Origin of the sequence: Pseudomonas sp. UBA3149 (assembly GCF_002364655.1) — a bacterium.
Classification (GTDB): domain Bacteria; phylum Pseudomonadota; class Gammaproteobacteria; order Pseudomonadales; family Pseudomonadaceae; genus Chryseomonas; species Chryseomonas luteola.
Genome location: NZ_DEYV01000027.1, coordinates 114,367 through 171,070, shown reverse-complemented (window position 1 = coordinate 171,070; position 56,704 = coordinate 114,367). Strand labels below are relative to the sequence as shown.

The window sequence follows — 56,704 nt, the reverse complement described above, 5'->3', positions numbered from 1 at the left end:
TCTTCTAGACGTAGAGCCGAGCAGGTTCGGCAATCTGCTTTATCCCTTTTACGAGCAGCAATGCGGCCAGCATGTCGCATCAGCGCAGGAAACGCTGACGGTGGAATCGGCTTCGGCTGAAACGGCTCGGATTCTGGAAATCGAGGAGGGCAAACCGGTTGTCGTGATCGAGCGTATCGCGCTGGGCTATGACCGGCTTCCCATTGAGTACAGAGTGTCTCGGGGTGCGGCAGAAGGCTTTCGTTACCAGGTCGAGATAACCTAAAGAGTCACTTTAAATCGGCCGTTTCCAATAATTATCCTGGACGTTCTCCACGGTATGTCTGATCAGACCACGCCCAATCTGCCTCTGGATGACAAGCGTTTTGCTGAGGTAGCCAGTCTTATTTCAACCGCTCGCCAGCGAGCGGTTCAGGCCGTCAACATCGAGTTGATCGATTTGTATTGGCGGGTAGGGGCGTATATCAGCGCCAAGCTTGAAACCGCGGAGTGGGGAGACGGGGTCGTCGATCAGTTGGCGCGCTATCTTGCACAGACTCAACCCGGCTTGCGGGGTTTCACTCGCGCCAATCTGTTCAGAATGCGCCAGTTCTATGAAGCGTACCGTAACGAACCATCACTAGCCGCTCTGGTACGGCAGTTACCATGGACCCACAACCTCATTGTTCTCAGTCAGAGCAAGCGCCCCGAAGAGCGTGAGTTCTATTTACGGCTGGCCATGCAGGAACGGTGGTCCAGCCGTGAGTTGGAGCGGCAGTTCAAGTCTGCACTGTTTGAGCGCTCCGTTACGCAGCCTGCAAAAGTCTCGGCAGCGCTGAGACAAAGTCATCCTGAGGCGATGAGTGTGTTCAGGGATGCCTATATGGTCGAATTTCTTGGGCTTCCGGAGGGACATGCAGAGGCTGATTTGCACCACGGACTGCTGCAGCGACTCAGGGATTTTCTGATCGAACTCGGGCGGGATTTCTGCTTCGTCGGCTCCGAGTATCCCTTACAGGTGGGTGGACGGGATTTCGCGTTGGACCTGCTGTTCTTCCATCGGGGCCTGAACTGCTTGGTGGCCATCGAGCTCAAGGTAGGCCGATTCGAGCCGGAATATCTGGGTAAACTCGAGTTCCACCTTGAGGCGCTGGACCGCACCGTACGCAAGGCGCATGAAAATCCGGCAATTGGTGTTCTGCTCTGTGCCAGCAAGGATGATGAAGTCGTTGAGTACGCGTTGAATCGATCTTTGTCGCCTGCGCTTGTAGCGGAATACCAGACCCATTTGCCTGACAAGAAACTACTGCAGGAAAAGCTGCATGAGTTTTATCGGTTGAATATTACTGGTGAATCAGAAAGCTGAGAGAAACCGATAGGCGGTCCGTTGCCCTGGCTAGACCTTATAAAACGCTTTTAGCGCGCTAGTTAGCCTAACCACCCGTCGAGCCTTGCCAAAGGTTATGAATCAGATGGCCGACACGTTCTGAATAGAACAGGTTGCTGATTCGAAAACTCTTTACGGCAAGTCCGCGGCGAGCCAGTAGAGATAGGCAACCATTCATTGCGCTGCTAAAGGTGTTCCGATGTCCAGGTCGATCCATAAGAAAGTCGCCTTGTTACGCAAGACTTTCTTTTATGTAGGTTGGTCTTTATTCTGGCTGCTTGTGTGGGACATAGCTGTCACAGCAGAGGCCATGCTGTACGTAAAAGACCCGATTGACTTGCCACTCACGCCCCTGACATTGCTTTGTTCAGCATTGATAGTGCTGATCAGCTTTCGTAATAGCAGTGCCTATAACCGCTGGTGGGAAGCGCGTACCTTGTGGGGCGCAATGGTCAATAGCTCTCGCAGTTTCGGCCGGCAGGTGATGACACTTATTGATGATGTGGGCGTAGGGCGTAATCGAGTAAAGATGGTTCTTCTGCTACGTCATATGGCCTATATCAATGCACTGCGCGCACATCTGAAGGGTACCTCATGCGCAGAGGCTGCGGGACCCTACCTGGCCCGGCACGAGTTATCAATGGCTGAAGGCAGCAGCAATTTCCCCAATGACATACTCAACGGTACCGCACAACTATTGGTTAGAGAGCTAAACCAGGGTCGCCTCGATAGTATCCGGTTGGCACGAATTGAATCGACTCTCGTGGATATGTCCAACTGCCAAGGCGGCATGGAACGCATTAACAACACGCCATTACCTTATCCCTATGTCTATTTTCCAAGACTTTTTACAACGCTCTTTTGCATCATCATGCCCATGGGGCTAGTCAGTACATTAGGCTGGTACACCCCTGTTGTTTCCTCTGTGGTAGGTTTCATGCTGCTCGCATTAGAGCGAATAGGAACCGAGCTTCAGGCACCTTTTGCCGACAGCCAGCACCAGATCGCCATGGATAGTCTGTGCACAACGATTGAAAAGAATCTGCGTTCTTTGCTCCAGGAAACGGCAGCGCATGTAGCGGAGGAGGATCTGGTAGAAGCTATCCGAACAGTGCGTGTCGAACCCGCTGCACCTGCAGAGACCAGTATCGTGAAATCCATCGCTAACCTGTAGGCAAACCGCCTCCTAGACTATGTTGCAGATGCTCGATAAATGTCCTCACTTTGGCTGAAAGGAAGCGGCGGTGAGGGTAAACAGCATAGAGAATGGGGGTGTAGCTGGTCTTCCACGCTTGCAGTAGCGGTACCAGGCGGCCAGCTTTTATGTCATCGCCAATGATGAAGCTTGGCTGCAGAATAATTCCATGACCTGCCAAGGCTGCAGTTCGCAAAACATCGCCGTTATTGGCCCGAAACATCCCGGATACCTTGACTCGTACTTCTTCTTCGTCGCGTTGAAAGAGCCATTCATTACCCTGGCGCGCGTACGTATAGTTGAGGCAGCGGTGTTGTCTGAGTTCCAGTGGATGCGCTGGCGTTCCATGCTGTTTCAGGTAGAGCGGTGAGGCACACACCACTACGCCGAGTACGGCCAGTTGACGTGCGACTAAGCTGGAGTCGTCGAGCTGGCCAATACGTACTGCCAGATCGAAACCTTCCTCTACAAGGTCAACGACTCGGTCATTCAGTTCAAGATCAACATATACCTCTGGGTATTGCTCCATGTATCGAGCAATTACCGGGGCCAGCTGCAGGATGCCAAAGGAGAACGGGGCATTGACCCGTAGCCGCCCCCGCGGATGCTGGACATCAGACTGCAGGGCTGTTTCCAGGTCATCAAACTCGGCCAGTAACGGAAGAATGCGCTCATAGAGTGCACGACCCGCATCGGTAAGGCTTAGCTTGCGTGTCGTCCGGTTAAGCAGTCTCGCATCGTATTTACGCTCAAGAAAGGCGATCAGTTTCGTAAGTCCCGAGCGGGACAGTTCAAGTCGATCAGCGGCCGCAGCGAATGACCCTAGTTCCACTACTTTGACGAAGGCAGATAGCGCAGAAAGCGTATCCATATCGATTTCCAAAATGTAAATAATTCATTTTTATTTAACCTATTTATCTCTAAAAGGGAAATACAAAGAATAGCGGTATCTGACCGACCGCACTTTTTTCTAAGGATTTAACGATGGATACTCGTACCGCTCCCTATGCCGCGCTCCTGTTGCGCTTAGCGCTAGGTATCATGTTTCTGGCCCACGGCCTTACAAAGCTGTTCGTTTTTACCTTGCCGGGTACCGCACAGTTCTTTGAATCGGTTGGTTCCCCAGGCGTGCTGGCCTATCCGGTTACGTTCTTCGAAATTCTGGCGGGTGCAATGCTGATACTGGGCATCCTGCCTCGCTGGGTTGCAGCCGTTGCGGCGGTACAATTACTGGCAGCCTCTTCCGTACACTTTGGAAACGGCTGGTCATTTACCGCAGCTGATGGCGGCTGGGAATACCCTGTTTTTCTGGCGGTCACGGCCGCTGCGTTGGCACTCCTGGGGCCCGGTGCCTTGGCTCTGAAGCCATCGCTTCGTAAGGATTAAGGTTCTAAACCGCGCTGCATTCTTGAGGAGAACACCATGAGCCGACTTCCCACGATTTTCATATCCCACGGTTCGCCAATGGAGGCATTGGATGCAGGGCGGGCAGGGCAGGCCTGGACGGAGCTTGCCGCGGCGTTACCACGTCCGCGAGCCATTGTAATGGTCTCCGCTCATTTTTCGGCGCCATATCCAGTGCTCGGAACGACCGCGCAGCATGACACCATCCATGACTTTTATGGCTTTCCTCAGGCGCTTTATGCGCTGCGCTACAACGCGCCGGGTGAACCTGACCTGGCTTTTCAGCTGGCAGAGGCGTTACAGGCTCAAGGGTTGCCGGTACGTATTGATCCTAATCGCGGGCTGGATCATGGCGCGTGGGTGCCACTGCGTTACATGTATCCTGATGCCGATGTTCCAGTCGTCAACCTGTCCATTGATGAAAACAAGGGCCCTGCCTATCACTACCAGCTCGGTCAGGCATTAGCGTCATCATTGGCTGACGACGTACTTCTTATCGCGTCAGGCAGTCTGACACATAACTTGGGCGATTTTCGCAGGCCGCACCGGTCCGTTCCCCGCTACGTCACAGACTTTCAGGCATGGATGCAAGACCGCTTGAAGGCTCGAGATATAGCCGCTCTGCTGGGCTACCGTGAGCAGTCACTGGAGGGCGTCCAGGCTCACCCGAGTGATGAGCACTTGTTACCTCTTTTCGTTGCATTGGGTGCAGCGGGTGAGCAAAGCGAGGCACGCGTATGGTTCAGCGAGATAAACCATCAGATATTGGCGATGGACGTGTACCGATTTGAGCGATCCGCTTGAGACACAGGTAAAAGAGCCCTCCGGCTGCAGGCTTTGCCTGATCTCGTGCAGCCTTTTCATTTTCTCGCTAATACAGGTAGGAAAAGTCAAAACGACTCTTTGAGCGTTTAGGCAATTGCCAAACCTTATCATTCACTAACGTCTAGGTTAGTGAGGATCAGCTCGGTGCATTCGCTTAGATCAGCGCTTGAGTGCGTCTTGGTCGGATAACCCATGGCTTGATATTGAGTTCGAACAGTAAGACCGCCGGTATCGCAGAAGTTGAACAGCCCTAGGGTCATGGTCTCTAACCTTAGGCATAAACAATGAATAGGGGAGACAGGCATATGAATACCGACGGCCAAGACATTTCGAAAGCACAGGGTTCGGATCCGTTGGCACCTGGAGACGAGGTGGATCCAGACGGTGACGCTATTGCCAATGACGACTTCTCAGCACCACCTCATGAGGAAGGTACAAAACGCTGATGGGGTATTGATGGGATGCTAAATGGCCTAGCCGCAGCTGGGCCATTTAGTAGTGGGTGCTGATGTTGCTGCCACAATGGAGCACCTTAAGCCACGCCTTTCAACACTTGAATCTGGAGACTTTCATGACCCGTGCCCCGCCGATACATGCTTCTACCCTTGACCCTGATCTAGCTGAAGACACTGTGCGTGATCAACGCTGACCCGTAATGCTGTCCCAAGACACTAATATTCAAAAAAAGTGAGTCTATGCCAGAGGGCTATGGGGGATAGATGTCAAACGGAAACAACACTGCAAAATCGGAATGCCTGGAAGACGTAATCGATGGTGTTATTGAGCTGGGTAAAGAGAAAGATAAGGTATCGGTTGGTGATATCAAACGTGAGATAGGGCAGCGTAGTTATGGTCCTTTTTTATTCGTCCCGTCTATCATCGAAATCAGTCCGGTAGGCGGCGTACCGGGCGCATCGACTTTCTTTGCGCTGATCGTTGCGGTCTTCGCACTTCAGATGCTGTTTGGACGTAATCATTTCTGGATGCCTCGGTTCCTGGCTAAACGTTCTGTTGAAAGTCAGAAGATCGAGTCAGGCCTGAACAAGGTTCGTAAAGTCATACGAGGGCTGGACAAGGTCATCCGGCCGCGCCTCGGCTGGGCTACGCAGAAAACCTTTGTTCGTCTTATTGCGGCAATATGCCTGATATTGACAACCTCTGTACCGCCTCTGGAGTTCATACCATTTGCTAGTCTGGCTCCATTCTCGGCTATTTGTCTTTTTGGTCTTGGGTTGACAGCAAAGGATGGCGTAGTCGTCCTGTTAGGTATGGCTGTTTCGCTGATAGCGTTCTATTTAGCGATTACAGGTGTAGCAGGAGGATAAGGGCCCATTTAGTGCCGCTGTAGAGGAACACAAGGTTCTTCAACGGATTCGTTAAGGGCGTGTCAGCCCGCAAAATTTCCGGCTTTTTTGCAAACCACCTTTCTAGTGTAGCAGTCGTTAATTCTCAAGCGTAACGAACGTCTACGCAGGTCTGAAATATATGTAATCAGGGAACGCCTCTGAAATCCTGGGAGTCGCAAGTTCTACAGTATCCACGGCATAGCTGCTGGCATATGAACCGGTTTCGATCATGATGGCGCCGTGTGCCTCGTGGATCGTTGGCCTTGGCATTCCATCCCCCTTAGATCAGGAGGCAAAATGAAAGCTGTCGTATTTCATGGTATCGGTGATATCCGGGTTGATGATGTGCCCGAACCCAACATTCAGGAGCCGACGGATGCCATTGTCAGGCTGACGGCTTCAGCCATCTGTGGCACTGATCTGCACTTCATACGCGGCAGCTTTTCCGGCATGAAAGAGGGCACCATTCTTGGACATGAAGGCGTTGGCGTTGTTGAAGCGCTGGGCAGCGATGTACGGAACCTGAAGGTCGGTGATCGGGTGATCATTCCTTCCACTATAGCCTGTGGAAGCTGTTCCTATTGCAGGGCTGGCTATTTTGCTCAGTGTGATGTGGCCAATCCAAATGGCAACCAGGCTGGTACGTCATTTTTTGGCGGTCCGGCAGCTACTGGTCCTTTCAATGGATTGCAGGCAGAAAAGGCCCGTATTCCCTACGCCAACATTGGCTTGATCAAGATTCCTGACGAAATTAACGATGAGCAGGCGATTGCCATGTCGGATATCTTCCCGACCGGCTACTTTGGAGCCGAGATGGCTGAAATCAAGGATGGTGACACCGTGGCGGTGTACGGCTGTGGTCCCGTAGGCCTTTTTGCCGTTGCCAGCGCCAAGCTGCTGGGCGCTGGACGTGTCTTTGCAATCGATTGTCTTGAGGACCGTTTGGAAAAGGCGCGCGAGTTGGGTGCTGAATGCATCAATTTCGACAAGGAAGATCCAGTACAGACCCTGGTGCGGCTAACCGGAGGGATCGGTGCCGATCGCGCAATTGATGCAGTTGGCATCGATGCCGTCCATGCACACAGTGGAAAAGCCGTCGAAAGTAGCGATATAGAAGGGCAGGAGCAGGAGGCTAAAGCTAATGCACCTGAGCAGAACCCGCAGAACGGTAATTGGGTTCCTGGTAATGCACCTAGCCAGGCACTGCAATGGGCTGTGGAAGGATTGGCCAAGGCCGGTACGCTTTCGATCATCGGAGTATATCCGCCCGAGTTTCGTGGATTCCCTATTGGCGCAGCGATGAACAAGAACCTGACGATTAACATGGGTAATTGCCATCACCGCAAATATATTCCCAAGCTGATTGATCTCACGTTGTCAGGCCGAATCGATCCGTCCAAGATCATTACCCAACACCAGCACCTGACGGATGCCTTGAGCGCTTTCAAAACCTTCGACAAGCGCAAAGAGGGATGGATCAAGGTGGAGTTGTTGCCACAATAGGTTACTTTCATTATGAGCTGGTCATTGTTTCAGGGCAGTGGCCAGCCGTTAAATAAGATGGATCCTTGCCCCGATCACATTGGTTTTGCTTGCCGGTATTGTCACCTGGACGTTTGGCTTGAATACGGTAAATGAGGAGCGCTGGCTGGAGCCGTCAATTGGAGGACCAATTACGCTGTTGCTGGTAGGGCTGATGATCGTCTTTTGGCGCGCTTTCTCTTGGACGCATCATTTTCTACCCCTATTTGCTGTACTCGGTTGGTTCATAGTGGCTTATGGGGCAAGGATCGTTGCGTTGTACCCTTTGGTTATACCGCCCACTCTCACAATTTCGCAGGCCTCCTCGGCCCCTTTGAGCCAACTGCTTGTGCTAGGAGGCTTTGCTATTCTGATACCCGTTACGCTTGTGTATAGCACCTTTGGCTTCTGGGTTTTTCGTGGAAAGATCAGGCCAAAGAACCAGGTGCCTACAGGCGATAGCTAAGATATGCGCCTATAAGCGTTAACTGTTTTTTTCAGTCATGTCGCAGCCTCCTGGAATAGGTGCCGGCCCAACCCGATCATCATCGGTATCAGCCTTATCGCCAGCCGGTGTATCAGGCGTTCCGCGTGGGCTTTGGTGTACTGGCTTATTACGTTCCTTGGTCATGACTACCTCACATGGCGAGTAGATAAGTTGTATTAATTGGAAAGGCCGCAGGTCTTGATATTCAACCATACAGGCACCATTGGTCTGAATTCGGGAAAACTATCGCACCCTTTAGATGTGCAGTGCCTAAACAAGGATCATCATTAATCCTAATAAGAGCCGCTAGCAAAACCTCATTAAGAGAGCCATGCAGCAGGCCAAGGATAAAAAATTTCAGCGAGTATCAAGCTTATGCTTGCCTATAAAAATGAGTTTTGTTAGCAGCTCTAAGTGGCCGCAGATTGTTCGAGATTATGTAGAGGGTATGGCGCTGCGCTGTAAGAGAGACATGTTTTTCGATCGAGCACTGTAAATTTACATGGCTTGGTCTTAAGTAGACTAGACGGCGACTGTTGAAAAGCAGTCCTCTCTTAGAGTCAGAGTGCAGTCGTATAGCACACAAAGGCAACGCATACAGAGAAAATCAACGTTAACTAATAACGGAATGCTTATAAAGCCTAAAGTAACTATAGCGTAGTGCTAGGTAGAGAAGCACGTAAATCTATTCTAGGTAAACCAGCGGATACTATTAAAGAGAGCGGTTTTGACAAACTTTACACGTTTTCATCAAAGCTCTTAATAACCCGCCTAGCCGTTTTACGAACCTTGCTTTTTTTCATCTCGCTCATTGAGAACCAGCGACAGGCGGCTATTTCATTAAGCGGCTCAGGTACTTCTTTATCCTCTATGAAAGTCTTGAATATATAATGGCAAGTCCGGGTAAGCTCCATCCTGGCTAAATAGGTAAATTCACATTTCTGTAACCCCGTTTCCTCGCTTAACTCACGTATGGCTGCTGTATCAGGTGTCTCATTAATTTCTATTTTGCCGCCAGGTAGGTTCCATTTTGAGTCCGCCTTACGAACGAGCAAAACCTTGTCATCTCGCTTGCAGATTATGGTGGCTCGAGCCGGTATTGATTTATCCATTAGAGCACTACTTCAGCGTTACTAAGACATATGATTTTTTCAGTTACTAAAGCAATGAACTGATAAATAGTTAATGGTTCCACAACTTATCTGCCGTTAGTCTGGTTGTCAGATCTAACATGGTTAGCCAAGCGCTCGAGTACCAGCCTCATTAAGACCTGACATCAGCTTCTGATAAGGATATTGTAAATAAATGCTGCTGCTTCGTTCAGATCATGGATATATCCGGATAGGCTGTCTGTCTACGTAAGTAAGCTAATTTTATTAGTGCTGCTCTTATGACTCATTTAAGACAACCTGGTAGCAGTTAGGAATGAATAGAGGATTTTAGGGACACTGATACCTAGTCTCAGGAAGGTTTCCTGAGCTGAAAGAGGAGCCATGCTCATGTTGGCAGTAAACTCATCTGGCAGCGCTCAGGAAGCCGTTGTCACTTTGTCTAATCGTGAGCACGCCCCGGAGCATGAAAAGCAATCGCATACCGAAATAGCAAGACGGGTCGCTATTCTCAGGCACAGTGTATTTGAAGGCGAATACGCCCCTCAGTTAGCCGCTGATAGACCCCTCTACTACGTTCCTTCGCAGACGATAGTAGGTGTGGAAGCTGCCAACGCGTTGAGCATAAAGACTGAAAGAGATCTCCTGGGTGGCGTTGTTCCTGAAGCCTTTATGGGTACAAAAGCGATTACTCATCCCCTTGTCAGCCCAGGTGCATATGCCCCAAAAGGATGGTCCTATGATCTTTGCAATCATCTAGAGGGCGTATGCCTGAACGGCTTTTCAGTCTTTAGCCAAGAGGATGCGCGAAAAGCAGCCAGGCGATTATTGGAAAAGGGGCCGTTTCGGATCAAACCTGTCAGGGCAACGGCAGGACGTGGGCAAATCGTAGTTTCCACACGTGCCCAGGCGGAGTCTGCTCTTGCAGAACAGGATAACGATGAATTGTCCCATTTCGGTCTGGTACTGGAAGAAGCGCTTGAGGATGTCACGACCCTAAGCGTTGGTCAGATAAAAATTGGTGATCACCTAGCTTCTTACTACGGTACTCAACGTCTGGTTCAGGACCACAACGGCTGCTGGGTCTATGGTGGGTCTGAGTTAATAGTAGTCAGGGGTGGTTTTGATGAACTCTGCGTGCACTCGCCCGACGCCTCGATAAAGCTTGCGATAGAGCAGGCTAGGCGATATGACGCAGCGGCTGCCATGTGTTATCCAGGCTTTTTTTCATCGCGCCGCAACTATGATGTTGTCCAAGGGCACAATATCTCTAACCAATGGGTTTCTGGCGTTCTTGAACAATCCTGGCGAATGGGTGGCGCAACGAGTGCGGAGATCCTCGCTCTTGAAGCATTTGCAGCCGACGACTCACTTCATATCCTCAAGGCCACGTCTCGAGAGTCCTATGACTACCATGAAAAGCCTTTTGCACAAGCCGTAGTCTTTTATCAAGGCCACGATCCCGAGATCGGTTTTATAACGAAAAGTGCGAGGCTAGAACCGTATGGCAACCCGTAGTGAACAGCTGGAGCTCCAAGTGGATGATGAACACATTGCTGGAACCTTCCTGACGCCCGATGCCAAGGTTCCCGGTGTTCTTTTCGTGCACGGTTGGGGAGGCAGTCAGCAACGTGACCTGGGCAGGGCCAAAGGCATAGCCGGGCTCGGCTGTGTATGCATGACTTTCGATATGCGTGGTCACGGTTTGACTCAAGACAAGCAGCAGCACATCACGCGTGAGGACAGTTTACGTGATGTACTTGCAGCTTATGATCGTCTGGCTAAACACCCTCAGGTGGACGCTGAGGCTATCGCTGTGGTCGGTACGAGTTATGGGGGGTACCTATCCGCCATCTTGACCTCAATGCGGCCTGTTAAATGGCTAGCCTTAAGAGTTCCGGCCTTATACCGTGACGAGGACTGGACGGTCCCTAAGCGGCAGCTCAACAAAGAGGATTTAAGCCACTATCGAAACAGCCGTATTCATTCCTCTGAAAATCGGGCGTTGGCTGCCTGCGCTCAATTCAAGGGTGATGTTCTGGTTGTCGAGTCTGAGCATGATGACTTTGTCCCCCATACGACCATCATGAATTACCGTGCGGCCTTTCAACATACCCGCTCTCTGACACACCGGATTATAGAGGGTGCAGATCATGGTCTAAATGGAGAGACCTATCAGCAAGCCTATACCGCTATTCTCGTTAGCTGGGCAACCGAGATGATTGTTGGAGCTCGTGTCGGTGGTGGAATGCCCGGAGAATTGTCTGTAGCAAGCACAACTAGTCTGTAAGGGAGGCAGCATGGTATGGCCGGGGATATTTGCCAATGTCCGTAGCCTTAAGCGCAGAGTATAAGAGGGGATATAAGCGCTCTGTACTGCCCGTCACCGTATTCTTCGGCTACCGGTGGCACAAAGAGAGCCCCTATATCAAGCAGCTCTACCGTTGCTTGAAGCGGTTTGCCCACTGCAGGGCAAAATCTTGTCGGTGAAATGCATTGACTGTCGCAGCACCTAAGAGCATGACAATCGCTCCTACCGTCGCCATTGCCATGTCTTTTTGCGAGTCCCATGGGTCCTGCTGGGCGCCTACAAATGCCTTAGCGGCATCGCCACCCAGATAGGCACCTCCGATCCATTCGATAAGCTCGTACACGGCCGACGACGAGAGTATGAGATTGAGCGTCAGGAAGTAGCTTAGAAAACCACGCACCGGGACTAATCGCAGTAAACCCTCGCGGATAGGGTAAGCCAGCAGCAAACCATAACTAAAGTGCACCAAGCGGTCGAACTGATTACGTTGAAACCCCATGGCCTCATCAAGCGTCTGGCCGGTTAATGCCTGCCACCAAGCATTGTATGGCACCTGAGCATATGTATAGTGAGCACCTACCTCATGAATGCAGAGAAACAGAAAAACCAGGCTGAATGAGGTACGTGAAAACAGGAATTTCCGGTGGCTAATCGCTAGAACCAACACAAACAGCACGACAAGCAGATTTTCCATCAGCCAATCCCCCCGTTTAACGGGAGAAATCGCCAGTAAAACCCAGATCGCTCCAAATACAACCGTTAGCGTCAGGACGTACCGACGATACGAATCCTCTCTCATGAAAACTCCTGACAACGCCTAAATCAAAACAGTCGGAAACTGGATAATGCTGTCCACTCAGCGCTCCGAGTGCTTACCTACTTCTATACTGACGTGCTTAGACGCGTGAAGATTCCTTGAGAGGCGCCTTTCCATAAGCGGCTGATAACCCGTCCCTAATGCTCATGCATGCAGGTTTTGGCAAGCCGGAAGCAGTAAGCCATCCCGCGGGGTTTATCACCTCAGGCAGGCTTTAAGCCCATAGGATTAGATATCGTCTGACTTGGTGGAGGGTTGGTCATTTAGTGGGAGTATCCGCGGTAGCAGGAAAAAAATGCTTAGTGCTAGGAGGGTACAAAAGATAGCTGCCATTTCCCGGCCCGAACCCGCCGCCATGCCGATCGCAGCGGTCAACCAGATCCCGGCAGCGGTCGTCAGGCCCTTCACATGATTCAAGTCGTGGCCTTTTATTATTGTGCCTGCGCCAAGGAAGCCTATTCCTGTAACCAGTCCCTGTATGACACGACTAAGGTCGGTACTACCAACTCCCATCATCGAAGGAATGAGGACAAAGAGGGCTGAACCCAAGGCAACTAGCATATGGGTACGAATACCTGCCGCCTTGCCAGATTGTTCACGCTCTAAACCCAGTAGCCCTCCTAAAAAGGCTGCCAGCGTTAGGCGAAGCACAAGACGTGTTGTCTGCGCAGGATCAAGAAAGTCGGCGAACTCCTCACATAGAGTGGCCTTGATAATTTCCCAAGCATCGCTCATTACACATTCCTATATAAGGGCTGTTCCGGCCCCAACAAGCGGCGCTGAGTCTGCAAAGGAAATTTAGCTGCAGACGCATGCACTTTTCGCTTTTAACCGCCGTTAACGATCGTTTGTCAAACATAGAATTTACTTTACTGTTTATTCACGGAGAGCAAGAAATCGCACACTACGGCTATTAGGCGTAAGCACCAATACGTCCCGTGTTTTTCGATGGTACTCTTTTCAGGCGGAAAGACTGGTTCTAGAAACCGGGTTAAATCGCTTCGAGATCTGACCGTTACTGTTCCAAGAAACAAGCGGGATGTTGGTCTGCACGCATGTCGTTTGAACAGATTCCTGGGTTGGTCCTGGCCGCGCCAATTAAATCAACGCTCAATATGACTGCACAAATCTTCCAGGTTCAACCGGAAAGAGGCTGATACGATACGAAGACGATCTGTTTGTTGCCGTCCATGATATCAAGGCGAAGGTCCTAACTATGACAGACGATAGGAAAAGTTGGGTTCATCTGAGCCAGGACGCCGAAACCGGTATCGAGACCATTCGTGCTCATTTTGAGGGTCATGCTTATGATCCCCATTGGCATGACAGCTATCTTGTAGGGTTTACCGAGCAAGGCGTGCAGCAGTTCAGCTGCCGCAATGCGCTGCACGTCAGCACCCCTGGTAAGGTCTTCATGCTTGAGCCGGGTGAGATTCACGACGGCCATGCGCCGGCAGAGGGTGGGTTTACCTACTCCATGCTTTATCTGGAGCCGCAGTGGATCGAGCGTGAGTTGAGGATGTTGCATGAGGATGCGCCTGTACAATGCCTTCCCAGTTTTAGCGCGACACTGACCGATCAGACCGAACTCATGATCGCTATTGCCGATGCGTTCAAGGCGCTCGAATACAATGAGTTGAGAATAGTAAGGCAGACCGCGCTGGATCAACTGCTGATCAAGCTGACCGACCATGTGAAATGGCGAATGCGGGGAGCTTATGATCCCAGACTTCCGTTGGTAGCTTATCGCGTTCGAGATTATCTTCACGCTCACATGCAGGACGATGTAGGCCTGGATGAGCTTGCCAATACCGTAGGCGTGGATCGATTTCGCTTGACCCGAGCCTTCAAGGCCGCCTTTGGTTTGGCACCCCATGCCTACCTCATCCAGCTGCGACTCGCCAAGGCTCGTTTTATGTTGGCGAAAGGCGATCAACCGGCCGAGGTTGCCATGAGACTCGGTTTTGCGGATCAGAGCCACATGGGCCGTTGGTTCCGCCGCGCCTATGGGCTGACTCCAGCCAGCTACCGCAAGCGCTGCTCAAATCTTCCAGACGCCTCACGCAGCTAACACCACAATCGACTTCAGCCGTATAACTGTGGAGTCGATATGATGATTTCTGTGCCGTTCATTCTGTTCTCTCTGGTAGCCTCCATCACTCCAGGGCCTACCAACATCCTGGTGCTAAGTCACAGTGCCCGCTATGGATTCTGGAAGGCATTACCTATTGTGCTGGGTGGGTGTGCGGGCGCGGCCGGTATCGTGCTGGTAACAGGCGTGGGGATTGGCGAAAGCCTGACGAGCTACCCGTTGATCCAGCTCGTGATGAGCACTGCCGGCGTGCTGTGGTTGAGTTATCTGGCCTGGCAGATCTTTAGCAGCCCAGCCACGCCATTGAATGAGATGAGTGAGTCCATGGCCAATGACAAGCGCGTCGGGTTTGGCGGAGCGGCTGGGTTGCAGCTGATAAATCCAAAGACCTGGATGATGGCGATCGCCGTTATCAGCGTGTTTACGCAAGCCGGGTCAGACAAGGCCGCGCAGGTGGTACAGCTGACATCTGTATTCTTTGCGATATCGATTCCGTGTCTGACGGCATGGGCAGTGCTGGGCGCTAGCGTTTCGCGCTGGCTCGATTCTGCCACCCGTGTCAGATACTTCAACCGTCTCATGGGCCTGCTGTTATTGGGATCGGCTTGGCTGAGCCTGCTTTGATGTTTGTCCCATAGTTAGGCCAGACAACTGCCTGGCCTAACTATGGCTGTCTTCATGTAGTACTTTCAGGATATTTGGCTCGAGCCAGCCAGCCCTTCCATAACCATTTTCTCTCATGAACATCCAGAGGAGCATCGAACGCGTGCAATGCTAGCCACTGGTTGAAACGCAGCTGTTCGAGTTCTTCGGCTGGCTTGCATACCGGCCCACCCAGAACCTGTTCGATATTGTTAAGCAGTGGGGCAGGTACCTGTTCGCGATACAGGCAAATCTGCTCTCTCAAGACATCCAGTGTGTAGGTGAGGATTTCCTTGTCAGAAAACTCAGGCACGGACATAAGATACCTCTTGCAGCATTGATCATTAAGCAAAAACGGTTAAATACGATCCGTCGCGATGTCACATGAAGCGGGTTAGTGCTGAGTCGTTAGTTGGGCAAGCAAAAGCCCCATTTCTTTTACCGGCACGCAGTAGTTCGGGTTACAGGCGCTAAGTTCATGAATAGCCGTGGTCGAGCTAATAGCCTGTCTTTGATCCTCTACGATGCAGATCCCCCCGGCGCCTTTGATGGCGCGCAAGCCCTCGACGCCGTCTCGTCCCGATGCTGATAACACCGCGCCTATTGTACGCGGCCCAAATACCTTGGCTGCAGAGGTGAACAGTTCATCTGCTGAGGCATGCTCATGCCTTGCGGAATCAAGCCGTTTAAGCCTGATCATGCCCTTGGGCTCTATAGTGACTTGATACCCAGGCGGAGTGAGATAGACGCAGCCCGCCACGAGTAGCTCGCCGGGTGTGCATACTTTTACGGGAAGGAAGGTATAGCGTCCCATAAGCGTTACGAGCGCTCTACAGGGCTGTCGGTTGCTACACGAAGCATCACAACGACACAGGTTTCCAGGCGGGAAGGAAACGTGCTGGCGAGCTGGCATAAGGCTCTAAGACCAGGAAGGGGGGAGGTAATAACTACAATGTTGTTGATTGAGCTCATCTTAAACTTCTCATGCAAAACGCTGTGAAAGCATGTCCTGATGAAAAGGTAACTCCGGCTTACTGCCCTCACGCTCCGTATGCGGCTGCGTACAGACGGAAAAACAACGGGAATAAAAAACTGTATCGCCGCGAGTACAACAACTTCGCCAACACACTAAACGCGGCGATACAGAGGAGCACACTTCATGAGCTATGACATCACTACAGAACAGGTTCAAATACAACCTGTATTCAATGGAAAGCTGGGTAAAAGATAAGTTGCAGAATTGCTAAGTTATTAAATTCTTTGAACTTTATTCAAATACAAGTTTTGCTAAGTAGATACCAGACGCTGATTAAGATAGCGCTTCGTTGGAACGGCGCAATTGTGCAGATTTGCTTTTTAATCTTCTACATGAAAATTGTACGTGTATAACCATGGACCTATCTGTTACGTCTTAACCTTGTAATATCTTGAAATATCCATCAATCCTTATATACGACTACGGCAGCTGAAACAGATAAGCTTTAGTCCCGGATCTCAGCTGCTACTCGCCGTCGACGTTGGACGTAAGCAGTGAGTCAATGGCGTGAGCGTTCAAGGGCATACGATGCTACCAGTCTGATCTACCCAGTGATCACACAGAAACAAGGCTTAACGCCCCCGTTTTGGCGAGTCGATATCGAGCAAGGTCTTCTGCCAGAAACAGCGAGCCCCGGTAATGGTGTGCAGCCTCACTACGGATATCCTCAATGGAGGGAGACTGCTCCGGATTGGCTTGATAGCGGGCGCTAAAGTGCGTCAGGACAAGATTGGGCAGCCCGCTGGATTGGGCAAAGCTCGCAATCCCGGCCGCTGAGCTATGTCCGAATGTATCGCCAGCCCTGTCTGCAACATCTTGTGTATATGTCGACTCATGAACAAGCACCTGAGCTGGCTGGCGAAAGGTCCGCAACAGCTCGGGCTGATCGTTGTCACCGCAGACGACCAGGCAGCGAGCCGCATGGGGGTAGTACACATAATCGCCGCTTTTAAACGTTTGGCCTTCATGTACCACATCAATGCCTTTACGCAGCTGTCCCCAGATTGGGCCGCGTGCAATACCTTCGGCATTCAATTTTTCAGTGTTTAGATGAGGTTCACGGGCTGTTTCGATAAACCGATAGCCGAAAGAGGGCACGCGATGGGAGAGGGGCGTAGCATCGACCGTCCACCGTGGAAATGCCCACTGCCCCAGCGCCTCAGCCGGCAGAAACTCTACGTCAAAGGGCAGGTACAGCTGGGTGAATTGTCGAGTCGCGTTAAACCATTCGGCAATGCCCGCCGGGGCAATGATGGGAAGTGGCTTCTTTCGGCCTGACATGCCTGCGCTGGCCAGGAGGCCTGGCAAGCCATAACAGTGGTCACCATGGACATGTGTAATGAAGATGGCCTGCAGATCATGCAGCGACAGACGTGTACGCAGTAGCCGGTGCTGAGTGGCCTCGCCGCAATCAATCAGAAACCAGTCACTGCCCATCTCTTCCTGTAGGGCAAGCCCGGTCACGTTGCGTTTCTTGGTCGGTACGCCGGCGGACGTGCCCAGAAATAGTAAATCCACAAATGCCTCTATTTATCGGTGCCGCACCAGTATCAAGACATAGTGTATATCGCAGATGGCTGCAAGGTGGTGAGCATGAGACTTGCCGACCTCCGTGTCGGCGTATTTCAGAACGCTCAGGTTCCAGGCGCGACGTCATTTCTGGCGATTCGGATCTCTTGCACCATAGCCTCGGAAAACTTCTGGGCGGCTGACCAACGCAGGTGGATTGCATCTATGAAGGATGTTTTGGCGGTAATCCATTCCTTGTCGCCATTCCAATACTGGGCCTTGGTTGGCGCCAGGGCGGTAGCAAGCTGCTGGTCGAAATTAGCCAGAAAGACACCTGTTGGATCTTGCTGGGCTTTCCAGTCAGGATGTAATGGCGTGGATACGACCGTTAATTGCCGTCCCTCCTGGTACAAACGGGTAGCCAGGGTTTGCAGGGCATTGAAACAGGTTGAATCCAGCGCTTCCGGGCGGCCATAAAGTAATTCACGACTGTTCACCGTATTGAGCGGGCCGTCCCCGTAGCGATTGAACACCAAGGGATCGAACTCGATACGGTTGGCGCGCTGATCTTTTACCTTCAAGGCATTGCGCATCAGCGAGCCGGGGGAGAAATAGTGCATGTAGTAAAGCCAGGGTGACGTTTTCTCATACACGTACTGATCAACATCGTTGCGATTGAATACGGCAGCCGAAACACGCCAGCAACCCGCAAAGTCCTGGGGGTCGACTACCATCAGGACATGCCTGACGGTAGGTTCCCGGTCAAGTAGCCAGTTGGCAACGTATACCGATTGATTGGCATGCAGACCACAGAAGGCGCCGTTCAGCGGGCGCGTACCTGGGGAATGCCTGACGATGGCATCACCATCGATATGCCGCCAGGCTACAGATGACCCTATCACCAGCAGGTCTGGCGATTCGATGGGGTTTTCACGTAGAAAGCTGAGTTTCTCATCAACGCACAGGCTATTGGAGAATGCCGGTGGGGGCAGGTTATCTGTGCCGCGCAGGCCGAGCAGCAGCATCCAGAACGCCGCGAGGGCACCCGCCATTCCGCCAAACAGTGCCAGCAGGTAGCCGGCAGAAATCCTGCTGCCGGAACTGGAGGTGGGCTTGTCATCCGCTGCTGAAGTCTTCATGACACCGCGGCTCCTTCGAGTTTGGATTGGATCAGCTGAGCGAAATGGCCCACATTCTTGAGTGACTCAAGCTCTGCGGTCCTGAACTTGATACCAAAACGCTGCTCTGCCGCCACGATCAGGATGACATGCGTCTGGCTGTCCCAGCCGTCGATGTTGTCAGCGGTCATGTCTGGGGTAAGCACAATGTCGTCGTCATCGAACACGTCGCGGAAGACCTGGGTCAGTGCGTTGAGAATGTCCTTATCGTTCATACGTCAGTAACCTCGATGAAATGGCGGGAAGTACGGGGTGAGAGCAGGTCATAACGCCAGAAGCTGGCGTTGGGGATAGCGCCTTCAGGTGCTGGGCAATGATCGAAGCCCAGCGCTGCATAATGTTCGGCAACCATGCCGTTCCGGTCGGTAGGGCGATATTCGCCGATGAGCGCTGCCCAGCCAGCTGCCGTCGCGCGTTTGATCAGTACATCGAGGACGGCCTCTTCTACCTGACGGCCCAGGACGCGACAGCTCATCAGCCAGGTATCGATAAGAAGTTCATCCTGAGCCCATGCGGTATCTGCGCGTGCGAGAACTACGCTGATCAGGCCGTTATCACCGAATTTGTCGCTCAGGCGCACCGCAAGGGCAACTGCACGATTATCTGCTGCAAGGCGTTCGACCTCCGCTTCGCTGTAGCGGCGCGTCGTAAGGTTGAACTGATTGGTCTTGTTAATCAGCTGCGTGGTACGGATCAACTCTGCCGGACCGATGGTGGTAGCGGTAAGAACCATTTGCAGACCGCGCAGGTAACCTTCCATGTCGGTTGCCTGGCTCATGGCAACCTTGCGTTCGGCGTTAAGGGCATAGTGACGGCTGCGTGCAGTGTCGTCTGTGGTGAACGAGACTGTCTCGAAATAACCGGCAGCCGCTACGCGAGCAGGGTAGTCGGCTACATCCTCGGGAAGTTCCGGCACCGCCACCTCGGGTAGCTCACGGCGAACAATGTCACGCTCAGCCGGGTTGTCGTCGACAAAGACCAGGCTGTCGAGGCCGATATTGAGCAGGGAGGCGATACGCCGCAGGTTGCCGGCCTTGTCTTCCCAGTTGGCGACAAAGGCGGCGATATCGGAGCGCTTGAGACCCATTTCCGGGTGGTCGAACGCCGCTTCAGCTACTGCCAGATCGTTCTTGCTACAGACCGCGAGAATGATGCCTCGTTTGGCCAGATTCCCTGCGTAATGCTGGAATGCCAGAAATGCTTCACCTGCCGGCGATCCCTGGCCTATCTGGATGCCATGAACACCATCGTCGCCAACCACGCCGCCCCACAGAGTGTTATCAAGGTCCAGGACCAGGCACTTGCGTGAGAGACCGACCCCGGCAGCAGCAACCCTTGCCAGCTGATCGCCATAAAGGGGGGCCAGCGTTGGGCTGACCAGCTGTTTTGCTTGGTGCCACCGCACAGGCTCAGCCAGACCGGTGCCATACATTCCTTGTGCAGCTTGCCACGCCAGGTCCATCAGCAGTACACCTTCTTCCCTTGCCGCTGCACGGATGGCGGTATTGAGCCGCTCGATTACGGCAAAGGGCGCGGCTGGAACATGGGCTTCGAATGAGCCGAACAGCAAGGGTTCTGCAGTGACAAGCGTTTGCTGAATAACCTGCGCTGCGTAACGTTCCCGGGCGAGGCGCCAGAGGTGGCGTAACTCCTCGATACGCGTCTCAACGGCGCTTGAAACCTGCGTCTCTGATGCATCCAGGGGCAGCTGCAGGGAAGTGTCTTTTGCATCCACGGCCAACAGAATCACCTGGGGGGCAAAGGACGATAGCGTAGGGTCGTCCATTAGTAAGGCCTGTCGATACATGCCATACGGGGCAACATACACGGACAAGGCCAGACGCCGGGAGAGGCCTGCTACCCGAATGGCAGGAGCGAGATGGTCCACGGTATGGGAGGAAAGCAGGGCGATGCGCAAGGGACGCAAACCCAGTGCTGCCAGATCTCCTGCTGTGGTGAGATCACTCAGTCCTTCTGCGGCAAGCTTATCCAGTCGGGCGGTAAGGGTGAAGTCCCGTCGAAATCCGGATAAATAAGCCGCCTGACTGAGCCGCTTGGCAGGGTCTGCCTCTCGCTTGGCCTCGCTGATCGCTGCGCCGAGATCTGGATGAGGGGGAAGCCAGGGTAATAGGTCCATCATGGAATGCTCCTGTTTCGACACTTAGAACTGGAAGTAAAGAAACTCGGTCGGGGCCGCAGAGAACGCAGAGGCCAATGCAAAAAAACCCAGTACACCCAAGGCAGCGCCTAGCACTGGCGTAGGCCGCCACGCCATGAAGGGGAACCAGTGTTCGATCCAGTTTTCCTTTGGCCGAAAGTTCAGGGCAGTGCGGAAGTGATGCATCCACTGGCCGATATTGGGCATGGTCCAGACAAAGGCCAGCAACATAGCGATGGCCAGAAAATCGGACTTGTCGAGCTTGGTCGAGACGTCGCTCAGGCCCACCATACCGGTGAGGATGGCCATGGCAGCGGACACGCTTTCGGCTCGGAAGAACACCATGGCCACTACTACACAGGTGAAAGTGAGCAGCAATGCAGCGACCTGATGGATTCGGTTATCACTGTCGAGCTTCCAGCCTTTACTGACCTTATAGGCGCGCCAGCCATGGGCGACCACAAGGTAAAAACCGTGGAGTAGCCCGAACGCTACGAATTGCCAGCCGGCCCCATGCCAGACGCCGGAAATGAACATGGTGAAAAGGGTAGGGTAGGCCACCAGCGCTACAAAGGTACCAAGCGACATTTTTCCGCGCTTGGGCAGGGACTTACCGGCAGCCAGCCGTGCACGGGTAATCCGCATGACGATGGGATTGTAGATATAGGCGGTCAGAAAGCGTGTCAGCGTCATGTGCCAGCGAGACCAGTAGTCGATGACGTTGCGTGCCTTGAACGGGCTGTTGAAGTTGGCCGGTAGGCTTATTCCAAAAAGAAGCCCCAGGCCGATCGCCATGTCGCTATAGCCGGAAAAATCAAAATAGATCTGGAGGGTGTAGGTAAGCGCGCCGGTCCATGCGTCGAAGAAAGAGGGCGTCACGCCGTCGGCTGCCAATGCAAACACCGGCGAAGCTTTTTCACCCAATGGGTCAGCGATAACAACCTTCTTGAATAGCCCCAGCAGGAAGATAGTGGTGCCAATAGTGAGATTATCCAGGCGGGGTTTGAAGTTGTTGCGTTCGCGAAACTGCTCCAGCATCTCACGGTGATGGGTAATCGGTCCGGCGATCAGGTGCGGAAAGAAGGTAATGAAAAGGCAGTAGTTGAGAAAATCATGTTCAACAACTTCACCGTCGTGTGCATCGACCAAATAGGCAATTTGCTGGAACGTGAAGAACGAAATGGCCAAGGGTAGAATGATGTCACTGACCGTCCAGCCTGTATCGAGCACATCATCAAGCGTACCGAGCAGAAAACCGGTGTATTTGTAGTACCCCAGCAGTGCCAGGTTGGCGGCAATACCTAGTGTCAGGGCCCAGCGGGAAGGGTTGCGAAGTAGATAGCCACCCAGCAGGTAATTAAAGATCATGCTTGCGGCCAACAGCGGAACGTTGGCTGGGTTCCACCAACCATAAAATACCAGGGAGGCGAGTGTCAGCCAGACGATCGCCAGGCGTTGTCGACCCGTTCCACCCAATACAAAAAAGCCTAACAGTACGACTGGAAGAAATCCGGCTATAAACGCAAACGAGTTAAAAAGCATCGTCCTGATCCTCTTAACAACGCCATTCCATGGCCAAGGGCTCGCCCGGCGACAAGCCAGAGCGGGGTGGTTTCCTTGGCACTGCATCATGAATGGCTATCACTGATATCCACCGCGGCCATCTACTACCGACCGCGCATAAGTGCCTTTCACCGTCGCGTACGGGGATTTTGATCCAAAACGTTTGTGCGCTCGGCCACAGAAAAATCCTATATCTCCGTGTAGCACCTATGCTTAGCGCTTGCCAAAAAAGCTCGCCGCTTCAAGCGGCAGATTTGCTTATTTGTGTGATCTAGTTTGCTTTATGTGGAAAGAAAAGCGCCGTTTATTAATGTTCTGTTAATGAGTCTTTACCAGACTGCCCATAAATTGTGACGGCTATCACTCATAAATGGGGCGCGGTTGTTGTTGCTCCTTAAAACAAATAACGGAATTACAAAATAATACCAGCCCTATTAACAATTTAAGAAAGCTACCAATCCCAAAGACATAACCAAGTAATCAGAGACGTAAAAAACAAAAAGGCCACCATTAGGTGGCCTTTTCGCTAAACAGACGATTAGCGTTTGGTGCGGGTGGTAGGATCGACATCGTCCATATGATCGGTGCCACGCATGCCAGCCCGGGTTGCGACATTGTCATTTTCGATGTCTACATCGGTACGGCGTACTGTGTCACGAACCGTTTCGTTATGATGAGTCGTTTCCTTACCTACCACGACTTCTTCCACGACTCGAGCGGTCTTCTCAACAACGGCTTCTTCTGCCGTTTCCTGGATCTCTACCGTTCCAGATTTGAAGGCAGAAAGATCGTCAGTGGAGACTGGGCGGTCGACAGGGCGACGTTCGATAACGGCATGCTGTTCGCTGAGGTTGACCGTTTCTTCAACGGGACGCTCACTCATACGTGATACCACTCGTACGCGGCCCAGGCTGTTTTCACGTTTGCCAACCTTCAGCTCTTCTTCCATGACTGGAATGGCCGTGCGGTCAGTCGCTTCAGTAGGCGTCTGGTCAGCGAGGGTAGTGGACCCTGCACCCAGTGTAGAAGCTGTGTTGGGGTAGTCACTCGATACCGGTCCGGTAGCGGCGCTGGTGCCCATGGTGGTCGCTGAAGAGCCGATCGCACCCTGGTTGCTCCAATTGGCGCTGCGCTCGTCGATATCAATTGCGCCATTGCGCTCCATGATTTCTTCAACGACACCTACTTGTGCGTCGTCATTGACGGTAACAGTCACTACAGTGGATCCACGGCGTACTGCTTCAGGATAAGTATCGGCGTAGCGGCTATTATGGGTGTCGCTGTCGCTAAAGATTGAGCGGAAGAAGCCGCCGATCTTGTCGGTCATCGATTCATCGTCGTGAGTACGGGTGTCGGACCGCATGGAGGTATCTGTCGTGCCGTCGAGCACGGGGGATTCGTTAGAGGCGGCCATACGGATGTTCGTTTGGGATACGCCTTTAGACAAAAGCTCACGCTTAACCTGTTCTGCTTCGTTAACGTGGTCAAATGCTGCAACTAGAATGTGCTGTTTCATAAAGTCACCTTTCGTTCTCTTCGGCAGCTGTGCTGCGATTCGATTGGGCGGTGCAGACTGCGATTACCGCGCGGAACCGGAGTGATCTGACTCCGGATGAGAGTGGCTGCGTTCTACAGTCACGTTTTCGCGTTTCAATGTGACCGGCACGGTACGTTGTGCTTCACGAGTGACGCGTTGGACATGAAGTTCTTCCTTCAACATCAAGCGTTTTTCAACAACCAGAATTTCTTCGAAAACAGGGATGATGGTGACATCACCGTCCTGTCGCACCTGTGGAAGGTGAGCGGGGTCGACTGGCGTGTCGAATTTGACCCGTTCGATAACCGTTTCCTCATACCGCAAGGCGTCAGAAACGGTGTATTCCTTGGACTCGACGGTCTTGTTGATCCGGACGCGGCCGGATTCGACAGTCTCTTTATGAAGCTCGGCACGCTCTTCAACGATAGGTATCGTTTCGGTTGCTTGCCTATCAGACTGGTCGTTGTTCATCCGTCTATCCTGCTGTTGATTTCGCTCGGTGTTTTCATGCCCTTCGTGAAAATGGAGTGAGTCATGAACGGTTCGTTCAGAGAAACTTACGAGCGGTAGAGCCGGTTCTAGACTGGTTGAGAGCTGTGTCTAAAACCAGAAGATTTACAGGAACGTAAGCGGTCTGTAGGAGTCGGCCCAATGCAACCGAGCAAGCGTAACGCTGTTAAAGGAGGTGATGAGAGGAGGCGGACGCAGAAACGCCCGCCGACATGAAGAAAGGACCTAAGCGCTTAGATGACGCATCCATGCCAAGCCTTCAGATGTATTTCCACGGGGACGGTATTCACAACCGATCCAACCGGTGTATCCCAATTCATCAATCAGCTGGAACAGATAGGGATAATTGATTTCGCCGCTGTCTGGTTCGTGGCGGTCCGGTACGCCAGCTATCTGGATATGCCCAATACCTGCTATGTAACGACGTAGTTTTGCAGAGATATCTCCTTCTACGATTTGGCAGTGGTAGCAATCAAATTGGACCTTGAGGTTGGCAGCACCCACTTCTGAACAGATGGCCTGAGCCTCATCCTGCCGGTTCAGGAAGAAACCGGGCATATCACGCGTATTGATAGGCTCAATGACTACCGTCAGGCCACTCTTGGCCGCTTCCTGTGTCGCATAGGTGAGGTTTTGCAGGTATACCTCACGGTGTGTTGCGCGATCTGCGCCTGCCGGCAGCAGCCCGGCCATAACATGAAAGCGGTCATTACCCAGAGCGGCAGCATAGTCCAGCGCACGGGCGATGCTATCCCGAAATTCAGCTTCGCGGCCGGGGAGGGAGGCGAGACCGCGCTCCCCGGTCGCCCAATTCCCAGGCGGTGCGTTGAACAGCACCTGGACAAGTCCGTAGTCGTCGAGCCGTGCCTTGAGCTCGGCAGCTGGGTAGTCGTAAGGAAACAGGTACTCGACTGCCTTGAAGCCATCGGCCGCGGCCGCAGCAAAGCGGTCGAGAAAGTCGTGTTCGGGATATAGCATGCTCAGGTTTGCAGCGAAGCGGGGCATGGTCTCTCCTTCGAGTGTTCAGACAAAGGGCCAGAGCAACAGGGTCAAGATAAACCCCAGGGAGCCCAGCAGTGTGGTCAGTACGGTCCAGGTTCGCAGGCCGTCGCCCACGTTCAGCCCAGCCAGTTTAGTGAAGATCCAGTAGCCCGCATCGTTGATGTGAGACATGGCGAGCCCGCCTCCGCCCATGGCTATTGTCAACACCACTCAGGAAACAAGCGGCATTCCGTACGGCTCGCCTTGCCGTGAGCACCTGAAAGCCTGTCAATCTTGACGGCAGGCTCTCAAGTGGCCCGCTCCGACGTCCGTCGCCATTGACGGCTCAGCCATCGCCAGGCAATCCAGCCCAGACCCAGCATATAGGCGAGGCTGCCAGGTACCCACATGATGAGGCCTGCCAACTGTTGGTCAGACAGGTCGCCTGATTCGTGGTAAAGCGTTTGGGTACTGAAGGTGAGAAGCGCGCCCAGTAATCCGGTATGCATGAGTGTGAGCAGAAGCGCAAGCAACACCTGAGGAACACGCGCATGACTGGCATGCAGGCACGACCACCACAATAACCAACCGGTAAAAAGAAAGCAGATGTGTTCGGTGACATGCCACCAGAGGTTATCCAGAGCGAGCTGGTAAGGTTTAGGGGCATGCCAGCCCCAGATCGCCAGCGCATGGAGCAGGGCTGCAGCTGTTGGATAGCGACCGGCCTTCAGGATGGGATGCCAGACGCGTCGGCCGCGTCCACGTAACGCAGCCTGCCACTGGGGCAGCGGTCTGGCGAGCGCCCACAGGGGCGCAACGATAATCATATAGAGCATATGCTGGACCATATGTATGGCTGTACTGGTTTCCGCCCAGCCATCGAACGGGCCAAACGTTGCCAGGGCTGCGACGACCATGCCGGCATGAAACCAGAGCGCCTCGCCTCGATGAGGCGGAACCCGGCGCTGCCCTATGTAATAGAGCCCCCACATGGCAGCCAGCAGTACAGCGCAGCCCCATATAGGTAGACGTTCGGTCAGATGACCCTCTAGTAACCCATGACCATAGGCCGAAGGTGCAATACCCAGCAGGATTATCAGGGCTAAAGGCATGGCGGCATCAACAGAATGGGAATACCTACAAACAGCGTGGCGATTGCGCTGACCAGGTGCAGTCCGGCGCCCAGCGTTGCCAGGAAGCGTTGCCGACGTGCCTCCTCGGAATCTCCTAGGCCAATAGCCTGCCAGCAGCGCCGCGCATTCCACAGCAAAAAAACCAGTGTGGCGAGCGTAAGCAAACCCAGCATGAGGTTTATACGATTGAGGGCACCAGCTTCTGCAGCAGGCGGCGTGATCTGGCAGGCTACTGTAAGCCCCCCATAGATAGAGATAAACCACACGCTCCAGACAACAAGGCCTGCAACCAACTGCAAGGGATGGGCTGGACGCATCAGTAAGGATTCCAGGTCAGGGGAAACAGCACCGTGGCGATGTAGCTGATGGTAACTACCGTTGTGGTATAAACCCACCACTGCAGCACGATCTTGGGCTCATAAGGTGCATTGATCCCGACATACCCCCAATGCACCCGCAAGGCCTGAAGTGCAGTAGCCAGGACACCTACCACGGCATGGAGCAGGCTGTAACCCAGCATGGTCAGCAGCACGGCATCGTGGGTTGTTGCGGTAGGCTTCAAAGGCGCTTCAATGATTACCAAGACCAGCAGCAGCGTATGCACCAGGCCAAGCACAGTGATACCTGCCAGTTGAGGCCCTAGGTGCGTAATGTGCTTCTCCCTAAGCTGATTCACGACACGGCGCAGCCAGCCGGTGACGATGAATGCCGGCAGCAACGCGGCCAACATAAGTCCATGGTTGAGTGGGTTCTGCGAAGGAATCTGCCAATTGGGCGACACGCTCCACAGGTAGAACCAGCCGAACAATAGCGAGAGGTAAAGGGAGCCGTTGGAAATCAATGTGGTTCCCATGCCCCAGAGGCCCGGACCGTCAAACGTACGGGAGTGCAAGGGAGGCTCATCCGGCTGGGTATGCGCATCAGGCGCTGCCTTGGGATGAGCGCCGTTTTCCCAGCTCCAGCGCAGACAGATGATCAGCGCCGCCAGCGCACCCAGACCCGCTAACGTATAGGCACTGACTAACAGGCAGATGCACATCACAGCCAGTACAGCCGAAAGCACAAAGGGCCACATCGAATTGCCGGGTAGGTGAATCACATGGCGTACCCGTCCGGTAACCGGATCGACACCCCAGGTTTCGCGGCGACCATGACTACTGACCGAAAGGCCATATTCGCCATTGGCGATCGCTTCCGGCAGATGCGGCTGGTCCCACAACGGATGGCGGGTCGTCACTTCCGGCAAGCTGATGAAGTTATAGGCAGTGGGTGGCAATTGCGTTGCCCACTCCAGCGTATCCGCCTTCCACGGATTCTTACCGGCCTTCTCGCCAAAGCGGAAATGCAGGAACAGGTCGAGCAGAAACGTTGCAACACCAAAGGCTATGATGAAGCCGCCAATCGAGGAGATCAGGTTGGGCAAATCCCAGCCCAGGCCGCTTTCATAGGTATAGACCCGCCGTGGCATGCCCATAAGGCCCGTCCAGTGCATGATCAGAAAGGTCATGTTGAAGCCGATGAAGGTCAGCCAGAAGCCCCACCGCCCAAGCGTCATGGAGGGCATCCGGCCTGAGAAATGGGGTAGCCAGTAGTAGATGCCGGCCATCAGCGGGAAGAACATGCCGCCTACCAGCACATAATGAAAATGGGCGACGACAAAGTAGGTGTCGTGCACCTGCCAGTCGAACGGCACGAGAGAGAGCATCACGCCTGTTAGCCCACCTGCAACAAAGATGACGATAAACCCTACCAGCCAGAGCATGGGCAGCTCGAATCGAGGCTTACCCAGCCACAGGGTCGCAATCCAGGAAAACACCTGAATCCCTGTTGGCACTGCCACCAGCATGCTGGCCGCCGAAAAGAACAGTTGCGCCAGTTGGGGAATGCCGATGGTAAACATATGGTGTACCCATAGACCAAAGCTGATGAAACCAGTCGTTAGCACACCCAGTACAACCCAGCGGTAACCCACCAGCGGACGCCCGCAGAACACCGGGAGAATGGTCGAAACGATACCGGCGGCCGGTAAAAAGATGATGTAAACCTCAGGGTGGCCGAACAGCCAGAACAGATGCTGCCACAGCACAGGGTCGCCCCCGCGGGCCACATCGAAAAAGGGCAGATCGGCGGCACGGGAAATCTCCAGCATCAGGCTTGCCAGTATCATGGGTGGAAAGCCGATCAGGATCATCATGGCTACTACGAGCATGTACCAGGCGAAGATCGGCATCTGGTGTAGTCCCATGCCAGGGGCGCGCGCTCGAAGAATGGATACGACGATCTCGACGCCTGCCGAGATAGCGGAGATTTCTACAAAGGTAATTCCGATCAGCCAGAAGTCCGAGTTGAGTCCCGGTGAGTACACCCGGTCCGACAGGGGCGTGTACATGAACCAGCCGGCATTGGGAGCTACATCCAATAGCAGGCTCGACAGCAGGATCAATCCACCGAACAGGTAGCACCAGTAGCCAAGGGATGAAAGGCGTGGGAATAGCATATCGCGTGCGCCCAGCATCTTGGGTAGCAGGTAGATGGCGAGACCTTCCAGAATCGGTACGGCAAACAGAAACATCATGACCGTGCCGTGCATGGTGAAGACCTGGTTGTATTCGTCCGGTCCCAGAAATGTATTGCCCGGGATGGCCAGCTGGGTGCGAATCAGCATGGCCAGAAGCAGTCCAACCAGAAAGAAAAATAGGCCCGTCACCAAAAAACGCACCCCAATGGTGGTGTGGTTGACGATACTGAGTGCGCGCCAGCCACGGGGATTACCCCAGACCTGATCAAGATCCTGGTGAAGACGATCCTGTTCGGCCTGCTCACCGTGGGTATGGGTGGTCATGTCGCTCATGGGGTGAGAGTCTCCAGCCAGTCGGCAAGTACATCGAGTTCCGTATTCCCCAGGTGATCCAGCGGCGGCATACGGTTTTCCGGCTTGAGGGTCTGATGCTCTGAAAGCCAGCGGCGAATGGCGCCTGGTTCATTTTTGAGCACTCCGGCGCCCAGGTGGCTGCGGCTACCTACGTCGCCCAGATCCGGCCCTATCAGCAACGTTTCGCCTGTGATCCCTCCAAGCGGCGACTCAAGTCCGCTGACCTGATGACAGGCGGCACACTCGCGCTCAAAGAGGCCTCTGGCTTCGGGCTTTGGCGCAGGCGCCTGCCATTGCTGTCGCGCCTGGATCCAGGTTTCGAAATCCTCAGCTGTCTGGACCTCGCTGTAGAGAATCATGTGGGTGTGCTGCATGCCGCAGAATTCGCTGCATTGCCCGCGGTGTGTCGCTGGTCGGTCCGCTTCCAGACGGATGACGTTTGTGCGGCCGGGAATCATGTCGATCTTGCCGCCCAGGCGCGGAATCCAGAAGGAGTGGATCACGTCCGCGCTGCTGACGTGAATATCCAGCGGGCGACCGGCCGGAAGGTTCATCTGGTTGGCCGTTACCACGCCGCTTTCGGGATAGCGCACTTCCCACCACCACTGATGACCGATCACCTCAACTTTGAGCGGCTGTACGCCTTCCACTGGCAGCGGCAGCATGCGTTTACCCTGAGGAATGCCAAAGCTGAGCAATAGCACGATACTGACGCAAGGCAGCACAATGCCTCCCCAGACAATCCAGCGGCGGTTGTAGCGCGCAACCTTTTCCTCCGGTACAGCTGCCGGCGGGCGACGCATTCCGATCAACCAGAGCGCTACTACACCTATCAGGACGACGGCGGAGAAACCAAACATGGCCCACCAGGTCCAGGCGACGGCCCGGGCTGCTGGGCCATAGGGGTCGAGCATGGACTGTGTACCGCTACAGCCGCTTACCAAGGGAACTGTCAGTCCCCATGCGGTCCATTTAAAGGTCTGCCATCGACTGGAGAGTCCTGCATGCCTGCGACCGACAACATCGAAAGCCGCGCCGCCGTAGCGGGCCACCCGATTCATCCCATGCTGATTCACTTTCCCGTCGCGGCGCTGATCGCACTGGTGGGTGCCGATTTCGGCTTCTGGTGGACGGGCGATGAGTTCTGGGCACGAGCCGGACTGTGGTTGGCAGGTGTAGGGGCTGCGGGTGGTTGGGTAGCCAGTATCGCCGGACTGATCGACATTACTACCGTGGCGGATATACGCCGACGTATTACAGCATGGTGCCATGCCATTCTGGCCGTAATGATGTTGTCCCTGGCTTCGCTCAACTGGATGGTGCGGTATCAGGGGGGTGAAGAGCTCGTGCTCTGGAGCTTTTACCTGACCGGCGTTACCGCTGTACTGATTTCCCTTGCCAGCTATCTGGGAGGCCGTCTGGTCTACGAACATGCGGTTGGGGTGGACGTGGAAAGCTGATCGGTTGGTCATGCGCCGCTCCAACCTGGCTTGGCCAGGACAAGATACAGCGTGCCCCCGATAGCCAGACTGAGCGCAACCGCCAGGCCTATGCTCCATGCCCGTATGGTCCTGGGCGTCAGGTTATCGCTTTTCAGAATCAGCGCACCACATAAGGCGTGTCCTACTACCATGACGGCTACCAGGCTGAGCTTCAGGATCAACCAGGGATCGAAAAGGCTGTGACGGATGAACAGAAGTGTTCCGCTGATAATCGCTACCAACGCACAAGGGGTGGCAATGAGCGTGAATACATAGCGCAGCAGCTCAGGCCTTAGCAGCTGTAGGGCCGGAACGGGAGCGTCTAGCTCTGAAGTAATGTCGCCTGTACCAGACCGATAAGGTCTGTCGGCCTTGTGTATGTCATGAACCTGGGCCATCAACAGGCCCGGTAGATAGAGCAGGCTGCCGCACCACCCAATCAATCCCAGAAAATGCAGCAGCTTCAACAACGGCATAAGTCGTCCTAATGATCCAGATACATGCTGGCCTACGGCCGGTCCTTGGGGTCCGACCCCATGAGGTTTGCAGATGTTCGGATCAGGGCGTAGCGGGTTGTAACATGAATTGTATGGATCGGTTCAGGCGATTCCTCACCCATGGCTACAGTACCCAGCCTGTCCGGGAAGGAAAAGAGAATCCATCATGAGGCCATGGCCTTCGCCTGAATGGGTTTCTGGCTTTTCAGGCAAAGGCTTCTGAGCGTAGAGCAAAGCCCGCCAGTGCGGGCCTTACGTTAAAGAAAGCGACAGCTTTTTACGCTGTCGCCAGGCGCATCTCCATATCCTCTGGAGCACGATTGGGTGGCCGGATAGTCGCGTGCCCCTGGCTGGCCCGGTGGTGCTGGGCAGCCTGGTAAAGCAGTTGGGAGCCCTGGAGGGAGAACCTTGGTTCAGTGCTCGCCTACGCGTTCAAGGTCATCGGCAATCAGCGAGATAAGGGCATTCTGCTGTCGACCGGAAAGCTGGCGGAAGCGCTGGAGCAGTTCCCGTTCGTGCAGACTCAGGGTCGGGCTGTCCATGCGCATGTCGGGATCAGCTTCCAGAAGGCCGTCCTGCACCAGACTATGCTCCAGGTACGAGATGATTTCGGAGTTCATGCTGCGGTGGTGGTTGCGAGCAACCTCTGCAATACGCTCACGCATGCCTTCAGGCAGCCGGAGGACAAATTTTTCGGCGGTACGGGTCGAGTAGGATCGAATGGCTTGTGGCATGAGTCTATTCAGCTCCGTGCTGGGGTAGGGACAAACAGCTGTGCAGTGAACCGCTCCAGCCAGGTTTCGACACGGCCCGGCAGCTTGTGGCTATCGAGCCGTGAAACACTTAGATGATCGACAGCAACAACCGGCCGGCGAAGAACACCAGCACTAGCCCCATCGTACGTTCGAACCAGTGCCCCATGCGCAGGAACAGTTGTCGCACACGAGGGCTAGAAAACAGAAAGCTGACGATCATGAACCAGGCTGCGTTCACACAACACATCCACAAGCCATACAGCGCCTGGATTTTCATTGGGGTTTGTGCGCTCACCACGGTAGTAAAGATCGCCAGAAAAAACAGGGTTGCCTTGGGGTTGGTAGCATTGGTGAGGAACCCAATACGGAATGCTTTGCCGATGGTTTGCTCATCGACAGCCACCGTGCCGCCTTGCACTTCATCCAATGCCTGGGTCGGCTTGCTTTTGAGCAGGCTGATGCCTAGATAAAGGATGTAGGCGCCCCCAATGACTTTTGCAACACTGAGCAGCCAGGGAGTGGCGTGCATCAGGGCACCGATGCCCAGCAGCGTATAGAGCACATGTACCGAAATGCCTGCTCCGATGCCCAACGCCGTAAACAGCCCGACCAGACGTCCGTAGCGAACGCTCTGGCGTACCGTGATGGCAAAATCGGGCCCTGGTGCGACCACCGCCAGAAAATGGATGATGGCAAGGCTTAAAAATTCGGTGAAGTAAGAGGACGTCAATTTCAACTCCAGAAGGTCAACGGACTGCCAGCGCCTCGGTATCCAACAAAACACGACAGGCTGAGGCGTAAATGGTCCGAACCGGGAGTGACCGCATGCATCTTTCTTGAGTTGAAGAGAATGAGGTCACCCGGCTCCGGTCGGATTTCAACATCGGGTGGTCCCAGCAGGGTGGGGTCTATCCCATAGCTTGTGCCACGCAGGGCGTCGAACTGATCGGGCGTAAGCTCGGTTCGCCAGAGCTGCAGGGCGCCGCCCTCGCTTGGCATGTTCAGGTAAACGTTGCAGGCCATCTGGGCCTCAAGGCTCATGGCCTCGATGCTCTGCGGAGCATCCTTGGCAAAGATGTCGTGATGGGCAAGGAAGCGAACGCCCGGTTTGACGACGCGGGAAAGCCCTACATACATCTTGCGTCCATACAGGGTTTGCAGCCGGGCGCCCGCAGGCCAGACTTCATCGAGCGTGCAGCGCAGCAGATCGATAGGGGACAGATACGGCTGGCAACGCCGTCGCAGTTCTTCGATGTTTTCGTAGACGCTTTCAAAATAGTCCGCCAGCCGGGGCGGCTGATTTTCAGCCTCGTAAAAGGCCATGCCGATACGGCCGATACTGGGTGCGTTAAGGTAGCTTTCGAAACCCTGTCCGAGAATTTGCTGGGCTATCTTCGACGCCAGTTCCTGAGGAATGAACTGCCTGACGTGGATCGCCATGACCTCTTCGTTAGCGAGAGCGTTGATGGACGACGTCTCGAGACGCTGCTTTTCAAGCATCATGAGCAGGTTCCTTGGGTGATAGGGTGACTTCCTGGTGTGCTCGTATGGTTGTTACACGTCGCAGACCCTGACCATCGTGTGATCACGTCATGGGGAAGTCACATCGTAATGAACGGAGAGTTTTCCTTTCTTTTCCTTGAGCAGGAGATCCTTCAGTCCGTTAAGCTCCCGCGAGGAGCGAACATGCGTGCCGCCACAGCCGTAAGGCGTAAAATCGCCAAAACCAACCCTACGCTGGCCTTCGTCATCGAGGGTGATGCTGACCGGTAGATCCTGTTGCACGTACTGGTCGAAATGAGATTCCAGCTGCTCCGCATCCAGAGGCCGAGCCTCCTGACCGGGCATGAACTCAATACGGCCTTCTCCTGGCCAATGGTGTGCCTTGACGGGTCGCCAGCCAAACGCCTCTCCGATATGACCGATCAGATGACCGGCCGAGTGCAAGTGTGTATGCAGTCGACGTCGGTTCTCATCGACACGGGCTTGCACGGAGCCCAGTGTTACAGGCTCTCGTGTGTAGTGGACGATACGCTCGCCGTCCTGTTTGACCATGACGACCTCTGTGTCGCCCAGCCAGCCGGTATCGCTGGGTTGCCCGCCGCCCTGGGGATGGAAGGGCGTGGCGGCCAACTCCACCGCATAGAGATCTTCCCAAGGGGCACAGGCGGTAACTTCAACCTCCATGACCAGAATGTCACTCGAATAATACAGACGCTGAGTCATGTCTAAAGCCCTTTGCAAAGCAGATGCCTGCCCCATTCTAGGGAAGGGGTGATATTGTGATAATCCGCCTGCATTCCAAAGGACTTTTGCGCGGTGAGCACAAATCTATCAATCATGCTAATGGGCGAGATGGTTGTTTTCGTCAAGGTCGTCGAAACTGGAAGCTTCTCCGAGGCTGCACGTCAGCTGGGCACGACACCGTCTTCCACCAGCCGAAGTGTAGCCCGGCTTGAAAAGGCCCTGGCGACACGCCTGCTCAACCGGACGACACGCAAGCTTCGTTTGAGCGAAAGCGGAGAAGAGGTCTATCGGCGCTGTGTCGACATGGTGAACGCTGCGCGCGCCGTCATGGAGGTCAGCGGGCAGTTCAGTCAGACGCCGGAGGGTGTTATCCGCCTGAGTGTGCCGAAGGCAGTAGGGCGATTTCTGATTCATCCGCACCTGCCCGAATTTTTGCGGCTCTACCCGCAAGTGGATGTGCAGATGAATCTGAGCGACCACTATGTCGATCTCATCGATGGTGATGTGGACCTGGCTATCCGCATTACGGATCAGCCACCGCCCGGCCTGATGGGACGAGAACTGGTGCAGATCGACCATCTACTGGCGGCGACGCCCCATTATCTGGCAGAGCATGGCACGCCGGAGCATCCTCGGGAGCTGACAACGCACAGCTGCATTTACCTGGGGCAGGAGCCGGCCGATTCACGTTGGCGGTTCAGAAAAGGCAACAAGAGCGTAAGCGTCAACGTTCGCGGCCGTTATGCCGCCAATCATACTGGTGCGCGACTGGACGCTGTGCTGCACCATATCGGTATCGGCAGTCTTCCCTATTTCACCGCGCGCTACGCCTTACGCAAGGGTCTGATTGTTCAAGTGCTGCCTGAGTGGTCATTCCAGACGCAATACTGCGGAGGAGCCTGGCTGCTCTATCCAGCAACCAGGCACCTGCAACCCAAGCTCAAGGTGTTTATCGACTTTCTGGTCGAACGACTGAGTCAGGAGCCAACCCTCCATGACGATCCGGAGATCGGCATGGCAGTAACCCAGTACCGGGAATACGAGATGCCAGAGGCAGGCGGCGATTGGTAGCGCCGCCTGGAGGGCTCAATAGCCGATTGCGGCGCCTGCGGGACGGCGTACATCGTTGGAGCCGTAAAGAAAGCCTTCCCGCACCCGCCCGGATACTGCCGAGTCGTTGCCGGAGTCATCTGCCGTGACGCCAGGCGCACCCGGCAGGCCCACCATGATCAGCTCGGCTGCGCCCCATGGTGTCTGCTGCACCATGGTATAGCCCATGTCCTGCAAGAGCTTGAGGCTGTCGGCTGATACACCGCGTTGCTCGTAATACACCTCATCCGGCATCCATTGATGATGAATTCGTGGCGCATCGACTGCTTCCTGAGGCGGCATTCCATGATCAATGACGTTAAGGGCGGTCTGCAACGTGATGGAGATGATGCGCGAACCACCGGGTGAGCCCAGGACCATGAAGGTTTTGCCATCTTTGTTGATCAGGGTGGGCGTCATCGACGACAGCGGCCGCTTGCCAGGAGCTATCGCATTGGCTGTGCCTTGAACAAGACCATACAGGTTCTGCTCACCCACCTTCACGGTAAAATCATCCATCTCATTATTCAAAAAGAACCCAGTTCCGGGCGCAATAACGACTGATCCGAATCGGCCATTGATGGTATAGGTCGTGGAAACGGCATTTCCGTGTTCATCCATGATGGAATAGTGCGTGGTCTCTGGCTTTTCTCGTGTTTCCATGCCTGGAATGACCTGCGCCGACGGGGTGGCCTTGTTGGGAATAATCCGGTTGCGTACCTGGGCGGCGTAGTCCTTGTTGGTGAGCTGCTCGATGGGGTTATCGACAAAGGCCGGATCGCCCAGGGACGTGTTGCGGTCCAGATAGGCCTGCCGCATGGCTTCGGTCAGGGTATGGATATAATCCGCCGAATTGAAGCCCATGCTTTTCAGGTCATAACCTTCAAGAATATTAAGGGTTTCGCACAAGGTCACACCTCCCGAGCTGGGCGGTGGGGCAGACACAAAGGTGTAGCCTCGGTAGGTACAGGTAAGCGGTGCGGTTTCGTTGATGGTGTAACGCGCAAAATCCTCTGCCGTCAGGATGCCGCCCCCTGCCTTGGCCGCCTTTTCGACAGCCTGGGGAATGCGTCCCTGGTAGAAGGCGTTCGGTCCCTCTTTGGCGATGGCAGCGAGGGTGTTGGCAAGGTCGGTCTGTATCAGACGGTCACCCGGCTGAAGTGGAGAGCCGTCCTTGCGCAGGAAAAGTCGTGCGGCTTCCGGATCATGCTTGAAGCGTTCAACGGTAGTGTCGAGGATATCGGTATCCGCCCGGGTCAATACAAAGCCTTCCCGTGCCAGCCGGATCGCCGGCGCCATGACCTGCTCTCGGGTCAGCTTGCCGTACCGCTGGTGAGCGGTGTCCAGGCCCAATACCGTACCGGGCACGCCAGCGGCCAGATAGCCATATAGGCTGGCGTCTTTACGGACCTTGCCGTTGCTATCGAGATACATATCTGCACTGGCGGCAGCAGGCGCCTTTTCGCGAAAGTCGATAAAGGTATCTTTGCCATCCGCCAAGTGGATTGTCATGAAGCCACCGCCACCGATATTGCCGCAACAGGGATTGACCACGGCCTGCGCATAACCGACAGCAACGGCGGCGTCGATGGCGTTACCCCCTTTCTTGAGAATATCCACGCCTACCTGGGAAGCCAGCTGTTGCGACGAGACGACCATTCCATGCCTGGCCTCCACGGCAGGGCTTGAGGCCGCAAACGTAAGTGCAGGTGACAGAAGCATGGAGATGGAAAGTGATACCGCTGCAGCAAATGGCAATGTCCATCGGGCGAACATCAAGGTCTCCTTGTTGGGATTGTTATAAGGCGTAGCACATTGAACCGGTGGAACCGCGCGTGCACATCGCTATGGATACTAAAGGCTGCTGGGTTGCATTGAAATGCCGGTTGTAAAAAGGCCGGACGAGGTCCGGCCTTTCATGCACCGCTATCAACGAGGCTGAAGCAGCAGCGCGACCAGTGCGCTCCAGCCGGTCTGGTGGGAAGCTCCAAGACCGCGCCCGTTCTCACCATGGAAGTACTCATGGAAAAGCACAAGGTCTGCACAGTCCGGATCATTCTGAAGCTGTGGATAGGCCATCATGCTGGGACGGTGGCCGTTTTCATCCTTGAGGAACATCCGCGTCAGACGTTCGCTCAGGCCGCTGGCGACCTCTTCCAGGGAGGCGAGGTAGCCGGATCCAGTCGGATACTCCACCGAGAAGTTGTCCGAGTAATACAGATAGAACTCGTGCAGCGATTCGATCAACATATAGTTGATCGGCATCCACAGCGGCCCCCGCCAATTGGAGTTACCACCATACAGCCGGGAGTCAGATTCGGCGGGTTGATAACGTGCACTAAGCATGGAGCCGTCTTCCTGCCGCATCTCGAAGGGGGCCTCGGCATGTACCTTGGACAGTGAGCGGATGCCGAATGGTGACAGAAACTCCTTCTCATCCAGCATTCGCGCCAGGAGACTCTTGGTCCGCTGGCCACGCAGCAGCGCCAGCAGGAATCGGTTGCCCTGACCGGGCTCGGTCCAACGGGAAACCAGTCGTGCCAAATCAGGACGTTGCCGTACGAACTCCTTCAGACGATCCCGCACCCCAGGTAGGCCTTCATATTCCTTGGACTCTAAAACCTGTACGGCGAACAGCGGGATGAGTCCTACGATCGAGCGCAGCCGCATCGGCTCACAGGTGCCATCGCCACGGTGCAGCACATCATAGAAGAATTCGTCCTGCTCATCCCAGAGTCCATCATGGCGCTCTTCACCCGCGTTGATCGCGCCGGCAATATGCAGGAAGTGCTCAAAGAACTTCACGCCAATGTCGACATATACCGGGTTTTCCTTGGCCAGCTCCAGTGCAATGCGCATCAGGTCAAGCGCGTAGGCAGCCATCCACGCAGTTCCATCGGCCTGATCCAAGTGAGAGCCGGGCGGCAAGACGGCGGAACGGTCAAAAATGCCGATGTTATCCAGGCCCAGGAAGCCCCCCTGGAAGAGATTGCGGCCTTCGGCATCCTTGCGATTGACCCACCAGGAAAAGTTGAGCAAAAGCTTATGGAAAACGCGCTCCAGGAACTCGCGATCACCGTGTCCCGTCAATGCCTTTTCTTGCTGATAAACATGCCAGCAGGCCCAGGCGTGTACGGGAGGATTGGCATCCTCAAAGTTCCATTCGTAGGCTGGTAGCTGCCCGTTGGGGTGCATGAAGCGGTCTTTGACTAACAGAAGAAGTTGCTGTTTGGCAAAACCCGGATCGATCATGGCATAGGCCACCGCCTGGAACGCAAGGTCCCATGACGCATACCAAGGGTATTCCCACTTATCCGGCATTGATACAACGTCGAAATTGACGAGATGCCGCCACTGAGTATTGCGACCGCTCTTGCGTTCCTGGGGCGGGGCAGGACGATTGGGATCACCATCAATCCAGCGGTTGACTTCAAAATAGTAGAGCTGTTTGGACCAGAGCAGGCCGGCAATGGCTTGCCGCTGTACGTTGCGAGCGTCCTCATTGATGATGTTGTGTTGCAACTCTGCGTAAAACGCGTCTGCTTCAGCACGGCGTTTGGCGAAGACCGCTTTTACATCGAGATGAGGGTCAGCGGTTTCTGGTGCGAATCGCAGATAGATGACCGAACGGCCATTTCCCTGAATATCCAGTACGAACCGTGCAGCCACCTTGCTGCCGGAGTCTCGGCGAATCGCCTGCTCGTCACCACTCACCACATAATCGTTGATACCATCCTTGAACGGACCGGACGCTTCAATGCCTTCCAGTTTTGGCTTGTTGGTTTCATTGTTACAGAAGATCCATTCGGGCGTGACGTCACCCCATGCGCTAGCGACATAATCCGCCCAGTTGTAGTTGGTTGCCTTGACTTTCCCATCGTCCATGATGGATAGCAGCGGTCGCTGCGGCGCTCCGGTCCATACCCAGGTGTTGCGTGTCCACAGGTGGGGCATGACATGTAGGCGTGCCGCCTCGGTAGAGCGGTTTACCACCGTGACACGCATCAGCACATCGTCCGGCGTGTTCTTGGCGTATTCAACGGTTACATCGAAATAGCGGTTGTCGTTAAAGACACCGGTATCCAAAATCTCGTACTCCGCATCCTCAAGGCCACGGCGACTGTTTTCTTCTACCAGGTCGGCGTAGGGAAACTCGGCGTGAGGATACTTGTAGAGCATGCGCATGTAGGAGTGGCTTGGAACGCCATCCAGATAGAAATACAGTTCCTTGACGTCTTCGCCATGGTTGCCTTCGGCGTTCGTCAGGCCGAACAGACGTTCCTTGATAAAAGGGTCGCGCTCATTCCAGAGCCCCAGCGCCAGGCACCACTGCTGGGCTACATCCGAGAAACCGGCCAGCCCGTCCTCACCCCAGCGATAAGCACGGCTGCGTGCATGTTCGTGCGGGAAATAGCTCCAGGCGTTGCCATCGGCACTATAGTCCTCACGCACCGTTGCCCATTGGCGTTCACTCAGGTAGGGACCCCATTTCCGCCAGTGCTCGGCATCGACGCCGGAAAGCCGCTGACCTTCTATTGTATTGAGGATGCCCGGTGCTGGATGTGCCGTCATCGTATCTCCCGTGATAATTAGATTGCCAAACTCCAAGCGCGAACAGGCGCCCTTGATGAGGTATAGACATCTTTTGGCACAGGAGGATTCACATTCCACGCTTGCTGCACTAACCGGGCCGTTTATACGGCTTGATATGGCCGGGCCAAACGCGTCGGCAAGCACGTTTGGCGTCGGCATTAACCTGAAACCTATTCATGTTCGGCAACCTTTTCTTACAGTTACATAACCCCCTGATATGGCAGTACAATGGCCTATCGCTTTGCGATCACCAGTAGAGAAGAACAGGCACCTGTTTTCTTGCGGGTGCGAGGTGGCTGCTCTCGTACATACCCTTTCACGAGAGAGCTCATGATTTGCCAGGCCTTATGAGGCTTTTGGAACGCTCGCGTAGGCTTACCCGCCGAGGCGGCACCCAACCGGTAAGCCATGAGCATTCCTGTCATTCACGTGTGCGGGAATCCTTCCAGTCCGTCAGGAAAGACCTATAGAAACAAGCCTGATCGTCACACCGTATTAGTCAGAAAGGAACGGCAGTAGATGTTAAACAAACGGATTACCTTGATTGCTTGTGGCGTATTGAGTGCTACCCAGGCATTGGCAGCTGAAACCCAGACCTCCAACGGGTTTATTGAGGACAGCAGCCTCAAGCTGTTCCTGCGCAACGCCTACATGAACCGTGACTATAAGCACGGTAATCAAGACAAGGCGGAGTGGGGGCAGGGCGTAACGGCCAATTTTGCATCTGGATTTACACAAGGTACCGTAGGGTTTGGCGTCGACGCATTTGCTTTGTACGGTCTGCGCCTGGACGGTGGCAAAGGCCGCTCGGGTGCTGGCGGTATCGATTTCTTCAAACAGGGCGACAGCGGTGAGGCGGCCAGCGATATCGCCAAGGGCGGCGCCTCGATCAAGGCACGTTTCTCCAACACGACCATCACCTACGGTGATCAGATGCCGGCGCTGCCGGTCCTGAACTCGGACACCTCACGCCTACTGCCGGAAAGTTATACCGGTACGCTGATTACCTCGAAAGAAATCGATGGGCTTGTCCTCAACGTAGGGCGCTTCACCGAGGAGTCCCGCAAGAGTGCCGAAGGACGTGATAGCGGTGGGCTGAAAAAGATCGATGTCATCGGTGGCAGCTACAAGTTCACAGATCAGTTCATGGCATCGCTTTATGCGTCCGATGTCAAAGACGTCCTGAAAAAGCAGTACATCAACCTGAACTACGTCCTGCCCATCGATAAGGACCAGTCTCTGACGTTTGACTTCAATGGCTATAAGACGCGGTTGGACAAGAGCTTTGCCCAGACTTATTCAGGTGATGCCAATGCCCGCGACAACAAGATCTGGAGTCTGGCGGCTACCTACTCGGTAGGGCCTCACTCCTTCACTCTGGCGCACCAGCGCAGCACGGGTGATATTGGCTATCCCTACGGCTGGTATCAGAACGCGGGCGGCATAGGTGACGGTGGCATGACGATCTTTCTTGCCAACTCCTACTGGTCGGACTTCAACGCTAAGGACGAGCGTTCCTGGCAGTTGGGCTATGGGCTGGATTTTTCCACTTATGGGGTTCCGGGCCTGAGCTATCAGCTGGCTTATGTTCGCGGTGATCATATCGATGCCGGAGATGGACGTGGCAAGGAGCGCGAGCTGTTCAATCAGGTGAAATACGTTGTTCAGAACGGTCCGGCCAAGGACCTTTCGGTACGTCTGCGTAACTCCATCCTGCGCACGTCAAACAATGTCCGCTCCTACAACGATGACGGTAACGAAGTGCGTATCTTCATCGACTACCCAATCAGTATCTTCTAAACAGATGCCGGCTGGATAAGCCGGCAAGGCGGGTCGCTTGAGATCAGCGACCCGCCTGGTTTACCAGACGCACTACTGATGAAAGGCCTGACTTATAAGTGGCTAGCGTCTTTTGCAATAAATGGCGTCTGAAGACCTGACACTAGGTTTCGATCATTGGCGGCGGGTCTGAGCAGTACCCAAAATGTCTAGAAGAAACATTCATGACAAGATGACGCTTTAAGGACAAACGGTCGATATTTGCATACAAAATGTCACAAAGAGGGCATAGCGTGAGGTGAACAGTCCTATAAGGTCCTCTCGTATGTCGACGATCCAGGCTCATGATGCGGCCCCCGCAGCCACGCGTCCCCGGCTGGACCAGACGTTCAGTCGCCGAAGTGTTTTCCTATTTTTCTCATTGCTTTTTGCCGGCATTCTCATCAGTTCCTACGGTATTGTCAGTGATGTCCGTGAAGCCGGATCGGTAGCCACCACTTGGTTGCCGTTCGCATTGCTGGGCCTGGCTCTGGTCATTGCGCTTGGATTCGAATTCGTCAATGGGTTCCACGATACGGCCAATGCAGTTGCTACCGTTATCTATACGCATTCACTGCCTGCCCAGGTCGCTGTCGTGTGGTCCGGTTTTTGGAATTTCATGGGTGTGATGCTTTCCAGCGGCGCCGTGGCGTTCGGCATCATTGCACTGTTGCCGGTTGACCTCATCTTGCAGGTCGGCTCCAGCAATGGCTTTGCAATGATCTTTGCTTTGCTGATTGCCGCCATTGTCTGGAATTTGGGAACGTGGTGGCTTGGGTTGCCAGCGTCGTCATCCCATACCTTGATTGGTTCGATTCTGGGCGTCGGGCTGACCAATGCCTGGCTGGAAGGGCGAGACGGCAGCAGCGGGGTGGACTGGAGCCAGGCGCTGAAGGTGGGTTATGCGCTTCTTTTCTCACCCCTGGTAGGATTTATCTGTGCGGCGCTCCTGCTGCTGACATTGCGCATGCTGGTCAAGCAAAAGGCACTCTATCAGGAGCCCAAAGGCACTCAGCCGCCCCCGTTCTGGATTCGGGGGATGTTGATCCTTACCTGCACCGGCGTGTCGTTTGCCCACGGCTCCAATGACGGTCAGAAGGGAATGGGGCTCATCATGCTGATCCTGGTAGGTACCTTGCCAATGGCCTATGCGCTGAACCGTGCAGTGCCCGCCACGCAAACGCCGCAGTTCGTTGCTGTAGCTCAGGTGACTCAACAAGGAATTGTAAGGGATGTACCTGGCGCTGCACCGGCCGATCCACGTGGCGTACTTCTGGAATATGTACGCACTCGCAAGGCCACAGAGGAGGTCATTCCGGCGTTGGGTGCAGTGACCGGGTTGATCGCCGATGAGGTGAAAAGTTACGGCACGCTGGCCAACGTACCTGCCCAGGCCATGATGAACGTGCGTAACGACATGTACCTGACTTCAGAAAGCATCAGCCTGCTCAAGAAACAAAAGCTCGATACCTTTTCCGACGACACGCGCAACAATCTCAATGAATTCAAGCGCCAGATCGATGAGGCGACACGGTTCATTCCGCTTTGGGTAAAGGTGGCGGTAGCCATTGCGCTGGGTATGGGCACCCTGGTTGGGTGGCGACGGATCGTCATTACCGTGGGCGAGCGCATTGGTAAGACGCACCTGACCTATGCTCAAGGCGCCAGTGCCGAGCTGGTCGCTATGGCTACTATTGGCGCAGCCGACCTGTATGGCCTGCCTGTCTCGACCACGCATGTCTTGTCCTCGGGTGTAGCGGGAACCATGGCAGCCAATGGCAGTGGCCTGCAGATGTCTACGGTACGCAACCTGGCCCTGGCCTGGGTATTTACCTTACCCGCCGCGATGATGCTTTCAGGGTTGCTGTACTGGCTCTTCCACGCCGTGTTCTGATAATAAGCTGCCTGTGCGGTACTCCTGTGCCTCGCCAAGCAGCCAGTCGCGAAGGGACTGTAATGCTTGAGATGTGGTCGTACGCTCGGGGATAGCAAGATAATACGCACGGTCACTGCGGTAGCTAGAGGTATTCAAGATAATAAGCCGCTCCTGCTCCAGCTCGTTCTGGATAAGGAACGGCGGAATCAGCGCAACCCCCATTTCATGGATGGCGGCCTGAGCCAGCATGGAAAACAGCTCGTAACGCGGACCATGCAGGTCATGGAGGAATGACAGGCCCTGCGCATTAAACCATTGTCGCCAGGCATAAGGCCGTGTGGTCTGTTGCAGTAGCGGAAGCGCTGCAACAGCCTGAGCGGTAATGCCATCCTTGTGATCGACCAGTGCCGGACTGCACACCGGCACCGGGTATTCGTGCATGAGAAAATGGGTTTGTGTGCCTGACCACTCACCGTCTCCACAATAAAGCGCGGCATCGAAGTCAGTGTCGGCAAAGAGAAAAGGGCGGGTACGGTTGGTCAGATTGACCGTTATGTCTGGATGAAGTACTTGAAACCGCTTAAGGCGTGGCAGGAGCCATTGTGTACCAAAGGTGGGTACTACCGCCAGTTCGAGCCGGCCTGAGCCATGCTTGCCCATAACAGCCAGCGCGTCCCGCTCGGCTGCATCCAGGTGCTGGGCTACCTGCCGGCTATAGAATAATCCCGCTTCAGTAAGTAGAACACCCCGGCGAGTACGGCGAAACAGCTCAATGCCCAGAAAGCTTTCCAAACCCGCAATCTGCCGGCATACCGCACTTTGTGTCAGAGCCAGCTCATCTGCGGCCCGGGTAAAACTCTGGTGTCTGGCAGCAGCTTCAAAGGCAATCAGCGCAGCCGTACTGGGTATTTTTCTTCTCACATATACCTCTTGCTCACAGATAGATGCCTACAGCAGCGGTAATCATCATGGCGTGAAGTGAGTTTTACGCACAACCCTGTGCACATTGCTCGGTTGCAGCACAGTTGGGCGTCTTCTAGGCTTGCTTCACAACAAGATCACCGGAGTGACCTGCAATGGCAGCCAATGCACCGTTCAATTGGGAAGATCCTCTCCTGCTTGAGCAACAGCTCAGCGATGAAGAGCGGATGGTACGCAACAGCGCCGCGCAATTTGCACAGGCCCAACTGGCGCCTCGTGTCCTGGAGGCGTTCCGGCATGAGCAGACCGACCCGTCGATTTTCCGAAAAATGGGCGAGGCAGGCTTGCTTGGCGCCACGATTCCCAGTGAATACGGCGGCAGTGGACTTAATTATGTGTGTTACGGCTTGATCGCCCGTGAGGTAGAACGGATCGACTCAGGATACCGCTCCATGATGAGTGTCCAGTCGTCTCTGGTCATGGTGCCTATCTATGAATTTGGTACTCAGGCACAACGCCAGAAATACCTGCCAAGGTTGGCCTCAGGCGAATGGATTGGTTGCTTTGGGCTGACAGAGCCGGATCATGGCTCCGACCCAGGATCAATGGCCAGCCGCGCAAAAAAGGTAGAGGGCGGCTATCGCCTCACCGGTAGCAAGACCTGGATTACCAACAGTCCGATTGCCGATGTGTTTGTTGTATGGGCCAAGGATGAGGCCGGTGATATCCGCGGATTCATTCTGGAAAAAGGCTGGAAAGGTCTCACCGCACCTGCCATTCACGGCAAGGTGGGACTGCGTGCCTCGGTAACGGGTGAAATCGTAATGGATAACGTCTTTGTCCCTGAGGAAAACCGATTTCCAGAAATACGCGGCCTGAAAGGTCCGTTTACCTGCCTCAATTCCGCCCGGTACGGGATCAGCTGGGGCGCATTGGGTGCGGCCGAGTTCTGCTGGCACACCGCTCGACAATACACCCTTGATCGCAAGCAGTTTGGTCGACCTCTTGCTGCAAATCAGCTCATTCAAAAGAAGCTGGCCGACATGCAAACCGATATCACATTGGCCCTGCAAGGCTGCCTGCGTCTGGGACGAATGAAGGACGAGGGGACGGCCGCTGTGGAGATCACTTCAATCATGAAACGCAACAGTTGTGGCAAGGCACTGGACGTTGCCCGTATGGCCCGGGACATGCTTGGAGGCAATGGTATCTCTGACGAATTTGGCATTGCGCGGCATCTGGTTAATCTTGAGGTGGTCAACACCTACGAGGGAACCCATGATGTGCACGCGCTCATCCTGGGACGGGCACAGACCGGTATCCAGGCCTTCTTTTGATCACTCTCAGGGAGGCTGGCTCATGGCTGGAGCACTTGCAGGCATACGGGTCCTGGACCTGTCACGGGTTCTTGCCGGGCCTTGGGCAGGACAAATCCTGGCGGACCTGGGGGCAGAAGTCATCAAAGCCGAGCGCCCCGGGCGAGGAGATGATACACGTCATTGGGGGCCGCCCTTTTTAAAAGACCCGCTAGGGGCGAACACGGGCGAGTCGGCCTATTTTCTGTCAGCCAATCGCAACAAACAGTCGATAGCCGTGGACTTCACCCAGCCCGACGGTCAGCAGATCCTTCGGGATCTGGCTGTTAAATCCGATGTGGTGCTAGAAAATTTCAAGGTTGGAGGCTTGTCAGCCTATGGCCTGGACTACGCCTCGCTCAGTGCTCTTAACCCGGAACTGATCTACTGCTCGATCACCGGTTTTGGTCAGAGCGGCCCTTATGCACAGCGGGCAGGCTATGACTTCTTGATACAGGGTCTTGGCGGCCTTATGAGTCTGACAGGCCATCCGGATGATGACGAGGGCGGTGGCCCGGTCAAGACAGGGGTTGCGCTGGTAGATATCCTGACGGGGCTGTATGCCACGGTTGCTGTTCTGGCTGCGCTGAACCATCGGACTCAGACCGGTGAAGGGCAGCATATCGACATGGCGCTGCTCGATGTTGAAGTGGCCTGCTTGGCCAACCAGGCCATGAATTATCTGGTCTCCGGTGAGTCGCCAACGCGCCTTGGCAATGCCCATCCCAACATCGTGCCGTATCAAGCCTTTCCAACAGCCGATGGCGATATGATCCTCACGATTGGCAATGATGCTCAGTTCCGCCGGTTCTGCGAGGTGGCAGACCGGCTGGATTGGGTGAATGATCCTCGTTTTGCCACCAACCAGGCGAGGGTCGTCCATCGTATGGAACTGGTTCCGCTGATTCGGCAGGTTACCGTTTTCAGGCGTACTGAAGAATGGATCGCCCTGCTCGAAGCGGTGGGGGTGCCCTGTGGTCCGATCAATTCAGTGGCCCAAGTTTTTGCCGATAAGCAGGTAGCGGCACGCAATCTGGCCTTTACGATGGCGCATCCGCTGGGACAAACCGTTCCGCAGGTGGCAAGCCCGATGCGTCTTTCCAGAACGCCCGTGGAGTACCGACGTCCTCCACCGCTGCTCGGTGAGCATACCGAGCAGGTGTTGCGGTATCTTCTGGGTCACGGCGATGCCAGAATCAACGCCTGGAGGCAGGCGGGTATAGTCGGTTAGCCTTTACGCCCGAATGACTGAACGGCCAAGGCCAACCGCTCTACTGCGTGGTCGATCTGCTCAAGCGATGGCGCAGCAAACGACAGCCGTACCGTAGAGTGGTCAGGGGCTTTGGCGTAGAAGGCGCTGCCTGGAACGTACATGACCTTATGCTCAATAGCCTGCTCAAGGACCGCCTTGGCATCCAGCCCCTCTGACCAACGCCCCCAGACAAACAGCCCGCCTGCCGGCATCCGGCATTCGAATCGTTGGCCAAGGTGTGTCTGTAGACCACTCACTAGCGCCAGGCACTTCTCATGATAGGCCGCGGTAAGCACCGGTAGATGCCGCTCCAGTAAACCCTGCTTCAAGTAGGCTTCGGCAATGGATTGCATCCAGCCGGAGGTACACAGGTCAGCGGTTTGCTTGGCGATCGTACAGCGTTTAAGTACCTCGGCAGGCCCTATCATCCAGCCAATACGAACCCCAGGCGCCACGATTTTTGAAAGGCTGGACAAATAGACTACCTGATCTCGGGTTTCCGGCTGCGTGCGAGCCAGCTCTGCCAGCGTAGGAATGGCAACACCGGTAAAGCGTAGATCACCATACGGATCATCTTCAATAATCAGCAGGTCATGACGCATCGCCACCTCCAGCAAGGCGCGGCGGCGTTCCAGACCAAGCGTAAGTCCGGTAGGGTTGGCAAATGTGGGGGAGAGATAGAGAAACTTCGGTCGTTGCTCCTGCGTATAGCGGGCCAGCTGACTATCCAGTTGCGTAGGATCGATACCGTCCAGATCCGAGGCAACGGTTTCGATTCGTGCTTGAACCAACCGTAAGGCTTGAAGCGTAGCGGGGTAGGTAGGCTGTTCTACCAGAACGGCGTCACCCGGCGACAGCAGGACACGAACCAGCAAATCAAACCCTTGTTGCGAGCCAGACGTGACGATCAGATCGTCCGCCTTACAGGGAATACCGCGCTGGCGGCTCAACTGGGCCAGTGCCTCGCGTAGTCCCGGCAGACCTTCACTGCCGGAATATTGCAGGCAGCCGACGGGATTGCGAAAGGCCACTGTCATCGCCTCTGCCAGCCCTGCTTCATCAAACAGATCGGAGGCAGGGTAGCCGCCCGCCAGTGAAATCATGCCAGGGACGGAGAGATACTTGAACAGCTCACGTATGGGAGAACCTTGTGGCGACTCGAAGACAGGGTTGAAGATACGCATGAGGGATTCGCCGTTAATCACGATGCGAAGACTATGCGTCTGCCGCTTCCCTCACTACAAACGAGAAAAAGTCATAGGCTGTTGAAAGAAAGGAATTCTAGTGATTTGCCGTTTCGCTTGACTTTCCTGCTGAACCGGTTAGCTTTGTCACCCATGAATACCTTTATTACACCCATCGCTGCGTATTATTACTACCTGAACTCTTTCGGGTGGTAGGTGCTGCGCTGCATTCCGAACCGCCTGTGGCGGCTCGGTGAATGCAACCTCTCCCAGTCTCCGCAGGCCAGAAAGCCAAGGAGACGTACTCAATGAACAAGTCCCAGCAAGACCTGCTTCACCTGTTGGAAGAACGTGGTTTCGTCCATCAGATCACCGACCGTGACGGTCTTGGCCAAGCGCTCAATAACGGACCAGTGACCGCGTACCTAGGCTTTGACGCAACGGCTGATAGCCTACACGTCGGGCATCTGCAAGGTCTCATGCTCATGCGCTGGATGCAGCGTGCAGGGCATCCGATCCTGCTTTTGATCGGTGGCGCCACGACGCGCATTGGCGATCCCAGCTTTCGGGACAGCAGCCGCCCGGTGCTGAACGACGCCCAGATCGCTCAGAATATGTCCGGTATTGCCAAGGCATTTACGACCTACCTGGAAGTGGGCGATACGGACGGGCAAGCCCGGGTAGTAGACAATGCCGAGTGGCTTGATGGGCTGGGTTACCTGAATTTCCTCAATACCGTAGGACGGCATTTCTCGATCAACCGCCTGCTCACGTTCGATGCCATCCGCAATCGCCTGGATCGTGAGCACTCTCTGTCCTTCGAGGAATTTGGCTACACGCTGCTTCAGGCTTACGATTTCGTCGAGTTGGCCCATCGGTATGGCTGCACTCTGCAGTTGGGTGGCGCTGACCAGTGGGCCAACATTATCAATGGCGTTGAGCTGTCACGTCGCCAGAATGGCCCGCAGCTCTACGGGCTTACGATGCCGCTGTTGACCACGAGTGACGGCAAGAAGATGGGCAAGTCGGCACAAGGCGCTGTATGGCTCAACAGCGATAAGCTATCTGCCTATGATTTCTGGCAATTCTGGCGCAACTGCGATGATCGGGACGTACAGCGTTTCCTGGCACTGTTTACCGAACTGCCTATGGACGAAGTACGTCGCCTAGGCGCATTGCAGGGTGCAGATCTTAACGAGGCGAAAATCGTTCTGGCCAACGAGGCGACCCGTTTGTGCCATGGCGAAGCGGCCCAGCGTGACGCGGAGGCAGCGGCACGGGCGTTGTTCAGTGAGGGCAGCCAGAGCGACACACTCCCCAAAGTGGAAGCCAGCCGCGCCGCGCTGCAAAAGGGCTTGACCCTGACCGATCTTCTGGTGGCCAGCGGACTACAGGGTTCGCGCAGTGCCGTGCGCCGACTCGCGGACGGCGGTGGGCTACGCCTGGACGACGTGCAGGTCCAAAATCCGGACGAGCCTCTCTCTGCCGCTTTGGAGGGCAGCCGATTGAGCCTGGGCAAGAAACGTCATTTTCAGGTTGTGCTGGTGGACTGAAAAAGAAAAGTCCCGGTGTTCCGGGGCTTTCTCTATCTGGCTTTGCGTCGCAAACCGCATCACAAGTCGGTTCATATCCACAGCTAGGCGAGGCAGTTCCGCGCTGGCCATAGTGGTCTGGTTGGCACCTGCGGACGTCTGTATCGACAATTCACGGATGCTGAGCAGATTGTAGTCAACGGCCCGGGCTACTTGGGCCTGTTCTTCAAACGCCGTAGCGATCAGCAGGTTTTCTCGTTGTAAGACTCAGGCTAAGGGACGGGCAACGCCCCAATAATGGTACGTTAATGGGCGTAAGCCCGTTAAATAAAACGTTTTGAATTCAATCATTTCGAATTTGGCGTCATGGATAAGTTTGCTTATTTCCCGGTTCAGGTGGCAGCCGCCCACTACTTGGGACCAGAGCGGCGTCATCCGATCTTGCCATACACGCACCGCTTCATCGGGGGCTTGTCCATGCTCGCAGAACAGGAGCTGTCCTTCCGGCTTGAGTACGCGATGCATCTCTTTAAGTGCAGCGGCCGGATCTGGAATCGTGCACAGCGAATAGGTCACCACAACCGTGTCGAAGGAGCGATTCTCAAAGGGAATCCGCTCGGCCGACAGATCAACCAGCTCGACGTCAAGGCCTGCGCGTTGAGCACGAGACCGAGCCAGCCGGTGCATATCCAGGGAGGGGTCCAGCCCAACGATACGCTCTACCCGAGACCTGTCATAGTGCTCAAGGTTGAGCCCGGTCCCGATGCCAATTTCCAGCACCTGACCATACGCCAAAGGGATAAGAGACTGCCGCTGCAGGCGTACGGGTTTAATCCCGCAGGCAATATCGAGCAGATAAGGCAAAACACGACGCTCGTACCAGGAACTCATGTTGAACAGGCCACGTGATCCGTTGAAAGACGGTACTACTGTATCCGGTCTGTAAAACAAAAGGCGGGGAGAATACCCCGCCTGGCTCAGGCGATCATCGCTGAATCATCGAGGCCATATTGGCTGTACCCAGTTGAGAAACGATCGCTTCATTACCTATGCCTGAGCGCTCAAGGCTTAGGGTGTGGTTGGTGCCTTCCTGCACCAGCGCGAAATGGTCATTCTGAGTATTCATTTGAGTCACTGTCATGACCAGCCCATCCCCGCGCTGCGCCATATCCAGGGAGCTGTCAGTCGTGTTTCGTTGACTTAAGTTCATTTCATTGTTGTTACCGGTCTGCTCGGCCGTAATCTCATGGGCACCCGCACCCCCCATTTGCACCACGGTCATGCGGTTATCGTTGCCGTTTACCGTAGCTTCCAGGCGGTTGGTCATCTTGGTGGTCAGGTAGCCAGACCACCCCCATTGCTGCACATCCAGAGTATTACGGTCACCGTTCTGGCTGGAGATGAGAGTATTGCCGTCACTTCCCTGACGGACGTTCATAACGTTGTCGTTCCCATTCTGGGAGGCCTGCGTCAGAGACCCGCTCAGCTCGCCCTCGATAGGCCCCAAGCCGCTCTGCTGCACCTGAACGATATTGCCATTACCCTGCTGATTGACCTCGGCCTCCTGACGACGCCATTGCTGTTGCAGGTCGATCAGGTTGTTGTCACCGTTTTGCACAAGGTCTGCATCCATGAAGTATTGAGCATCCTCGCCCTGCACAACCCTCATGGTATTGCCATTGCCCAGGGTGCGGGCACTGAGGCTGGGCGTCCCACTCATGTTTTCCAACCGGAAGTCGTGCAGGTTGTGAGTACCCTCCTGGTAGCTCGTGACACGCCCGGCGTTATTGCTGCCCTGATCGATACGCACCTCGTTCACGCTGCCTCGCTGCGTAACCGCCACGGTAGACCATCCTCGGGTGTCCTGATAAATCTCCACCAGGTGGCTTTCACCACTCTGATCGATATCAATAGTCCCGCGAGTTCTTTCTCCCTGGTAGATCGATGCCGCATTGAGTTCGCCCGTTTGCAGCACCGTTTGACGGGTGTCGGTGCCCAGCTGGACCTGAACGCTGTGGTTGCCTTGCCCGGTTTGTGTCAGCGCGGCCGTATTCTGCGCACCGCTCTGAGTCAAGTCGGCCGTATTTGACGCGGCGTAACTATGAGTGGTGCCGAGTAGTCCGATAAGCAGTGCGAGTGGTTTCAACCTGAACATGACGGATATCCCTACGATCTAGTAATGACCTGTACGCGCTTTGCTATTACAGGGCCGGTGTTATCCGGCCTTATGAGCGTAGACGGAAATCCGAAATATGTAGCGAAGGAAAATATCAGATGAACCATAAGCCCTTTTCCATCCTCAGCTAAATACGGGCATGGGCGATGTCTCGCATGATGGCAATTCCAACGCCCGTACCATACCCCACTCAAGCCGATAGAATCGCTCGAAGATACGCTCACGTTCATCCGATGGAATACCTGGCCCACTGTTTTCTACTTCTAGGATGACCGCCTGGTCCGACAGCTTGACTCGCATTGTGGTGCAACCTTCAGGCGGGATATGGCGGATGGCATTGTCGACAAGATTGACGCAGCAGAAAGGCATTGCCTTGTGTTGAGGCAGCCTGCAGCTCAAGCTCCAGATCGAGGTGTCTAGCATCTACCGCCCAGTATAGTGAAGAACCGCCTCTTCAACCTGTTAGTCCAGGCGCAGCGGGGTGAGGGCAAACGTATGCAAGTGGGAGGTTGAGGCTCGGGCCAAGGTCAGTAGTTGATTGGTCTAGTGAATCATCTACTCGCAGGCTCAACGTGCGACTGCTATCAAGAGCGCTCACATATCGTTCGCATAACCATTGGCGTTGGATATGCAAGCCGACAAGCGGGGTGCGCAACGGGTGCGCCATATTATCGAGAAAGGCGCGCTGCGCTTCTGCACCCGAGTGGATACGGAACGGAGCAGTAGGCGATTGAGCGCGGCAATAATGGCGGAAGGCTTCTCAGGCCGCTCTGTTACTCAACGATGTCAAAGTACGGTAATGGTGCGTTGCTGAACAGCAGCCATACCCTCAGCTGAACCATTACATTAAAGGTGAAATCTTAGGGCAGCATTATATGCCCTTGATTTATAAGATAAAAATTTATGTTGATAGGTGATAGATATCTTCCTTCAATTTATCGTGAGGCCAAGCCGTCTACATCTTAGAAAATGCGTTAAAAGGTCAAAGAGTTAAAGTGATTTCTCGTTAAAATTAGTGATCAACATTAGGTTATGTTTTCAAGCTATTGATTTTTATACAGATTATTTTGCAAAAATGGTTTTTTGTGATCGCCTCGCTTACAGCTGCATAAAGCGTTGAATCACAGGCCCTCTCTTAGGGTCCATAAGTACTCTAGGTTTAATCACGAGGGTCAATCATGGGACTGTTTAGCTCGATTCTTGACAAGCTTGGCTTGGACGGCGTTAGTAACGAAGAGCAGCGAAAGGCTGATGTCGGCGTCATTGATGCCAGCAAAACGTCTACACGTATCGTTACCGATTCTGAAGAAACCAACGCTGCCCACAGCGCTCGTGCCGAGCAACTACAGGCTCCGGCAGCTACCGGCGTGCAAAATTCGATGGATATTTCGGCACGTCTCGATGCAATGGCTGCTAATCATAATGATCACCTGAACTGGCGCTCCTCCATCGTCGACCTGCTCAAGGTACTTAATCTGGACAGCAGTTATGAATCACGCAAGGAGATGGCCGCCGAGCTTAGGTGCCCTGCCGATAAGCTTGAAGATTCGGAGCAGATGAACAACTGGCTACACAAGGCCGTTATGCAAAAGCTGGCCGAGCACGACGGGACGGTTCCTCCCGAGCTTAAGGCGTAACCGGTTTTGGAAGGCAGGCATCCAGCTCAGGGATGCCTGTGAGACACCTCCGACGGTCAGGTATTGCCCATCAAGGGATCGCTAATCGAATGGCGGCCAGTTTCAAGTCTGCCAGCCAGACGCCGTTCCCAGCTGCCCTGATCAGCCCGAACCGTAATGTCGTACCATCCACCACTCACGCGCGTCGATATACGCTGTTTATGTGTGGCACCCGCACCAAGCTGAAACTCGTGGGGCTTTTCAAACGTATAGGGACACCGATCAATCTGAACGGTCATAGCCTGCAGGCTTGTATTGGTGATTGTCATGACCAGATTGTGGCTTTTACCGTCACGCTGCAGCCTTACTTCTGGCTGCGGAGCCTTGAGGTTGCCACGCAGTGCTCGATGAAAGCCGTTAGGCCCCAACAACCACAGGTCGTAGGTGCCATCATCTGTAATAGTGGGGACCCAGACATCACTCAACAGCTTCCCTGCCTCGATGGTATAACGGCGAGGGATATCCTCCAGATGCAGCCGATCGTATACATGCAGCACGAGACCTTGCTCGCCTGTGTTGCGCATGGTCAGGGTTAGCTGGCGCGTCTCCGGACTGGCTTCCGCTTCGACCTCGATCCGATACGGCAATGCTCGGGAAGGGCGAGCTAGACGTCGCTGCACAGGGACTTGTTGTTGGTCAGTAGGCGGAACAGGGACCTGCGGTAGCTGCTCCTGTTTTTCCCGCAACTGATCCGCTGCACGGCGAGAGGTAGTCTGCAAGGGCGGCAACAACTCCTGATTCGGATCGACAAAGTTAAAGGCAGACGTCAGATCTCCGCATACCGCTCGCCGCCAAGGACTGATATTGGGCTCTTTTACGTTAAAGCGCTTTTCCAAGAATTGCAGTACCGAAGTATGGTCGAAGACCTGCGAATTCACCCAGCCGCCTCGGCTCCACGGCGAAATGACAAACATCGGGACACGGGGCCCTGGTCCGTACACACGTCCATCGGGGGCCGGCTGTTCCTTCGAGCCAGGAGGTGCTTTGTGCTGGAACACTTCGGCATCGAAAGCAATGGTTGATTTACCTGCCAGTGTTCCATCTGCGCGTAGGGAAGGAGCGGCAGGTGGCGGCACATGGTCGAAGAAGCCATCGTTTTCGTCATAGTTGACGAGAAGTACCGTCTTGCTCCAGATCTCTGGATTTTCAGTCAGTGCATTAAGGACCTCCTGGGTATACCAGCCTCCCTGAACAGGACTGGAGGGACCGGGGTGCTCCGAATACTCTGCCGGTGCGATCAGCCAGCTCACTTGAGGCAGCTTGCCTTGTCGGATGTCGCGTCTAAAGCTCTCGAACATGGTTTCAAGGTCGTTGCTGTTCGCTGCTGGCATCGTATTACCGTTGCCTTTGTACAACGGGGCGACGGCCTCCAACGCTTCGCGATAGACGACGAAGTCGTTAAAGTCTGCAGAGGGCTGGGCGGGGTTGCCAACCTTGACGCTTGCGGCACGGTATTGGCGAAAGCCTGCATAGGCATTATCACCAAAGTTGTCCGGCAGGTACTGATAGACCTTCCACGAGACGCCCGCATCCTCAAGTCTCTCTGCATAGGTCGTCCAGTCATATCCCTCATCGGGCGGCCCCGGAGCATCCCACTCGTTGACAACCGCTGCGACGTTAGAGCCAGTGGGGCCGTTGGTACCGGTCCAAAGAAACAGGCGATTTGGTGCTGTTCCACCTGACAGCGAGCAATGGTAGGCGTCACACAGCGTGAAGGTATTGGCCAGGGCAAACTGAAAGGGCACCTCGTTACGCTCGTAGTATCCCATCGAAGTCAGCGTCTTATAGGTTGGCCATGCACTCAAACGACCGCTGTCCCAGGCCGCCTGGGTGTCTGCCCATGAATGTGGCGTGTCATGCACACGCTGGGCGTTACCTTTTCGGCTGTCGAGGTGATAAGGCAGGATAACGCGCTCTTGACCTTGCTGCTGCCAGACAGTGCGTCCGCCCAGCAATGGAATCGTCAGCCGGTCAGCAAAGCCGCGTACGCCCGGCAGCGTTCCGAAATAATGGTCGAATGATCGGTTCTCCTGCATCAGGATGACTACATGCTCGACGTCCTGAATAGTACCGGTACGGTTGTGGGCGGGAATGGCCAATGCCCGTTGGATCGAGGCGGGTAGCATGGCGATGGCCGACCCGACGGCCGCTGCCTGCAATAGATTTCTGCGGGTGAGAGAAGGCATGACTCGTTCGCTCCCTGTACGTGCTGAGGTGGTTAGCCGGAACAACTCGTTACATATTTGTACGGGTAGCAGGTAGCAGAAATATGACACCGCGAAACGATCTGGAATTTATAGGCAGGTTTATGACGCGTGTGTCTGCCAGATGAATCGGTGCGACTGGGCAGAGCCATATCGCACCCAGGCAGGGAGGTCAGGATTTTTCAGTAATAATGAATTGATTGGTGCCGAGTTTATGTGCTCCCCAGGAAACGGCGTAGCCCTGGCCAAGCCTTACCGCCTCGGAGACAGCTACCGCCTCGCTGTTGTAAACGCAAGCCAAATGCCATGGAGTGTTCCGATAAACTCCCCAGCCTTTGACCCAGTCCTGGTCGTTGGGATCTCGTTGTAGCTCACGGAGTAGCCATTTGAATTCCATAACAGCCTTCCTTGTAGCAGTGGGACAAGGTGATACAACCATGACGCCCCTCAGCGCAG

General features: G+C 54.6%; 53 protein-coding genes and 3 pseudogenes (1 of these 56 cut by a window edge). 20 read left to right on the top strand and 36 right to left on the bottom strand.

Going from position 1 to position 56,704, the window contains the following annotated elements; genetic code table 11:
* The 3 genes from B3729_RS17435 to B3729_RS17425 form a co-directional block, all read left to right on the top strand.
* Window positions 1-265, top strand: the end of a protein-coding gene (locus B3729_RS17435) for a GntR family transcriptional regulator (RefSeq protein WP_019363871.1). The gene continues 473 nt to the left of window position 1, outside the view; 265 of the gene's 738 nt are visible here — the last part of the coding sequence; the start codon falls outside the window, past its left edge; its stop codon occupies window positions 263-265.
* Between the two features lie 54 nt (window positions 266-319).
* Window positions 320-1,345 carry a PDDEXK nuclease domain-containing protein gene (locus tag B3729_RS17430; protein WP_286788547.1) on the top strand — a complete coding sequence of 342 codons (1,026 nt, stop codon included), beginning with the start codon at window positions 320-322 and terminating at the stop codon, window positions 1,343-1,345.
* 220 nt (window positions 1,346-1,565) lie between these two features.
* The gene (locus B3729_RS17425) at window positions 1,566-2,540 is read left to right on the top strand and encodes a bestrophin family protein (RefSeq protein WP_286788546.1); all 975 of its coding nucleotides are present in this window, start codon (window positions 1,566-1,568) and stop codon (window positions 2,538-2,540) included.
* Here the strand turns inward: B3729_RS17425 and B3729_RS17420 are convergent.
* The gene (locus B3729_RS17420) at window positions 2,530-3,432 is read right to left on the bottom strand and encodes a LysR family transcriptional regulator (protein WP_286788545.1); all 903 of its coding nucleotides are present in this window, start codon (window positions 3,430-3,432) and stop codon (window positions 2,530-2,532) included. The two genes, B3729_RS17425 and B3729_RS17420, sit on opposite strands and share 11 nt — an antisense overlap.
* A 113-nt stretch (window positions 3,433-3,545) precedes the next feature.
* Here B3729_RS17420 and B3729_RS17415 point away from each other — a divergent pair, with 113 nt between their 5' ends.
* On the top strand, window positions 3,546-3,947 hold the full coding sequence (locus B3729_RS17415; protein ID WP_286788544.1) for a DoxX family protein: 402 nt from the start codon (window positions 3,546-3,548) through the stop codon (window positions 3,945-3,947).
* Between the two features lie 36 nt (window positions 3,948-3,983).
* Window positions 3,984-4,769, top strand: a complete 786-nt coding sequence (locus B3729_RS17410) for a dioxygenase (RefSeq protein ID WP_286788543.1) — start codon at window positions 3,984-3,986, stop codon at window positions 4,767-4,769.
* Window positions 4,770-4,897: 128 nt separating this feature from the next.
* On the opposite strand, the gene B3729_RS17405 is transcribed toward B3729_RS17410, so the two are convergent.
* Window positions 4,898-5,050, bottom strand: coding sequence for a hypothetical protein (locus tag B3729_RS17405; RefSeq protein WP_286788542.1), 153 nt, complete (start codon window positions 5,048-5,050; stop codon window positions 4,898-4,900).
* Between the two features lie 459 nt (window positions 5,051-5,509).
* On the opposite strand from B3729_RS17405, the gene B3729_RS17400 reads away from it, so the two are divergent.
* The 3 genes from B3729_RS17400 (at window position 5,510) to B3729_RS24820 (ending at window position 8,123) form a co-directional block, all read left to right on the top strand.
* Window positions 5,510-6,115: an exopolysaccharide biosynthesis protein gene (locus B3729_RS17400; protein WP_286788541.1), complete on the top strand. Its 606-nt coding sequence runs from the start codon at window positions 5,510-5,512 to the stop codon at window positions 6,113-6,115.
* Window positions 6,116-6,433: 318 nt separating this feature from the next.
* Window positions 6,434-7,639 carry a zinc-dependent alcohol dehydrogenase gene (locus B3729_RS17395; protein WP_286788540.1) on the top strand — a complete coding sequence of 402 codons (1,206 nt, stop codon included), beginning with the start codon at window positions 6,434-6,436 and terminating at the stop codon, window positions 7,637-7,639.
* A gap of 52 nt (window positions 7,640-7,691) precedes the next feature.
* The gene (locus B3729_RS24820; RefSeq protein ID WP_409438632.1) at window positions 7,692-8,123 is read left to right on the top strand and encodes a cytochrome d ubiquinol oxidase subunit II; all 432 of its coding nucleotides are present in this window, start codon (window positions 7,692-7,694) and stop codon (window positions 8,121-8,123) included.
* 18 nt (window positions 8,124-8,141) lie between these two features.
* On the opposite strand, the gene B3729_RS17390 is transcribed toward B3729_RS24820, so the two are convergent.
* Together B3729_RS17390 and B3729_RS17385 are read right to left on the bottom strand one after the other, a co-directional pair.
* Complete coding sequence (locus tag B3729_RS17390; RefSeq protein ID WP_286788539.1) at window positions 8,142-8,288, bottom strand: hypothetical protein; 147 nt, start codon at window positions 8,286-8,288, stop codon at window positions 8,142-8,144.
* Between the two features lie 593 nt (window positions 8,289-8,881).
* Window positions 8,882-9,256: an NUDIX hydrolase gene (locus B3729_RS17385; protein ID WP_286788538.1), complete on the bottom strand. Its 375-nt coding sequence runs from the start codon at window positions 9,254-9,256 to the stop codon at window positions 8,882-8,884.
* A 387-nt stretch (window positions 9,257-9,643) separates the two neighbouring features.
* On the opposite strand from B3729_RS17385, the gene B3729_RS17380 reads away from it, so the two are divergent.
* A complete protein-coding gene (locus tag B3729_RS17380; protein ID WP_286788537.1) occupies window positions 9,644-10,771 on the top strand; it encodes a DUF3182 family protein in 1,128 nt (375 codons plus the stop codon).
* Window positions 10,758-11,543, top strand: coding sequence for an alpha/beta hydrolase family protein (locus B3729_RS17375; RefSeq protein WP_286788536.1), 786 nt, complete (start codon window positions 10,758-10,760; stop codon window positions 11,541-11,543). Before B3729_RS17380 ends, B3729_RS17375 begins: the two co-directional genes overlap by 14 nt.
* A 148-nt stretch (window positions 11,544-11,691) precedes the next feature.
* On the opposite strand, the gene B3729_RS17370 is transcribed toward B3729_RS17375, so the two are convergent.
* Window positions 11,692-12,363, bottom strand: coding sequence for a DUF2238 domain-containing protein (locus tag B3729_RS17370; protein ID WP_286788535.1), 672 nt, complete (start codon window positions 12,361-12,363; stop codon window positions 11,692-11,694).
* 246 nt (window positions 12,364-12,609) lie between these two features.
* Window positions 12,610-13,116, bottom strand: coding sequence for an MgtC/SapB family protein (locus tag B3729_RS17365; protein ID WP_181123504.1), 507 nt, complete (start codon window positions 13,114-13,116; stop codon window positions 12,610-12,612).
* Window positions 13,117-13,597: 481 nt separating this feature from the next.
* Here B3729_RS17365 and B3729_RS17360 point away from each other — a divergent pair, with 481 nt between their 5' ends.
* Both B3729_RS17360 and B3729_RS17355 read left to right on the top strand, forming a co-directional pair.
* On the top strand, window positions 13,598-14,452 hold the full coding sequence (locus B3729_RS17360) for an AraC family transcriptional regulator (protein WP_286788534.1): 855 nt from the start codon (window positions 13,598-13,600) through the stop codon (window positions 14,450-14,452).
* A 39-nt stretch (window positions 14,453-14,491) separates the two neighbouring features.
* Window positions 14,492-15,097 carry a LysE family translocator gene (locus B3729_RS17355; RefSeq protein ID WP_019363863.1) on the top strand — a complete coding sequence of 202 codons (606 nt, stop codon included), beginning with the start codon at window positions 14,492-14,494 and terminating at the stop codon, window positions 15,095-15,097.
* Between the two features lie 52 nt (window positions 15,098-15,149).
* Here the strand turns inward: B3729_RS17355 and B3729_RS17350 are convergent, their stop codons facing one another.
* From B3729_RS17350 to coxB, 15 genes and pseudogenes are all read right to left on the bottom strand, one after another.
* Window positions 15,150-15,434 (bottom strand): hypothetical protein, encoded by a 285-nt coding sequence (locus B3729_RS17350; RefSeq protein WP_019363862.1) that lies wholly within the window; start codon window positions 15,432-15,434, stop codon window positions 15,150-15,152.
* A 75-nt stretch (window positions 15,435-15,509) separates the two neighbouring features.
* A complete protein-coding gene (locus tag B3729_RS17345; protein ID WP_286788533.1) occupies window positions 15,510-16,028 on the bottom strand; it encodes a chemotaxis protein CheB in 519 nt (172 codons plus the stop codon).
* Between the two features lie 678 nt (window positions 16,029-16,706).
* Window positions 16,707-17,669 carry a ribonuclease Z gene (locus B3729_RS17340; protein WP_286788532.1) on the bottom strand — a complete coding sequence of 321 codons (963 nt, stop codon included), beginning with the start codon at window positions 17,667-17,669 and terminating at the stop codon, window positions 16,707-16,709.
* A gap of 116 nt (window positions 17,670-17,785) precedes the next feature.
* A complete protein-coding gene (locus B3729_RS17335) occupies window positions 17,786-18,799 on the bottom strand; it encodes a hypothetical protein (protein ID WP_019363859.1) in 1,014 nt (337 codons plus the stop codon).
* The gene (locus tag B3729_RS17330; RefSeq protein WP_286788531.1) at window positions 18,796-19,053 is read right to left on the bottom strand and encodes an acyl carrier protein; all 258 of its coding nucleotides are present in this window, start codon (window positions 19,051-19,053) and stop codon (window positions 18,796-18,798) included. The genes B3729_RS17335 and B3729_RS17330 overlap by 4 nt, the downstream gene beginning before the upstream one ends.
* Window positions 19,050-20,975: an HAD-IIIC family phosphatase gene (locus tag B3729_RS17325; protein ID WP_312124850.1), complete on the bottom strand. Its 1,926-nt coding sequence runs from the start codon at window positions 20,973-20,975 to the stop codon at window positions 19,050-19,052. Before B3729_RS17325 ends, B3729_RS17330 begins: the two co-directional genes overlap by 4 nt.
* Before the next feature lie 24 nt (window positions 20,976-20,999).
* Window positions 21,000-22,538 (bottom strand): MBOAT family O-acyltransferase, encoded by a 1,539-nt coding sequence (locus B3729_RS17320; protein WP_286788529.1) that lies wholly within the window; start codon window positions 22,536-22,538, stop codon window positions 21,000-21,002.
* A 559-nt stretch (window positions 22,539-23,097) separates the two neighbouring features.
* Window positions 23,098-24,075, bottom strand: a complete 978-nt coding sequence (locus B3729_RS17315; RefSeq protein ID WP_286788528.1) for a YsnF/AvaK domain-containing protein — start codon at window positions 24,073-24,075, stop codon at window positions 23,098-23,100.
* Window positions 24,076-24,138: 63 nt separating this feature from the next.
* A pseudogene (locus tag B3729_RS17310) lies at window positions 24,139-24,582 on the bottom strand (YsnF/AvaK domain-containing protein); the annotation flags it as partial.
* Between the two features lie 249 nt (window positions 24,583-24,831).
* Complete coding sequence (gene otnI, locus B3729_RS17305; RefSeq protein WP_286788527.1) at window positions 24,832-25,611, bottom strand: 2-oxo-tetronate isomerase; 780 nt, start codon at window positions 25,609-25,611, stop codon at window positions 24,832-24,834.
* Window positions 25,612-25,629: 18 nt separating this feature from the next.
* Window positions 25,630-25,815 (bottom strand): annotated as a pseudogene (locus B3729_RS17300) (transporter); the annotation flags it as partial.
* Between the two features lie 80 nt (window positions 25,816-25,895).
* Window positions 25,896-26,699: a cytochrome c oxidase assembly protein gene (locus B3729_RS17295; RefSeq protein ID WP_286788526.1), complete on the bottom strand. Its 804-nt coding sequence runs from the start codon at window positions 26,697-26,699 to the stop codon at window positions 25,896-25,898.
* Window positions 26,690-27,037 (bottom strand): hypothetical protein, encoded by a 348-nt coding sequence (locus tag B3729_RS17290; protein WP_074825703.1) that lies wholly within the window; start codon window positions 27,035-27,037, stop codon window positions 26,690-26,692. The genes B3729_RS17295 and B3729_RS17290 overlap by 10 nt, the downstream gene beginning before the upstream one ends.
* Window positions 27,037-29,562 (bottom strand): cytochrome c oxidase subunit I, encoded by a 2,526-nt coding sequence (gene ctaD / locus B3729_RS17285; RefSeq protein WP_286788564.1) that lies wholly within the window; start codon window positions 29,560-29,562, stop codon window positions 27,037-27,039. The genes B3729_RS17290 and ctaD overlap by 1 nt, the downstream gene beginning before the upstream one ends.
* Window positions 29,563-29,567: 5 nt before the next feature.
* Window positions 29,568-30,506 (bottom strand): cytochrome c oxidase subunit II, encoded by a 939-nt coding sequence (gene coxB, locus B3729_RS17280; RefSeq protein WP_286788525.1) that lies wholly within the window; start codon window positions 30,504-30,506, stop codon window positions 29,568-29,570.
* A 90-nt stretch (window positions 30,507-30,596) separates the two neighbouring features.
* Here coxB and B3729_RS17275 point away from each other — a divergent pair, with 90 nt between their 5' ends.
* Window positions 30,597-31,052 carry a DUF2231 domain-containing protein gene (locus B3729_RS17275; protein WP_010798508.1) on the top strand — a complete coding sequence of 152 codons (456 nt, stop codon included), beginning with the start codon at window positions 30,597-30,599 and terminating at the stop codon, window positions 31,050-31,052.
* A gap of 8 nt (window positions 31,053-31,060) precedes the next feature.
* Here the strand turns inward: B3729_RS17275 and B3729_RS17270 are convergent, their stop codons facing one another.
* The 5 genes from B3729_RS17270 to B3729_RS17250 form a co-directional block, all read right to left on the bottom strand.
* Window positions 31,061-31,549 (bottom strand): hypothetical protein, encoded by a 489-nt coding sequence (locus B3729_RS17270; protein WP_286788524.1) that lies wholly within the window; start codon window positions 31,547-31,549, stop codon window positions 31,061-31,063.
* 434 nt (window positions 31,550-31,983) lie between these two features.
* The gene (locus B3729_RS17265) at window positions 31,984-32,304 is read right to left on the bottom strand and encodes an Arc family DNA-binding protein (protein WP_010798506.1); all 321 of its coding nucleotides are present in this window, start codon (window positions 32,302-32,304) and stop codon (window positions 31,984-31,986) included.
* Between the two features lie 109 nt (window positions 32,305-32,413).
* Window positions 32,414-33,055, bottom strand: a complete 642-nt coding sequence (locus B3729_RS17260; RefSeq protein WP_125889331.1) for a LysE family translocator — start codon at window positions 33,053-33,055, stop codon at window positions 32,414-32,416.
* Between the two features lie 2 nt (window positions 33,056-33,057).
* Window positions 33,058-33,828, bottom strand: a complete 771-nt coding sequence (locus tag B3729_RS17255; protein WP_286788523.1) for a 2OG-Fe(II) oxygenase — start codon at window positions 33,826-33,828, stop codon at window positions 33,058-33,060.
* A gap of 87 nt (window positions 33,829-33,915) precedes the next feature.
* Window positions 33,916-34,551, bottom strand: coding sequence for an alanyl-tRNA editing protein (locus tag B3729_RS17250; protein ID WP_150345930.1), 636 nt, complete (start codon window positions 34,549-34,551; stop codon window positions 33,916-33,918).
* 93 nt (window positions 34,552-34,644) lie between these two features.
* On the opposite strand from B3729_RS17250, the gene B3729_RS17245 reads away from it, so the two are divergent.
* Window positions 34,645-35,643, top strand: a complete 999-nt coding sequence (locus B3729_RS17245; protein WP_208825502.1) for a LysR family transcriptional regulator — start codon at window positions 34,645-34,647, stop codon at window positions 35,641-35,643.
* 15 nt (window positions 35,644-35,658) lie between these two features.
* Here B3729_RS17245 and ggt read toward each other — a convergent pair whose 3' ends face one another.
* A complete protein-coding gene (ggt, locus tag B3729_RS17240) occupies window positions 35,659-37,437 on the bottom strand; it encodes a gamma-glutamyltransferase (RefSeq protein ID WP_286788522.1) in 1,779 nt (592 codons plus the stop codon).
* Between the two features lie 153 nt (window positions 37,438-37,590).
* Window positions 37,591-40,233 carry an MGH1-like glycoside hydrolase domain-containing protein gene (locus B3729_RS17235; RefSeq protein ID WP_286788521.1) on the bottom strand — a complete coding sequence of 881 codons (2,643 nt, stop codon included), beginning with the start codon at window positions 40,231-40,233 and terminating at the stop codon, window positions 37,591-37,593.
* A 540-nt stretch (window positions 40,234-40,773) separates the two neighbouring features.
* On the opposite strand from B3729_RS17235, the gene B3729_RS17230 reads away from it, so the two are divergent.
* Window positions 40,774-42,054 (top strand): OprD family porin, encoded by a 1,281-nt coding sequence (locus tag B3729_RS17230; RefSeq protein ID WP_286788520.1) that lies wholly within the window; start codon window positions 40,774-40,776, stop codon window positions 42,052-42,054.
* A 304-nt stretch (window positions 42,055-42,358) separates the two neighbouring features.
* Window positions 42,359-43,966, top strand: coding sequence for an inorganic phosphate transporter (locus tag B3729_RS17225; RefSeq protein ID WP_286788519.1), 1,608 nt, complete (start codon window positions 42,359-42,361; stop codon window positions 43,964-43,966).
* Here B3729_RS17225 and B3729_RS17220 read toward each other — a convergent pair.
* The gene (locus B3729_RS17220) at window positions 43,928-44,869 is read right to left on the bottom strand and encodes a LysR substrate-binding domain-containing protein (protein ID WP_286788518.1); all 942 of its coding nucleotides are present in this window, start codon (window positions 44,867-44,869) and stop codon (window positions 43,928-43,930) included. The two genes, B3729_RS17225 and B3729_RS17220, sit on opposite strands and share 39 nt — an antisense overlap.
* A 155-nt stretch (window positions 44,870-45,024) precedes the next feature.
* On the opposite strand from B3729_RS17220, the gene B3729_RS17215 reads away from it, so the two are divergent.
* Window positions 45,025-46,206, top strand: a complete 1,182-nt coding sequence (locus B3729_RS17215; RefSeq protein WP_286788517.1) for an acyl-CoA dehydrogenase — start codon at window positions 45,025-45,027, stop codon at window positions 46,204-46,206.
* A 22-nt stretch (window positions 46,207-46,228) separates the two neighbouring features.
* Window positions 46,229-47,455: a CaiB/BaiF CoA transferase family protein gene (locus tag B3729_RS17210; RefSeq protein WP_286788516.1), complete on the top strand. Its 1,227-nt coding sequence runs from the start codon at window positions 46,229-46,231 to the stop codon at window positions 47,453-47,455.
* On the opposite strand, the gene B3729_RS17205 is transcribed toward B3729_RS17210, so the two are convergent.
* Window positions 47,452-48,660 (bottom strand): PLP-dependent aminotransferase family protein, encoded by a 1,209-nt coding sequence (locus B3729_RS17205; protein ID WP_286788515.1) that lies wholly within the window; start codon window positions 48,658-48,660, stop codon window positions 47,452-47,454. The two genes, B3729_RS17210 and B3729_RS17205, sit on opposite strands and share 4 nt — an antisense overlap.
* Window positions 48,661-48,968: 308 nt before the next feature.
* Here B3729_RS17205 and tyrS point away from each other — a divergent pair, with 308 nt between their 5' ends.
* Window positions 48,969-50,213, top strand: coding sequence for a tyrosine--tRNA ligase (gene tyrS / locus B3729_RS17200; protein ID WP_286788514.1), 1,245 nt, complete (start codon window positions 48,969-48,971; stop codon window positions 50,211-50,213).
* A 51-nt stretch (window positions 50,214-50,264) separates the two neighbouring features.
* Here the strand turns inward: tyrS and B3729_RS17195 are convergent.
* The 4 genes and pseudogenes from B3729_RS17195 to B3729_RS17180 all read right to left on the bottom strand — a co-directional run.
* Window positions 50,265-50,444, bottom strand: a pseudogene (locus B3729_RS17195) (methyl-accepting chemotaxis protein); the annotation flags it as partial.
* Between the two features lie 15 nt (window positions 50,445-50,459).
* Window positions 50,460-51,083, bottom strand: a complete 624-nt coding sequence (locus B3729_RS17190) for a class I SAM-dependent methyltransferase (protein WP_019367098.1) — start codon at window positions 51,081-51,083, stop codon at window positions 50,460-50,462.
* Window positions 51,084-51,177: 94 nt separating this feature from the next.
* Window positions 51,178-52,347 (bottom strand): hypothetical protein, encoded by a 1,170-nt coding sequence (locus B3729_RS17185; protein WP_286788513.1) that lies wholly within the window; start codon window positions 52,345-52,347, stop codon window positions 51,178-51,180.
* Between the two features lie 144 nt (window positions 52,348-52,491).
* Window positions 52,492-52,737: an ATP-binding protein gene (locus B3729_RS17180; protein ID WP_125889344.1), complete on the bottom strand. Its 246-nt coding sequence runs from the start codon at window positions 52,735-52,737 to the stop codon at window positions 52,492-52,494.
* Between the two features lie 809 nt (window positions 52,738-53,546).
* Here B3729_RS17180 and B3729_RS17175 point away from each other — a divergent pair.
* The gene (locus B3729_RS17175; RefSeq protein WP_286788512.1) at window positions 53,547-54,005 is read left to right on the top strand and encodes a DUF3597 domain-containing protein; all 459 of its coding nucleotides are present in this window, start codon (window positions 53,547-53,549) and stop codon (window positions 54,003-54,005) included.
* 56 nt (window positions 54,006-54,061) lie between these two features.
* Here B3729_RS17175 and B3729_RS17170 read toward each other — a convergent pair whose 3' ends face one another.
* Together B3729_RS17170 and B3729_RS17165 are read right to left on the bottom strand one after the other, a co-directional pair.
* Window positions 54,062-56,230, bottom strand: a complete 2,169-nt coding sequence (locus B3729_RS17170; protein ID WP_286788511.1) for a phosphocholine-specific phospholipase C — start codon at window positions 56,228-56,230, stop codon at window positions 54,062-54,064.
* A gap of 190 nt (window positions 56,231-56,420) precedes the next feature.
* The gene (locus B3729_RS17165) at window positions 56,421-56,645 is read right to left on the bottom strand and encodes a hypothetical protein (RefSeq protein WP_010798486.1); all 225 of its coding nucleotides are present in this window, start codon (window positions 56,643-56,645) and stop codon (window positions 56,421-56,423) included.
* Window positions 56,646-56,704 lie beyond the last annotated feature (59 nt).

Bases quoted from the DNA above. Each gene is read 5' to 3' on its own strand.
- B3729_RS17210 (WP_286788516.1), top strand. From the start codon at position 46,229: ATGGCTGGAGCACTTGCAGGCATACGGGTCCTGGACCTGTCACGGGTT.
- otnI (WP_286788527.1), bottom strand. From the start codon at position 25,611: ATGCCCCGCTTCGCTGCAAACCTGAGCATGCTATATCCCGAACACGAC.
- B3729_RS17205 (WP_286788515.1), bottom strand. From the start codon at position 48,660: ATGCGTATCTTCAACCCTGTCTTCGAGTCGCCACAAGGTTCTCCCATA.
- B3729_RS17315 (WP_286788528.1), bottom strand. From the start codon at position 24,075: ATGAAACAGCACATTCTAGTTGCAGCATTTGACCACGTTAACGAAGCA.
- B3729_RS17170 (WP_286788511.1), bottom strand. From the start codon at position 56,230: ATGCCTTCTCTCACCCGCAGAAATCTATTGCAGGCAGCGGCCGTCGGG.
- B3729_RS17410 (WP_286788543.1), top strand. From the start codon at position 3,984: ATGAGCCGACTTCCCACGATTTTCATATCCCACGGTTCGCCAATGGAG.
- B3729_RS17425 (WP_286788546.1), top strand. From the start codon at position 1,566: ATGTCCAGGTCGATCCATAAGAAAGTCGCCTTGTTACGCAAGACTTTC.
- B3729_RS17375 (WP_286788536.1), top strand. From the start codon at position 10,758: ATGGCAACCCGTAGTGAACAGCTGGAGCTCCAAGTGGATGATGAACAC.
- B3729_RS17385 (WP_286788538.1), bottom strand. From the start codon at position 9,256: ATGGATAAATCAATACCGGCTCGAGCCACCATAATCTGCAAGCGAGAT.
- B3729_RS17415 (WP_286788544.1), top strand. From the start codon at position 3,546: ATGGATACTCGTACCGCTCCCTATGCCGCGCTCCTGTTGCGCTTAGCG.
- B3729_RS17255 (WP_286788523.1), bottom strand. From the start codon at position 33,828: ATGATGCTTGAAAAGCAGCGTCTCGAGACGTCGTCCATCAACGCTCTC.
- B3729_RS17325 (WP_312124850.1), bottom strand. From the start codon at position 20,975: ATGGACCTATTACCCTGGCTTCCCCCTCATCCAGATCTCGGCGCAGCG.
- B3729_RS17405 (WP_286788542.1), bottom strand. From the start codon at position 5,050: ATGACCCTAGGGCTGTTCAACTTCTGCGATACCGGCGGTCTTACTGTT.
- B3729_RS17180 (WP_125889344.1), bottom strand. From the start codon at position 52,737: ATGCCTTTCTGCTGCGTCAATCTTGTCGACAATGCCATCCGCCATATC.
- B3729_RS17350 (WP_019363862.1), bottom strand. From the start codon at position 15,434: ATGTCCGTGCCTGAGTTTTCTGACAAGGAAATCCTCACCTACACACTG.
- B3729_RS17420 (WP_286788545.1), bottom strand. From the start codon at position 3,432: ATGGATACGCTTTCTGCGCTATCTGCCTTCGTCAAAGTAGTGGAACTA.
- B3729_RS17250 (WP_150345930.1), bottom strand. From the start codon at position 34,551: ATGACTCAGCGTCTGTATTATTCGAGTGACATTCTGGTCATGGAGGTT.
- B3729_RS17345 (WP_286788533.1), bottom strand. From the start codon at position 16,028: ATGCCAGCTCGCCAGCACGTTTCCTTCCCGCCTGGAAACCTGTGTCGT.
- B3729_RS17265 (WP_010798506.1), bottom strand. From the start codon at position 32,304: ATGCCACAAGCCATTCGATCCTACTCGACCCGTACCGCCGAAAAATTT.
- B3729_RS17370 (WP_286788535.1), bottom strand. From the start codon at position 12,363: ATGAGAGAGGATTCGTATCGTCGGTACGTCCTGACGCTAACGGTTGTA.
- B3729_RS17380 (WP_286788537.1), top strand. From the start codon at position 9,644: ATGTTGGCAGTAAACTCATCTGGCAGCGCTCAGGAAGCCGTTGTCACT.
- B3729_RS17290 (WP_074825703.1), bottom strand. From the start codon at position 27,037: ATGCGTCCAGCCCATCCCTTGCAGTTGGTTGCAGGCCTTGTTGTCTGG.
- B3729_RS17335 (WP_019363859.1), bottom strand. From the start codon at position 18,799: ATGAAGACTTCAGCAGCGGATGACAAGCCCACCTCCAGTTCCGGCAGC.
- B3729_RS17400 (WP_286788541.1), top strand. From the start codon at position 5,510: ATGTCAAACGGAAACAACACTGCAAAATCGGAATGCCTGGAAGACGTA.
- B3729_RS17275 (WP_010798508.1), top strand. From the start codon at position 30,597: ATGCCTGCGACCGACAACATCGAAAGCCGCGCCGCCGTAGCGGGCCAC.
- B3729_RS17320 (WP_286788529.1), bottom strand. From the start codon at position 22,538: ATGCTTTTTAACTCGTTTGCGTTTATAGCCGGATTTCTTCCAGTCGTA.
- B3729_RS17230 (WP_286788520.1), top strand. From the start codon at position 40,774: ATGTTAAACAAACGGATTACCTTGATTGCTTGTGGCGTATTGAGTGCT.
- ctaD (WP_286788564.1), bottom strand. From the start codon at position 29,562: ATGACCACCCATACCCACGGTGAGCAGGCCGAACAGGATCGTCTTCAC.
- B3729_RS17225 (WP_286788519.1), top strand. From the start codon at position 42,359: ATGTCGACGATCCAGGCTCATGATGCGGCCCCCGCAGCCACGCGTCCC.
- ggt (WP_286788522.1), bottom strand. From the start codon at position 37,437: ATGTTCGCCCGATGGACATTGCCATTTGCTGCAGCGGTATCACTTTCC.
- B3729_RS17360 (WP_286788534.1), top strand. From the start codon at position 13,598: ATGACAGACGATAGGAAAAGTTGGGTTCATCTGAGCCAGGACGCCGAA.
- B3729_RS17295 (WP_286788526.1), bottom strand. From the start codon at position 26,699: ATGCCTTTAGCCCTGATAATCCTGCTGGGTATTGCACCTTCGGCCTAT.
- B3729_RS17185 (WP_286788513.1), bottom strand. From the start codon at position 52,347: ATGTTCAGGTTGAAACCACTCGCACTGCTTATCGGACTACTCGGCACC.
- B3729_RS17330 (WP_286788531.1), bottom strand. From the start codon at position 19,053: ATGAACGATAAGGACATTCTCAACGCACTGACCCAGGTCTTCCGCGAC.
- B3729_RS17365 (WP_181123504.1), bottom strand. From the start codon at position 13,116: ATGAGCGATGCTTGGGAAATTATCAAGGCCACTCTATGTGAGGAGTTC.
- B3729_RS17395 (WP_286788540.1), top strand. From the start codon at position 6,434: ATGAAAGCTGTCGTATTTCATGGTATCGGTGATATCCGGGTTGATGAT.
- B3729_RS17215 (WP_286788517.1), top strand. From the start codon at position 45,025: ATGGCAGCCAATGCACCGTTCAATTGGGAAGATCCTCTCCTGCTTGAG.
- B3729_RS17270 (WP_286788524.1), bottom strand. From the start codon at position 31,549: ATGCCGTTGTTGAAGCTGCTGCATTTTCTGGGATTGATTGGGTGGTGC.
- coxB (WP_286788525.1), bottom strand. From the start codon at position 30,506: ATGCTCGACCCCTATGGCCCAGCAGCCCGGGCCGTCGCCTGGACCTGG.
- B3729_RS17235 (WP_286788521.1), bottom strand. From the start codon at position 40,233: ATGACGGCACATCCAGCACCGGGCATCCTCAATACAATAGAAGGTCAG.
- B3729_RS17190 (WP_019367098.1), bottom strand. From the start codon at position 51,083: ATGAGTTCCTGGTACGAGCGTCGTGTTTTGCCTTATCTGCTCGATATT.
- B3729_RS17390 (WP_286788539.1), bottom strand. From the start codon at position 8,288: ATGACCAAGGAACGTAATAAGCCAGTACACCAAAGCCCACGCGGAACG.
- B3729_RS17355 (WP_019363863.1), top strand. From the start codon at position 14,492: ATGATGATTTCTGTGCCGTTCATTCTGTTCTCTCTGGTAGCCTCCATC.
- tyrS (WP_286788514.1), top strand. From the start codon at position 48,969: ATGAACAAGTCCCAGCAAGACCTGCTTCACCTGTTGGAAGAACGTGGT.
- B3729_RS17175 (WP_286788512.1), top strand. From the start codon at position 53,547: ATGGGACTGTTTAGCTCGATTCTTGACAAGCTTGGCTTGGACGGCGTT.
- B3729_RS17430 (WP_286788547.1), top strand. From the start codon at position 320: ATGTCTGATCAGACCACGCCCAATCTGCCTCTGGATGACAAGCGTTTT.
- B3729_RS17165 (WP_010798486.1), bottom strand. From the start codon at position 56,645: ATGGAATTCAAATGGCTACTCCGTGAGCTACAACGAGATCCCAACGAC.